This window comes from Streptomyces sp. NPDC033136, assembly GCF_055578235.1.
Genome location: NZ_JBVIPD010000028.1, coordinates 1 through 57,671, shown reverse-complemented (window position 1 = coordinate 57,671; position 57,671 = coordinate 1). Strand labels below are relative to the sequence as shown.

Here is a 57,671-nt window from a genome sequence, read left to right as displayed (position 1 = left end):
AGGCGCTGGAGCAGGATCTGGAGTACCTGCGCGGCCCCGGCTGGCGCACGGAGGTCAGCGCGCTGCCGGCCACACTGGAGTACGCCGAGCGGATCACGGAGTGCGCCCGCGCCTGGCCGGCCGGCTACGTCGCCCACCACTACACGCGCTACCTCGGCGACCTCTCGGGCGGGCAGATCATCCGCGACACGGCCGAGAAGACCTGGGGTTTCCCGAAGAAGGGCGACGGCGTGCGCTTCTACGTCTTCGAGGGGATCGCCAACCCGGCCGCCTTCAAGCGGAGTTACTGGGAGCTGCTGGACGCGGTGCCCGGCGGCGAGCTGGAGCGGCAGCGGATCGTGGCCGAGTGCAAGCGGGCGTACGGGCTGAACAACGCGGTGTTCCTCGCGCTGGGCGAGGAGTTCCCCCTGACGGCGTAAGCGGACCGGAAGAGCGTCAGGCCGGTCCTGCTCAGATGTCGAACGGGCCGTTGTGGCAGACAGCGCCGCCCCGGCGGCGGTCACGGCGACGGTCAGGGCGGCTACGGCCAGAGCGGATCGAATACGCATGAGAATCCTCTCGCGGTGGCGCTTGATCACGTCCAGAGGTCCCCGTTCGCCGCCGCACACACGCGGTTCCACCCGTACGGCCGCGCGCCGCCCGGGTCAGCGTTCGAGGTGCACCCGGCCGCCGACCTCGGTCCAGCCGCCCGGCTGGGGCGCGGTGAGGATCTGCGAGCCCGCGCCCTGGGTGATGTTGAGGGCCCGGCCCAGCCGGTCGGTGAGCAGCAGGGCCGCGGCCCCGGTCGCCTCGTCCTCGTCGATGCCGTCACCCCGGCCGGGGAAGGCCCGGGCCCGGATCCGCCCGGCGGGCTCGTCCTCCCACGCCCAGGCGTAGATCCACTCCCCCGGCGGCGGCACGGGCAGGTCGTCGACCTCGGCGGCACCGCCGTACTGCCGCAGGGTGCGCGGCGGCACCCAGTCCGCCCGTGCCTCGATCCAGCAGAACTCCCCGTCCTGCCGGGCGCCGACCACCCCGGCGGGGGTGACCAGCTCGGGCACGTCCAGCAGCCAGGCCGTCCCGACACAGGGGTGCCCGGCGAAGGGCAGCCGCAGGGTGGGCGTGTAGATGTCGATCACACCGCGCTCGGGGTCGTCGACGAACACGGTCTCGCTGAACCCGACCTTCGCGGCGAACGCCTGCCGGTCCTCCCGCTCGGGCAGCACGGACCCCTCGCGGACGACCCCCAGCTCGTTGCCGTATCCGCCGTTCGGCCCGCAGAAGACGCGGAGCACGTCGTAGTCAGTCACAGGGGCATTCAAGCATCGCCCGGGCACTGCCCCGGCCCGCACGGACGACGAGACCCCGCGGGAACCGGCACGGCGACCGCCTTCCACGGCCCCCGCCAGGCGGGCACCGCCACCCGGCCCAGGACCGCCCGCACTTCGCCCCGCGTTCGACGTGACGACCGAGGACCGGGAGGCCTTCGTCCAGCCGCTGGGCACGGACGGCCTGGGCCGCCTGGAAGCGGGTCTGCTTTTCCTGGCCTGCCAGCGGGGCGTCCGCAAGGGCTTCATCCCGTTCCAGCGCAGCCCGGCGACGGGCGCGCTCAACGAGTACATCCAGCAGGCGGATTCGGCGCTCCCGCTCTCGCCATCCCACCGGGCGGCCGTGACAGGGACGACTGGTGGGGCGGACGCTCTTCTCCGAGTCTTCTTCGGGGAGGCAACTTCCAGCCCGCCCCCGGCCACCCTCCAAGTCCCGGCGCGGGAGCCGCACTTGGTCCCGGCCCTGAGCGTCCTGGCCCTGTTCCCGGCCCCGGCACGGACCTCGACAGCACCGGTGGCGACCGGGTGTGACGGCGTGGCCGCCGAGGCGGCGCGCACTGCCACCCCGCCCCGGCCCGACCGCCGGAGGCACCCGGTAGGGTTCGCCTCCGGAAAGGGGAAGGTGAAGGAACCCGATGAGCAGGGATCGCGACCCTCGAACGCTCCACAGGCCCGCCCGGAGCGCCCTCATAGCAGCCTCGGTGACCGCTTTGTCGCTGACGGCCGGCGGATGCGTCGTCGTGCACGGCGAACGGGAGGTCCTCCCGTCCACCAGCCGCGCCGAAGCCGCCGAGGCCCTCAAGGAGTTCACTACCGCGTACAACGAGGCCGACAAGGCCTACGACGGCTCTCTGGACGCCGACCGCACCACCGGCGCCCTCGCCGACATCGACTCGGCCCGTCTGAAGGCCGGCAAGGCGAACAACCCGGACGGCAATCCGAACCACACTCCGCTGCGGCTGACGGACGCGAAGTTCACGATCCCGAAGAAGGCCGGCTGGCCCCGCTGGTTCCTGGTGGACGCGGCCGGCAACAAGGGCGGCTCCGCCCGCTGGCTGCTGGTGTTCACCCGCAGCAGCCTGGACGACCCCTTCCAGGTGGCCTACCTGACGCTCGTCGCCCCGGGCAAGGTCCCGCAGTTCAAGAAGGACGCGGACGGCTGGGCCGAATCCGTCCCCGCGAAGCCGACGGACCTCGCCACCGACCCGGGCGACCTGAGCCGGACGTACGCGACATATCTGAAGAGCGGCGGCGAGACCTTCGCGGACGGCCCGCACACCAGCCAGTGGCGTGCCCTGCGCCAGAAGAACTCCGAGAAGCCCGGCATGGTCACCCAGTACATCGACGAGCCCCTGACGGACGGCGACTACGCACCGCTGGCCCTGCGCACGACGGACGGCGGCGCGCTGGTGTTCTTCACCACGCGGCACTACGAGAAGCAGACGGCCCACTCGGGCACGTCGGTCCCCACTCCCAACAAGGACGTCCTCGCCCTGACGAAGGGCGAGATCAAGCAGTCCCTGACGATGGAGTTCGTCTCCAACGAGGTCGCACTGGACCCGAAGGGCCAGGGCGAGGTGAGGATCCTGGGCAGGATCCAGGGACTGACATCGGCCGAGGGCTCGTAAGCCCGGGTCCTCGGACCGGGGGGCGGGAAACTCAGTTCCGCAGTGGCCAGTTCGCGTCCGCGTGATCGGCCTCGTCCCCGGCGTACCGCGTACCGATCTCCGTGAGCACCTCCAGCAGGCTCAGCGGATCCGGCAGCGCGTGCTCCGGCCCCCGTACCCAGCGCACGGCATGCCCCTCACCGGGCAGCCGGGCCGGCGGGACGAGGACGTAGGACCCCCGGCAGTGCCAGCGCAGTCCGGGGTGCTCGTCCATCGTCTCGGGGTGGCAGTCCAGCTCGCAGGGCCACCACTCGTCCTCGTCCTCGGGCGTACCGCGCGTGAGGGTGAAGAACAGCATGCGCCCGTCGTCGCTCTCGGCGACCGGCCCGACCTCGATGCCCTCGGAGAGCAGCCGCTCCAACGCGTCGCGACCGGCGTCGAGGGGCACGTCGAGGACGTCGTGCACCATGCCGGTCGCTGTGATGAAGTTGGCCTGCGGCTGATGGCGGGCCCAGCGCTCGATCTGGCCGCGGTCGGTGGTGGACTGCGTCTGCCAGGCGAAGGACACCGGGTGCCGGGCCGGAGTGGGGCAGCCGACGCGGTCGCAGGAGCAGCGGTAACCGGTGGGGTGGGCGGCGGGCGCCAGGGGCAGTCCCGCCCCGGCGGCGGCGAGCAGCAGGGACTCACGTCCGCCGTCCCCGGCGGTCTCCTTCGGCCGGCGCCCGGCGCGCAGCCACTGGGTGAGTTTGCCCTGCAGGCCGGTCCGGCCGCCGAACTCCGCGCTCATCTATCCCCTCGCCTCGCCGTCGTGCGGAACAGCATGCCCTATGGTCCCATCTTCCCCCGCACCGGGGGGCCAGTGCCCACATCCGGGGCAGGAGGGCAGAGACACGCACCGGTGGGGCGAGGCATATGCCCACGGGGCGAAACGCCCTTCACACCGTGATCGGGTGTCATTGCCCGCTATGCCATGACATGGCGTCCTACCGTGGTCGCCATGGTCACAAGGATCGCGCTGACGGGCCTGGCCTCCGCGGCTTCCCTGGTCTCGCTGGCCCTCACGGGACCCGGCGTCCGCGCCCCGGCCCCGCTGGAGTGGGGGGCGGGCCCCCTGACCGTGGCGGCACTCCCCCGGGTCACGTACGTCGCCCACCGCGGCGGTGCCCGGGAGGTACCCGAGAACAGCATGACGGGGCTGATGACCGCCTACGCGCGCGGTACGGCACAGGTACTGGACTTTGACACGCGGGTGCTGCGCGACGGCACACCCGTGGTGTTCCACGACGAGACCCTGAACCGCACCACCTACCTGGGCGGCGAGGTGCGCGGCCTGGACGCCCGGGAGTGGCAGGGCGTACGGCTGCGCCCGAAGGGCGCGCTGCCCGGCAGCTGGCGTTCGGAACGGCCGCCGACCGTGGCCGAGGTGCTGGATCGTCTCGGCGGGCGGATCGTGCTGATGCTGGAGGCGAAGGACCCGCGCGGTCTCGACCGGCTGGCCGCCCTGATCCGGGCCCGCGGCCTGACCCGCTCGGTGTTCGTGAACTCCAACGACCCGGAGGTGGCCCGGCGCGTCCACCGCCTCGGCCTGCTCAGCCAGTTGTGGCGCTCGGCGCGGCAGCTGCGCACGGACCGCCCCGAGCGCTGGCGGTCGTACGTCGACCTCCTGGACGTGGACCACCGGGCGCGCGACGCGGATCTGGTACGGGCGGTGAGGTCGGGGATCCCCCGGGTGTGGGCGCACACCGTGGTGACGGACGCCCAGCGGGACCGGGTGCTGGCGCTGGGCTGCGACGGGGTCATCACGGACGCGCCGGGGCGGCTCGCCCAGGCCGCTCAGCGGGGTGCGAGGCCGTGAAGGGCGTAGTCGACGAGGGTGTCGGTGTACTCGTAGGAGATCGGGCCCGTGTGCTGGAGCCAGCGCTGGGCGAGCGGGGAGATGAAGAGCTCCAGGGCGATGCGCGGGTCGACCTCGGGCCGCACCTGCCCGGCGTCCTGCGCGGCGCGCAGCCGGCCGATGTAGAGGTCGAGTGAGGGCTGCATCAGCTTGGCGACGAACTCGCGCCCGAGTTGCTCGTTGACGACGCCCTCGGCGGCCAGCGCGCGTGAGGGCGCCTCGAACCGCGGGTCGCGCATCTGGTCGACGGTGGCGCGCAGGACGTCCTTGACGTCGGCGGCGAGGTCGCCGGAGTCCGGAAAGGCGTACGGCACCGGGCCCGCCTCCCGCGCGGCCTGCTCGGCCAGGTCGAGGAACGCCTCCATCAGCACGTCCGCCTTCGACGACCACCAGCGGTAGATCGTCTGCTTCCCGACACCGGCGCGGGCGGCGATGCCCTCGATCGTGGTCTTCGGGTAGCCGACCTCCACGACGAGCGCGAGGGCGGCGTCGTAGATGGCACGGCGGGACTTCTCGCTGCGCCGGGTGGCGTCGGGGGCGGGCTTCGCGGGGGGCTCCGCGGGGGCGGGTGGGGCGGACTTCTGGACGGCCATGGGCCGAATTTATCAGGTTGACAAGACGGATCGTCTCGCGGACAGTGGAGCGACACAGGCGAGACGAACCGTCTCGTCGCGATGAGGTATCAAGGAAGGAGCCCGACATGGCCCGAGGTGGAGACATGCTGGGTGTCGGCGGATCGCGCCGGAACCTCGGCCGCAAGGCGCTGCGCGGCGGCGGCCGGGGCGACCGGATCGGCGGCGGCCTCGACCCGCAGGCACAGAAGCGCGAACTCCTGCGCAAGCTCCAGGAGAAGCAACAACAGCAGCGACAGCAACAGCAAGGACAGGAGCAACGACAGGAGGGCGGTACGGCCCAGCCGTCCTCGTGAGCCTCCCCCGCCCGGGGGAGAGCGTCCCCTCGCACGCGGGATCCTCCCGGGGCGTCCGGCGGATGTACTGAGGCGGTCGTGGCACCGCGACCGGCGGACACCGCCGCACGGACCCCCGGGAGGACCGGCTCATGCGCGTATGGACGAGACGACGGCTGCTCACCTCGGCGGTGTCCGCCGCCTCCGCGGCGGGCCTCGCCGCGACGGCGGCCGTACCGGCCGAGGCGGCAGGCGCCACTGCCCGGCCCGGCGCCCGGGAGGACGACGTGGCGGACGTCCTGCGGAGCCTGCCCGGACTGCGTCTGGTCGAGGAGCGGCAGGACGCCGAAGCCGGGTACCGCCACTTCGTCCTGGGCCTGCGCCAGCCGGTCGACCACACGAACCCCGCGGCCGGCACCTTCGAGCAACGCCTCACCCTGCTCCACACCGCCGCCGACCGCCCCACGGTGCTGTTCAGCACGGGCTACCACGCGGTCCTCACCCCGCGCCGGACGGAACCGACGGTCCTGCTCGGCGCCAACCAACTCCAGGTGGAGCACCGCTACTTCGGCACCTCACGCCCGGCGGACCCCGGCTACACCCACCTCACGATCCGCCAGGCCGCCGACGACCACCACCGCGTCGTCCGGCTCTTCCGCAGGATCTACCCCGGCGCGTGGATCTCCACCGGCGGCAGCAAGGGCGGCATGGCGAGCGTCTACCACCGCCGCTTCCACCCCCGGGACGTGCGGGGCACGGTGGCCTACTCGGCTCCGAACAACGTCGACGACCGCGACGACACCGCGTACCTCCGTTTCCTGGAGACGGTCGGCACCCCTGCCGACCGGGAGGCCCTCAGGGCCGTCCAGCGGCGCGTGCTGCTGCGCCGCGCCGACCTGGTCGCCCGCTACGAGGCCTGGGCGGCGGCCACCGGCGACACCTTCCGTATCGTCGGCGGCGCCGGCAAGGCACTCGAAACCGCGGTGCTGCGCCTGCCGTTCATGTTCTGGCAGCGCGGCACGGCGGCCGACGTGGCCGCGATCCCCGGTCCGGACGCGACGGCCGACGCGCTGTACACGTGGCTGGACGGCATCACCGGCCTGCCCCTGTACGCCGACGCACTGGCCCGGAACTACATCCCGTACTGGTACCAGATCGGCACCCAGCTGGGGTACGGCAGCGTCCCCACCGCCCACCTGGCGGACCTGCTGCGCCATCCCGGCGCCATCGAGGCGCGCAACTTCGTCCCCCGGGACGTCCCGCTGCGGTTCGACCCGGCCGCCATGCCCGACATCGACCGCTGGGTCCGCCGTCGCGGCAGCGGACTGCTGTTCGTCTACGGCACCCAGGACCCCGCCGTGGCCGAGCACTTCAGGCCCGGCGGTCCCGACTCACGGGCGCTGTGGGTGCCGGGCGGGAATCACGGTGCCGACATCGCGGACCTGTCCCCCGCCGACCGGACGGCGGCGGAGGACACGCTGTTCCGGTGGGCGGGTGGCCGACGGCCCGTCACACGGGCGTAGGGCCGTAGGGCGGCGGCCAGGCATCGCCCCAGTCGGCGTCCCGTGCGGCTTTGTAGAGGTCGCCGTGGCGCTTGGTGACGGTGGTGCGGCGCAGGGACGGTTCGGTCTCGCACAGGTCGAGGAGGACCTGGCCCTTGCGGATCTGGGGGCGGCGGACGACACGGGAAGCGGCCGGTTCGACAGGGAAGCGGGCGGCGGCGACGTAGCTGAACTTCTCGTCCTCGTAGGCGAGGGAGCCGCCCTTGACCTGGCGGTGCAGCGAGGAACGGCTGACCCGGGCGGAGAAGTGGCACCAGTCCGTGCCCGGCGCGATGGGGCAGGCGGCGCTGTGCGGGCAGGGGGCCGCGATGCGGAAGCCGGCGGTGATCAGCCGGTCGCGTGCCTCGATCACGCGGGCGTAGCCGTCCGGGGTGCCGGGTTCGACGATCACGACGGCCTGGGCGGCGGCCGCGGCGGCGTCGACGAGGGCGGTGCGGTCGGGGGCGGTCAGCTCGTTCAGGACGTAGGAGACGGTGACGAGATCAGTGCTCTCCAGAGTGAGCGCCGCTCCGATCCGAGAGCGCTGCCACCGTACGTCCTTCAGCGCCGGGTTGGCCGCGGCGATCTCCCGCCCGAGGGCGAGCGCGGGCTCGGCCCAGTCGAGCACACTGACGGGCCGCTCCCCGTCCCACGTCGCGCTCACGGCCCAGGCGGCGGCCCCCGTCCCGCCCCCGACGTCGGTGTGCCCACCCGGCACCCACGCGGGCACGGCCTCCGCGAAGGCCTCCAGCGCGGACCGCACGGCCTCGAAGGTCGCGGGCATCCGGTAGGCGGCGTAGGCGGCGACGTCGGCGCGGTCCCGCAGGATCGGCGCGTCGGTCGGGGTGGCCCCGCGGTAGCTGGCGATCAGCCGCTCGACCGCCTGCGCGGCCTGCCGGGGCGGAAGCCCGTCGAGCAGGCCGGCGAGGGCGGAGCGGAGATTTTCGGCCGGGGGTGCGGGGGCGTTCACCCGGCGATTCTACGAGGGGTGGGAGGGGGGAGCGGAGCGGGCTGAGAGCGCCGCTCTCACATCCCCCTGACCGCCCGGGCCAGCCGCGACCCCGCAGCCGCCCTCGGGGCGCTGTCCGGGCGTCGGCGGCGTGGGTGGACCGCGTTCGTGAGGAGGATCAGGAACGTGTCCGTCGCCGGGTCCAGGACGAGGGACGTGCCCGTGAAGCCCGTGTGGCCCGCCGCGCCGCGCCCCGCCAGGTCGCCCATGAACCAGGGCTGGTCCAGGGAGAAGCCGAGGCCCGGTGGGGTGAAGAGGAGTTCGACGAAGTCGGGGCCGAGGATGCGGGCGGGACCGTAGGAGCCGCCGGCCAGGAGGGTGCGGCAGAACACCGCGAGGTCCCGGCCGGTGGAGAACAGCCCGGCGTGGCCCGCCACTCCCCCTAGCGCCCAGGCGTTCTCGTCGTGGACCTCGCCCCGCAACATCCCGCGGTCCGCCTTGGCCCACGGCCGCCGCTGGTCCTCCGTCGCGGCGGCGCCCGGGCACGGTCCGAAGTCCGTCGCGGTCATGCCCAGCGGACGGGCGATGCCGTCGTGGACGAGGACGTCGAGCGTGCGGCCGGTGACGCGTTCCAGGACGTACTGGAGTAGGAGCATGTTCAGGTCGGAGTAGGAGTAGGTGCCCGGCGCCCCGACCGGCGCCTCCGCCTGGAGCGCCGCCAGCCGCCGCCCGTCGTCGGCGCAGTCGTACAGCGGGAGTTCCGGGCGGAGCCCGGAGGTGTGGGTGAGCAACTGCCGTACGGTGATGCCGTGCCGGGCGGCCGCCGTGAAGTCGGGCAGGTACGCCCCCACCTTCGCGTCGATGCCCAGCGTGCCGCGCTCGATCTGCTGCACGGCGGCCACGGATGTGAACAGTTTGGTGAGGGACGCCAGGTCGAAGGGTGTGCCGACGGTCATGGGGACCCGGTCCTCGGGGGGCAGTTCCACACCGGCGTCGGCGTCCGGGTCGTAGGCCGCGTAGCGGACCGCCCAGCCCGCCGCCTCCTCGACCGCGATCACCGGGCCGCGTCCGACGACCAGGACGGCGCCCGGTGCCCAGGGGCGCTGCCCGGTGGTGAGGACGTGGACCTCCCGGACGAGGTGACGCAGTTCCGCGGGGTCGAGTCCGGCCCGTTCCGGCGTGCCGTCGCGCAGTCTCGGTGTGCTCAGTTCTCCTCCCCCGTCCTCTCGGCCGCGTTCGGGAAGGGGGCGTCCCCGTCCTCCGCGCTCGCGTGCCCGCTCTCCTTCTTCCAGGGTCGGCACATTCCCACGAAGCAGGCCAGCGCCACCAGTGCGGCGGCCAGTTGGACGACGGCCATCGGAACGGCCGTGTCCTCTCCGGCGACGCCGACGAGCGGGGAGGCGATCGCGCCGATGAGGAACGAGGACGTGCCGAGCAGGGCGGACGCGGAGCCCGCGGCGTGCTTGGTGCGCATCAGGGCGAGGGCCTGGGTGTTGGGCAGGGTGATGCCCATCGCGGACATCAGGACGAAGAGCGCGACGGCGACGGGCGCGAGGCCGACCTCGCCGAAGACGCCGAGGGACATCAGCAGCAGCGCGGTCGCGGCGGTGATGACGAGGGCAAGTCCGATGCCCAGCACCCGGTCCAGGCTGACCCGGCCGACGAGGATCTTGCCGTTGATCTGGCCGACGACGACCAGCCCGACCGAGTTGACGCCGAACAGCAGGCTGAACATCTGCGGGGAGGCTCCGTAGATCTCCTGGATGACGAACGGGGACGCCGAGATGTAGGCGAACAGCGCGGCGAAGGCGAAGCCGCCGGTGAGGGTGTAGCCGGCGAAGGGGCGGTCGGCGAGCAGGGCGCGCATCGAGCGCAGGGCCTCGCCGACGCCGCCGCTGTGGCGTTCCGCGGGCGGCAGGGTCTCGGGCAGCTTCGTCCAGACCAGGACTCCGATCAGCACGCCGATGACCGTGAGCACGGCGAACACGCCCCGCCAGTCCGTCACGCGCAGGATCTGCCCGCCGATCAGCGGCGCCACGACCGGGGCGACCCCGGAGATCAGCATGAGGGTGGAGAAGAAGCGGGCCATGGCCATGCCGTCGTAGAGGTCGCGGACGACGGCGCGGGCGATGACGATCGCGGCGGCGCCCGCGAGCCCCTGGGCCAGCCGGAAGGCGACCAGGAGTTCGACGGTGGGGGCGAGAGCGCACAGGACGGTGGCGACGACGAAGACGGCGAGCCCGGCGAGCAGCGGGCGGCGGCGCCCCCACCGGTCGCTCATGGGTCCGACGACGAGCTGCCCGAGCGCCATGCCGGCCAGGCACGCGGTGAGGGTGAGCTGGACGGTCGCGGCGGGCGACCGCAGGGAGCGGGTGACCTCCGGCAGGGCCGGGAGGTACATGTCCATCGCCAGCGGAGGGACGGCGGTCAGGCTGCCGAGGAGGAAGGTGACCAGCAGCCCGGTACGGCGGTGCGGTGTGCGGCCGGGCCGCTCCGTCCCGGCCGCGGCCTCCTGTGCGGTGTTCGATATGGACGCCCCACCCTCGGGCATGAGTCCCTCCCTTTTCGAGTCGATCGCCACCTATGCTCTCAGCTCGTACGGACTGCTCGTACGGATGCTCGTACGGACTGCTCGGGTCACGAGGTGGAGGCGGGGCGCATGACGGCGGACACGGTGCGGTGGGGGATCCTGGCGACCGGCGGGATAGCGGGCGCCTTCACGGCGGATCTGATCGACCTGCCGGACGCGGAGGTCGTGGCGGTGGCGTCGCGGTCGGAGGCCTCGGCGAAGACGTTCGCGGAGCGGTTCGGGATTCCCCGGGCCTACGGCGACTGGAACGCGCTCGCGCGGGACGAGGACATCGATGTCGTCTACGTCGCCACGCCGCACACGGCGCACCGGACGGCCGCCGGTCTGTGTCTCGCGGCCGGACGGAACGTGCTGTGCGAGAAGCCGTTCACGCTGAACGTGGGCGAGGCGGAGGAACTCGTCGCGCTGGCGCGGGAACACGGACGCTTCCTGATGGAGGCGATGTGGATGTACTGCAATCCGCTGGTGCGGCGGCTGAAGGCACTCGTCGACGACGGGGCGATCGGCGAGGTGCGCAGCGTCCAGGCCGACTTCGGGCTGGCCGGGCCGTTCCCGCCCTCGCACCGGCTGCGGAACCCGGAGCTGGGCGGCGGCGCGCTGCTCGATCTCGGCGTGTATCCGGTCTCGTTCGCTCACCTGCTGCTCGGGGAGCCGTCGGACATCGCGGCGCGAGCGGTGCTCTCCGACGAGGGCGTCGATCTCCAGACGGCAGCGGTGCTCTCCTGGGAGAGCGGCGCTCTCGGTTCGGTGCACTGCTCCATCGTGGGCGGTACGGCGACCTCCGCCTCGGTCACCGGCTCCCAGGGCCGTATCGACATTCCGCACGGTTTCTTCTTCCCGGACCGTTTCATCCTGCACCGGGACGGCCGTGACGCCGAGGAGTTCACGGCCGACCCGGCGGACGGGCCCCGCAACAGCCTGCGGCACGAGGCGGCGGAGGTGATGCGGGCCGTGCGCGCCGGGGAGACCGAGTCCCCGCTCGTCCCACTCAACGGCACGCTCGCCGTGATGCGGACGCTCGACGCGATCCGCGACCGCGTCGGCGTCCGCTACCCGGGCGAGACCCCGGACGAGGACCTCACGGGGGAGCTCACACCGGCTTGAGCCCCCCGCTCCCGCAGGGCGCGGTGACGGTGGGACGGACGGGTTCCGTACGGCGGCCCCTCCCGTACGCTGCGGGCCCATGAACGCCATGGAAACGGACACAGGGGTGAGGGTCGCGGTGGTGACCGGGGCAGGCTCCGGCATCGGCCGGGCGGTCGCCGCCGAACTGCTGTGCACGGGCTGGTCGGTGGCGCTGGCGGGCCGGCGCGTCGAGACGCTGGAGGAGACGGCGACCCTGGCCCCCGAGGGCACGACCGGGGGCGCCGCTCTCACCATACGGACGGACGTCTCACGCCCCGAGGAGGTGACCGCCCTCTTCGCCGCCACCGTCGAGCGCTTCGGCCGGGTAGACCTGCTGTTCAACAACGCGGGCACGTTCGGGCCCGGCGGTGTGCCGGTCGAGGAACTGCCCTACGACGCCTGGCGGCACGTGGTGGACACCAACCTCAACGGGGCATTCCTGTGCGCGCAGGCGGCGTACCGGCAGATGAAGGAGCAGGACCCGCGGGGCGGGCGGATCATCAACAACGGTTCGATCTCCGCGCACGCGCCCCGTCCGCACTCGGTGGCCTACACCGCGACCAAGCACGCGCTGACCGGCCTGACCAAGTCGCTGTCGCTGGACGGGCGGCCGTACGGGATCGCCGTCGGGCAGATCGACATCGGCAACGCGGCCACCGACATGACGGCCCGTATGCAGACGGGAGCGCTGCAGGCAAACGGGGAGGTCACCCCGGAACCGGTCATGGACGTCGCCGACGTGGCGCGCACGGTGCGGCACATGGCGGAGCTGCCACTGGAGGCGAATGTGCAGTTCGCGACCGTACTGGCCACGGCGATGCCGTACGTCGGGCGCGGCTGAGCGCGCGCCGACGGCAGTCAACGCGTCAACTTGCACAATCGGAATAAGGCCGTCCGGACCATTGCGGCCGGTCGAGCACCTATGCTCAACTCTCCTACACCAAAGCTTCACATATGGAGCAGAGGGCTTCCGTGGACCACATCCAGGGGGGAGGCGGCAGTCGTTCCACGGCACCGGGTGGGGGTGGACCTCGCGAGGGACCGCGGGGTACGCACCGGTGCGCGTGGAACGACTGCCGCTCACATCAAGGGCCGGGCGCCTGCGGCGGGGTGGGGGTTTCAGGCCTGCCCGGTCTCGAAGCGGGTGATCCGGCCGTCGTCGTCCACGGTGAAGCTCCACCGGGTGCGCATCTCGCCCCAGGTGTCGTTGCTGTAGCGGGCGAGGAGGGCGCGGCCGCCGTTGGACTCCCGGTCGACCTGCATGTGGCCGTGGGTGGAGAAGATCTCCCGGTCGACCCAGTCGGCGAGTTCGCGGTCGGACCCGTCGTCCGCCATGGTCGCGCCCGGCGCGAGGAGCTCCATGAAGCTCTCCCGGTCGTGGTTGTTCACGGCGGTCACGAAGGCGCGAACGGCCGGATCGCTGAGGCGCGTGGTCTGAATCGTCATGCGAGTCAGCCTCCTACCGGCCACCCGCCGACGCCACCCGTGCCACCCGAACGGCGTCCCGGACGAGTCCGCCGGGTGTCGCGGGAGGCCAGGGGTGCGACGGTGGAAACGCGACAGGGGTGCCGCGCGACGCGAATGCCGGCGAGGCGTGCCCTTCTGCTTGTTCCTGCTGTCTGCTCCGGGAGACGACGTGAGGCGTGACGACCGACGTGATCTGGGCCTGCTGCTGCTCCGACTTGGGACGGGCGGTGCGCTGGCGGCCCACGGCGCGCAGAAGCTGTTCGGCTGGTTCGGCGGGCACGGCATCGAGGGGACCGGACAGTTCATGGAGTCCGTCGGCTACGTCCCCGGCAAGGCGAGCGCGACCGCGGCAGGCCTCGCGGAGACCGGCGGCGGCACCCTGCTGGCCCTGGGCCTGGCCACCCCGGCCGCGGGCGCGGCGGCGGCCGGCGCGATGGCGGGCGCGGCGGCGGTGCACGCCCCGAACGGCTTCTTCAACCAGGGCGGCGGCTACGAGTACGCGGCGACACTGGGCCTCACCGCCGCAGGCCTGGCCGTCACCGGCCCGGGCCGCCTCTCCCTGGACCATCTGCTCGGCCACGCGGTGAACCGCGGCTGGATGATCCCGGCGGCGTTCGCGGCGACGGCTGCGGGGACGGCGGTGGTGGTGGGGGCCCGGGCGAGGCGGCTGCGCAAGGTGAGGGAAGGCGAGCAGGACCCGCTGTTCGACGAGGAGTACCTGGAGTAGCGGGGGCAGCGGAAGTAGCGGCAGCGGCCGAGGGCGTTGTCAGACCTACGTGGCAGGCTGCGCCCATGAGCGAGCAGACACCACCCGGACCCGATCTGTGGGCCACCATCGACACCCTGTGGGAGTGGCTCGAAGCCACCCGGCCGATCGAGGGCCGCGAGGGTGTCCTCCTGCGCATGATGAAGCTCAACGAAGAGGTCGGGGAGGTCGCCGAGGCGGTCATCGGCGCGACGGGGCAGAACCCGCGCAAGGGCGTCACACACACGTGGGACGACGTGCAGTCGGAGCTGTGCGACGTCGTCATCACCGCGCTGCTGGCGCTGCGGACACTGACGCCGGAGGCGCGGGAGGTGTTCGGGGGGCATCTGGAGCGGGTGCGGGAGCGGTCGCTGGGGGCGACACCGCGGTGATCCTCAGTTGCCGGACAGGAAGCCGCCGAGCAACCGTCCTCGCACTTTGCCCAGCTTCTCGCTTTCCACCCCAGCGATGCGCGCCCTCTCGTGGAGGCGCTCAGCGAGCTTCGCGAAGTGCTGACGGACCTCCTGCGGAGGCCATCTGACCGTGGTCGTACCCAGTACTCGCCGACTGATTTCCCGGCCGGCGGATCCTTGTGCCGCAGCGGCCAGTTCCGCACTGCGCCGGCGGATGTCATGCAGCAACCAGTATGCGTCTGCCGCTGAGGAAGGTCTGAGTACGAGGACGTTGCGGCCCGGGATGACCGGGCCTGCACACATGACAGCCCGGACACCGTCCTCTCGGGAAGCCAGCAGAAGGGAATCCGGACCGCACACGGCCCCCGCCTGCTCGGAGCGGATGCGGTGCTCCGTGCCGTACAGGCGAGCCGAACCGCTCTGCAGGACATCTGCGGGGGCCACGAAGGTGATGCCTTCCGACGCGGGCATGTCCTGGTGATCCGGGCGTGGGCGTGGTGCAGCGCCTGCTTGCATGGTCACCAGGGTGTCCATGGGCCGTTCCGGCCAGTCGACGCCGTAGCGCGTCTCGGCAGCGAACCGCGCCCTGGCCAATGCCGTCGCACGGTCGGAGATCCGATGGTTCGTCAGAATCTTCTCGTCGAGCAGTCGCACCACCCGCAGGAACGCCGACCGAGGTCCGGCGGGAGGCAGAGGCACCGGCAGGTCGCGCAGCACCGCCAGACCCAGCGTCCGATGCAGCGTGGATCCCGTGGCCCGCCTCTCGCACCAGTCACGCACCTCCGGCGACCCGAGCCACACATGGAGCCATGCCGCGTCGTCGGGATCCGCGACACGGATGATCCCGATGGTCCTGGCCGCGTTCCAACCGTGGAACGCGGGCGGTACGACCGCCGCGTCGCCCACGCGCCCGACGAGGACTACGACGATGTCGTCGGCCGCCAGCTGGCTGCGCTTGTTGGCTTCGTGGACGCGGTGGCTGATCCTTCGTGGCGCGGCCGGGTGCAGGATCCCGTCCTGTACGTCGGCGGCCCGGATCATGCCCACTCCGTCATCCGCGTGCTCACCGGGGCGCGTGATGCCGTACCCGACGACATGCACGGTCGGCAGGTCTCCCAGCGGTACTACACGCCAGCCGGCGGGAAGGCGACTCAGCCGCTGCTCCAACAGCTCTGCCATCACCACCCCCGCAACAGTTCGCGCAGTTCGTCGTCGAGGCGACGAGAGGTAGCGAAAAGTTCGAGCAGCTCGTGGGTCAGTCGGGCAGCCTCTCCCTCGGCATCGGCGGACACGAGTTCGGCGGGGGGTGCGCCCACATGGTGTGAAGGCAGTACGTCGTGGTCCTTCGAGGCGACCTCGGTCACCGACACCGACCTGCACCAGCCGGGTTCGTCCTCATACCGCGTGCCGTGCGGTGCCCCGCGCCAGGCCGCGTAGGTCGCAGTGATGCGTTCCGTGGCCTCGTCAGGCAGGGTGCGTCGTCCTCGGCCGATCGTGGCGGCGGTCTCGCGGGCGTCGATCAGCAGGATCTGTCCCGAGCGGTCGGCATTGCCCCAGGTCTGATGAGGCTTCTTGCCCCTGCTGAAAAGCCACACGCTGACAGGGTTACGGACGTGCGGAACAAGGCCGGCGGGCAGTTCGACCACACAGCTGAGGAGGTCGGCCTCCACCATCCGGGCACGGATATCGCGTTCGGCCGGCTTCGCCGTGGTGGCGGCGCCCGTGGGAAGGAGGAGAGCCCCGCGCCCCGCGGGGCTCATCTTGCTCGCCACATGCTGCGCCCAGGCGAAGTTGGCGTTGCCTGCTGGGGGCATGCCGTACGCCCAGCGATGGTCGTAGTGGGCATGGCCGCCTTCGTCCCACCCGGACTGGTTGAAGGGTGGGTTGGCGACGACCACGTCGAACGTCTGGTCCCGGAACCGGTCGTCGGTCAGCGTCGAGGAAGGCCCTTCGAGACGTGCGTAAGCGTCGTTTACGGCAAGGTTCATCGCTGCGGCCTGCTTGGCGGACAAGCTGGCGTCCTGTCCGTACAGACGCAGGTCGCGGGCCTGACCGCCGGCCGCTCCGACGGACTGATGGGCCTGCAGAAGAAACCCTCCAGCGCCGCATACGGGGTCGTAGACCGACTCGCCCTCGTGGGGTTCCAGCAGGCCGATCAGCAGCCGCGCGATGACCTTCGGCGTGTAGTACTCGCCGCCTTTCGCCTTGGTCTGCGTCAGCTCCAGACACGCCTCGAAGAGCTCTGCCGTGTCGCGTGCCGCGGCCACGCAGTCGACCAGCGGAGCCAGCCGACGCCTGCTGACACCCCGAAGACCGGGCGGCCAATCCAGCCGGAAGTACTGGCGCTCCCAGGACCTGAGGCCGCGCTGGATCTCTGACATGACTTCGTAGACGTCCCAGTCCCACGGGGCCTGCCGGAGGCGGTCCCAGGCCTCCGCTGCACCTCTGCGCTCACCCCACTCGTCGGCACGTTCCGCGTCGGCCTCATGGCGGAGGAGGATCAGGAGCATGAGGAGGAACAGAGCGTCCTGAGGTGCCAGCGCCCCACGCAGGGCGTCCAGCGCCCGCTTCGGTGACAGACCGCCTGACACTCTCTCCACGCTCCACTCCCGCCTGTGCATGCCGACCGGAGGCTGAACGGCCTCCGGTCCGCCCATCATGCCTGGCCCGGCTCAGTCGGGATGCACATAGGTCATGACCATGAAGGCCACGGTGAAGGCAGCCACGAACACGCCGCCACCGGTCATCAGGGCCTGGTCCACGTTCTTCGTACGCGCCAGCCGCCAGAACGCGATCACCAGCGCACAGATCAGCCCGACCGCCACGACGAGCGCCGCCACCATCAGGCGCATCCCGCTCACGTCCACTTCCTCCTTCATCGCCCCAAAACAGCCCAAAGTAGCGAGAGTTCGACGACTCTCACCCTCGCACTAGCTACCGTACCTCATGCAGCAGTCCGCTTGTATGACTTGCAGCAGTCTGTTTGGTAGTGCTCGAGCGCAGCATTAGTAGCGCCGAATGTGATTCACCACTTCCAAAGTGAGCCCGCCGAACACACCCGTGGGCGCCAAGCCCTTTCTGACCCCTGCACCCCCGTCCTCCCGCACCGCTACGATCTCTCCGGGGGCTTTTGCTCGCTGAGCAGCAGCAATCGGTACAGAGCGACACGAAGCGGGGATGTCACATGCGGGACGGCCGGTGGACCGCGGTCACCGACTCCGAGTTCCAGCATGAACACCGGGGCCTGGAGGCCATCCGCGAGAAGCTCCCGGACAGCGACCCGTGGCGGGCCTGGTCGAACTTCACCTTCACCGCCCACACCGGCCACGTCCGGGAAGTGGACCTGCTCGTGATCGCCCCGGGCGGGGTTCACCTCATCGAGTTGAAGGACTGGCACGGCTCCGTCGAGTCCCGCAACGGCACCTGGCTGCAGACCCAGCCCAGCGGCCGGCAGATCCCCCACGGCAACCCGCTGCACCTGGCCAACAAGAAGGCCAAGGAACTGGCCGCGCTGCTCAAGCAGCACGGCGAGAAGGTCTGGGTCTCGGAGGCCGTCTGCTTCACCGACTCCTCCCTGCGCAACCGGCTGCCCGCTCACGACCGCAACGGCGTCTTCACCGTCCACCAACTGGCCGAGATGCTGAAGGAGCCGCCGAAGGACGAGTACCGCCGGATCGACGCCGCGCGCTCGCGCCGGATCAAGGCGGCCCTGGAGCGCATCGGCATCGCGCGCAGCGACGCCGAGTACAAGGTCGGCCCGTATCTGCTCAGCCGGAAGGCGTTCGACTCGGGCCCGACCTGGGCCGACTACCTGGCCCAGCACAGTGAGCTGCCGGAGGCCGCCCGCGTCCGTGTCTATCTGCGCGAGCGCGGCTCCGACGCCGAACTGCGCGCCTCCGTCGAGCGCGCCGCGCGCCGTGAGGCCGCCGTGCTGCGCCACTTCCGGCACCCCGGTGTCGTCCAGCTCAAGCAGTACGACCCCTCCGGCCACTCCGCGGGCCCTGCCCTGATCTTCGACTTCGATCCGCGGACCCTGCGCCTGGACGAGTACCTGATCCAGTACGGCGAGAAGCTGGACATTCTCAGCCGGATGGCACTGGTGCGGCAGCTCGCCGAGACGGTGCGCTCGGCGCACGGCCGACGGATCTTCCACCGCACCCTGGCGGCCCGCGCGGTCCACGTCATCCCGCGCGGCCGTACCCCCCGGGGCGACGCCGAGAGCGAGACCGGCGCCTGGTCCAGCCCGCACCTGCAGATCTCCGACTGGCAGGTCGCCGTCCAGCGCAGCTCCGAACACGGCGTGGCCGGCAACGGCGAGCGGTTCGCCCCCACGACCTTCTCGCGTGCGGGTGCGCATCTCGCCGAGGGCGCGGACCCGTACCTGGCCCCGGAGCTGACCGCGCTCAGGCCCGACCCGGTCGCCCTGGACGTGTACGGACTCGGCGTACTCACGTATCTGCTGGCCACCGGCAGGCCCCCGGCCGCCAGTCAGGCCGAGCTGGTCGCCCGCTACGAGGCGGGCGAGGGCCTGCGCCCCAGCTCCGTCGTGGACGGCCTCTCCCCGTACATCGACGAGCTGGTGCAGGCGGCCACCGCCTACGACGTCTCCGCCCGGCTCTCATCGGTCGACGACTTCCTGGAGATGCTGGAGGTCGTCGAGGCGGACCTGACCGAGCCTCCGACGGACGAGGCCCCGCGTCCGGCCGAACCCGAGAAGGACCCGCTGGACGCGGTCGCGGGCGATGTGCTGGCAGGCCGCTGGGAGGTCAGGCGCCGCCTCGGTACGGGCTCCACCAGCCGGGCGTTCCTGGTGCGGGACCTGACCGCCGGCCCGGATGTGCGCTTCTCGAAGTCGCTGGCGGTACTGAAGGTCGCGACGTCGGACAGCCGCGGCGAGGTGCTGCGCCGTGAGGCCGAGATCCTGGGGCGGCTGCGCCCGGACTCCCGTGTGATCCGGCTGGTCGAGCCGGAGCCGCTGCGCATCGGGCCCCGCACGGTCCTGGTCATGGAGTACGTGGGCGACGAACGCGAGGAGGGCGCCGAGCCGTCCACACCGGGCGCGAAGCGTCGGCGCCGGGAGGAGACGGTCGCCCGGCAGCTGCGCGAGTTCGGCCGCCTGTCCGTGGACCAGCTCGAGGCGTACGGCGACTACCTGTTCGGCGCGGTGGACTTCCTCGAGGGCGAGGGCGTGTGGCACCGCGACATCAAGCCGGACAACATCGCGATCCGTATCCGCCCGAACCGCACCCGCGAACTCGTGTTGATCGACTTCTCACTCGCGGGTTACCCGGTGAACGAGACCGCGGCGGGCACGGACGGCTACCTGGACCCGTTCATCGGCACGCTCACCGACCGCTCGGTCTACGACGCCCACGCCGAGCGGTACGCCCTGGCCGTCACCCTGCACGAGATGGCGTCCCGAGAGCTCCCGGTCTGGGGCGACGGCAAGGTTTCGCCGCGCCAGACCGACCCGGAGAAGGAGCCGCACCCGAGAATCGCCGCCGACGCCTTCGACCCGGCTGTACGGGACGGCCTGGTCGCGTTCTTCCACAAGGCTCTGCACCGGGACGCCTCCCAGCGCTTCCCCGACCTCAAGCCGATGCGGGACGCCTGGAAGAAGATCTTCCTCGCCATGGACGAGGCGAAGCCCTCGTCCCGCCGCCCGTCACGGCACGCGGCGCCCCCCGCGCAGGGCGAGGCGGCGCAGTCCACTCCGGATGCGGCCATCCCGGAGGCCGAGGAGGAGAGCGCCGAGCAGCAGCGCGAGCGGCTGGCGGAGCGCGTCGACCGGGACACCCTGATCTCGTCCTCCGGCCTGAGCCCGGCCGCGGAGTCGTTCGTGTACGGCCTCGGCGTCAACACCGTCGGCGAGTTGCTCGACTACAGCCAGCGCCAGCTCGTCAACGCCCCCGGTCTCGGTGCCAAGACCCGCAAGGAGGTCCTGAGCCGCATCAAGCAGTGGCGGCTCAAGCTCGCGGAGAGGCCCGCCGCGCCGCTCACCCCCGAGGGCCGCAAGGCCGCGAAGGAGGAGCTGTCGGCCGCCGAGGCCGCGGCGGCCAGTGCGGTGGCGGCGAACGGCGGTGCCGGTGCGGACTCGCTGCCGGAGCGCGCTTTGCGCAGCGTCAGTCTCGACACGCTCGCCACGGTGTTCGTACCGCCGCTGCGCAAGGACGGCTCGAACCACAACGAGTGCGAGATGGTACGGCTGCTGCTGCGCCTGCCCAACGAGCAGGGCGTGCTGCCGTCGGAGGTCGGGGTCTGGCCGACGCAGACGGAGGTCGCGCACGCACTCGGGCTGTCGCGGGGCCGCATCCCCCAGATGCTGAAGAACCAGCGGACCCGCTGGAAGAAGCACCCGGCGGTACGGGCGCTGCGCGCCGAGGTCCTGGACCTCCTGCACGACCTGGGAAGGGTCGCTTCGGCGGCGGAGATCGCGGACGCGCTGACCGTGCGGCGCGGCACCCAGCTCCAGGAGCGCGAGCAGCGCCGGGCGCTGGCCCTGGCCGCCGTACGGGCCGTGGTGGAGGTCGAGCAACTCGTCCCGGACGAGGCCGAGTTCCAGCACGCCCCGAACCGCGACGCGGCCGACGAGAGCATGGGCGCCGGGTTGCTGGCGCTGGAGGTGGGCGCGGACGACGCTCCGGACACGCCGTCCGCGCCGGGCCTGCTCCACTACGCCCAGCGGCTCGGCCGTATCGCCGACGACATGGCGGAACTCGACACCCTGCCGACGGCGGCGACCGTGGTGGCCGAGCTGGGTGCCGTCCCGCCGCCGAGTGCGGCGGTGCAGTGGGACGACCGGCGCATGGTGGAGATCGCGGTGGCCGCCTCCCGCCAGGCCGCCGCGACGCCCCGGCTGGAGATCTATCCGCGCAAGCTGCCGCTGGTGCGGGCGCTGCGCCTCACCCAGGCTGGCCTGGTACCGCTTATCCCTGGGATGCCGGAGCCCGAGCAGCCGGGTCTGACGGGGGAGGATGTCCACGAACGGGTACGGGCGCGCTTCCCTGAGCTGCTGAACGAGCGCGGCGGCCATGCCCTGCCCACGGGCGGTCCGTTGACGAAGGCCCTCAAGGACGCCGGTTTTGAGCTGGTGCTGTCGACGCGGAAGAGCACGGGGACGCTGCGGTATCTGCCGAGCAGTCCGGATGGCGCGTCGATCTATCTGTCGTCGGATGCCCGACGACAGCCGACGGGCACCGTCTCCGCGCACCGCTACTCCGACGACCCGGAACTCGCGGCGGCGGGCACGGCCGAGGACCGGCTGAAGGCCTCGGCCCGGCGGGACGGCTTCCGTGTACTGACGGTGCCGACCGAGTGGGCACGGGATGCGATCGACGAGCTCGGGCGGGACGACTTCGCCGGCGGGGCGGTCGTGGTGTCGGTGGCCGAGCTGTTCGTGCGGGCGCTGCACGAGTTGGTCGACCCTCGGCCCAAGCCCACGTGGGAGACGATCCTGCGTGCGGATGTGGCGAAGGCCGGGACGCCGGGGGCGATGAAGTTCGCCGAGTACTCGGGGACGGCGTGGGGACTGGTGGAGCCTCAGATCGGGGAGCTGCTGGTGCCGGGGGGCACGGGCTCTGGGAACAGTGACGGCGGGGGCGGGCCGGCTGCTCCGTTGCTGCTGACGGACGCCGGGTTCTTCGCCCGGTACGACGCGATGGGCGTACTGGAGCGGCTGGCGGAGCGGGCGCGGGGTGGTGGGCGTGCGCTGTGGCTGCTGTGTCCGCAGAGTGACCCGGCGCGGCCGCCGCGGTTGGGCACGGTGGCTGTGCCGTATCAGTCGGGGCTCGGTGAGTGGATCGTGCTGAATGAGTTCTGGGTGCAGAACGCGCACCGTGCGAAGCCGGAGAGTGCCGGGGCTGGGGGCCTACGGGGATGACGCGCTGAGCGCGTGTGCCGCATGCGGAGCCGCTCGCGTGTGGGTGGGGATGACGACAGGAGACGTGACCAGGTGATCGACCGCAAGTCCAAGGCACTGCTGACGGACCTGATCAAGCAGGTGAAGGCGGTCGAGGTCGACCTCGGCCAGCAGGTACGGGACGGCGAGACCGTCCTGAAGCCGCTGCGCACGGAGTACGGCAAGCTGCAGAAGGCCGACCCCAAGGACAGCCCGAAGTGGGAGGCCTGGCTGGAGGAACGGCTGGCCGAGCTGCCGGAGGAGCGCGCCGAGCGGGTGCGGGCGGCGGAGGCGGTCGCTGGGCGGCTGAAGGCCGAGTACGACCAGGCGTTCAAGCTCGGTCGTACGGGGGCGACTTGGAGCGCATGGCTGGACGAGCGGGTCACGCAGGTCGCGGTGGCGTGGGTGCTGGGCACGGTGTTCGTACGGTTCTGCGAGGACAACCGACTGATCCCGGAGCCGTACCTCACGGGCCCGGATGCCGAGCGGCGGGATCTGGCGGAGGCGCGGTACCGGCAGTACGTCGAGGACGAGCAGGACCCGACGTACCGGGGGTGGCTGGAGCGGGCGTTCGCGGAGCTGGGCTCCGGACAGGCCGGCAAGTTGCTGTTCGACAAGCGGCGCAACCCGCTGTATCAGATCCCGATCTCGCACGACGGGGCGCGGGCGCTGGTGGAGTTCTGGCGGGAGCGGCGGGAAGACGGGGAGCTTGTTCACGACTTCACCGACCCGCTGAACGAGGACGGGACGAAGGGGTGGGACACGCGGTTCCTGGGTGACCTGTACCAGGATCTGTCGGAGGCGGCTCGGAAGACGTATGCGCTGCTTCAGACTCCGGAGTTCGTGGAGGAGTTCATCCTCGACCGGACTATGAATCCGGTGGTGCGGGAGCTGGGCGGGCGTTTCGGCGAGCTGAAGATGATCGACCCTACGTGCGGGTCGGGGCACTTCGTGCTGGGCGCGTTCCGGAGGATGATCCGGCTTTGGGCGGAGCGGGAGCCTGGGCGGGATGTGCATGAGCGGGTGCGGGATGCGTTGAACTCCGTGCACGGGGTGGACGTCAATCCGTTTGCGGTGGCTATTGCTCGGTTCCGGTTGTTGGTGGCGGCGACGGCGGCGTCGAGGGTGCGGACGCTGGCGGAGGCTGGGCAGTACGACTGGCCGATTCATCTGGCGGTGGGCGACTCACTGATCAAGGCGCGACAGCTTGAACTAACCCTGGGCAATGAGGAGTCGGGCGACCCCCTGGCAGAGTTCTCGTACGCCACGGAGGATTTGGACGAGCATCCGGGAATTCTGGAGCAGGGGCGGTATGACGTGGTAGTGGGGAATCCGCCCTACATCACGGTCAAGGATAAGAAGCTCAACGCTCTGTATCGGAAATTGTACGCATCCTGCGCAGGGACGTATGCCCTGTCCGTTCCGTTCGCTGAGCGGTTCTTCCAGCTGGCTAAGGCGGGGGAATCTGACGGCCGCGGGTACGGGATGGTCGGCCAGATCACCGCAAACTCCTTCATGAGGCGGGAGTTCGGAGCCAAGCTGATCGAAGAGTACTTCGCACATAAGGTTGAGCTGACGGAAGTCATCGACACATCGGGCGCTTATATTCCGGGGCATGGAACGCCAACAGTGATACTTGTCGGCAAACGCCGTACAGGCAGCACCCGTTCGGATACCATTCGGACGGTGCGTAGCGTCCAAGGCGAACCTGATGTACCTAAGAACGCAGAGGAGGGATTTGTTTGGCAAGCTATTGTCAGTCAGGTTGATAATCCCGGGTCAATTGGGCCGTGGGTGTCCGTGGACGACCTTGACCGCAAGCACTACTTTGACAAGCGTCCGTGGATCCTCGCCGATGGCGGTCTGGAGCTCAATGAGAAGATTGAATCGAGCAGGCGTAGCACACTGAAGAGCATCCTGTCCCGGGACATCGGCTTCGCGAGCTTTCCAGGCCAAGACGACGCATTCGTTAGCACACCTGAAGCACTTCATCGACAGCGAATCGCTGGAACACTCGCCAAGCAACTCATTGTTGGCGAAGTCGTGAGGGACTGGGGAAGTCAGTGCGTTGAGAGCGCGATCACACCCTATGGCGACGACCTCAAACCGTTGCCCTACGACGAGCATGCCCCGTGGGCCCGGCTCCTGTGGACCGCGCGAAGCCACCTCCGCTCTACCACTGACTTTGATGGCCAAACCCAGCAAGACCTCGGTAAGGCTTGGTGGACCTGGTACCGATGGGTTGCCGAGCGATACCGTACGCCGCTGTCAATTACGTTCGCGTTTGTTGCAACACACAACCATTTCGTTCTGGATCGAGGTGGGAAGGTTTTTAAGCAATCGGCGCCAGTGCTCAAACTGCGGGACGAGGCAGGCAAGGAGGAGCACCTGCAACTGCTTGGGCTACTCAACAGCTCCACCGCCTGCTTCTGGCTAAAGCAAGTGAGTCAGGGTAAGGGAGGAAGCGGACTTGGGCGTGGCATTCAGAGTGAAGCCTGGGAAGAACGTTACGAGTTCACTGGCACCAATATCGAGAGATTCCCGCTATCTTCCGAATACCCCACCGCCCTGGCCACCGAGATCGGCGATCTCGCCCAACGAATCGCTACCACAAGCCCTTCCGTCCTCGCCTCTCTCGAATCCCCCACCCCCTCCGCGGCATCCCTTCGCGAAGCCCGCATCGAGTGGGAGTCCACTCGCGCCCGCATGATCGCCCTCCAAGAGGAACTTGACTGGCAGGTCTACTCCCTCTACAACCTGCACTCCGAAGACCTCCGAGCTCCTGAGTCCGAGGTGCCCGAACTCGCGCTCGGTGAAAGGGCCTTCGAGATCGTAGTGGCTCGGCGGGTCGAGAAGGGTGAGGCATCCGACGAGTGGTTCAAGCGGCACGGGTCCACCCCCATCACCACGCTCCCCGACCATTGGTCGGACGCGTACAAGGCAACCGTCCAGAAACGCATCGACGCCATCGAGTCGTCCCGCGCCATCGGCATGGTCGAGCGCCCCGAGTACAAGCGCCGCTGGGCGACGGAAGGTTGGGAGGCGCTCCAGGAGAAGGCCCTGCGCTCGTGGCTGCTCGACCGCATGGAGAACCGCGAACTCTGGTTCCAGGACGGCCAGCCGACCATCCTCACCCGTGCCCAGCTCACCTCCGTTCTCTCCCTCGACGAGGACTTCGTCTCCGTCGCCGAGTTGTACGAACCCCGGAAGGAGCTGGCGACCGTCGTCGCGGATCTCCTCGCCAACGAGCACGTCCCCTTCCTCGCCGCTCTGCGCTACAAGCCCACCGGCCTGAGGAAGCGCGCCGACTGGGAGCACGTCTGGGATCTCCAGCGCCAGGAAGACGCAGCCCCGGACGAGCCCTCCAAGCGGAAGATTCGGGACTCCATCCCCGTGCCGCCGAAGTACACGTCGGCCGACTTCCTCAAGCCGTCCTACTGGCGAGCCCGCGGGAAGCTGGACGTGCCGAAGGAGCGGTTCATCTCCTACGCCACCAGCGCGATCTCCGGCACCCCTGACCTGTTCGGCTGGGCGGGCTGGGACCACCGTGAACAGGCACAGGCCCTCAGCACCTACTTCACGAACCACGACGAGCTGTCCGACGAGCAGATGACCCCGCTGCTCGCCGGCCTCCTCGAAGTCCAGCCCTGGCTCAGCCAGTGGCACGACGAGTTCGACGCCCTGTACGGCGGCTCCCCCGCAGCCTTCTTCGCGGGCTACCGGGCAACCAAGCAGGGTGAACACGGTCTGACCGACGACGACCTGCGTGCCTGGCGTCCCGGAAAGAAGACCAAGGGCTGATCACCCTGGTGTGCCCTCCCCGCCTTCCCGCACGGAGGGCACACCACCGTCCAGAACGCTCAAAGGCTCGGCCGCGCGTACCCGCAGCGCCGGGCCCTTGTCCAGTCCGAGTACAACGGCGAGTCCACCAGCCGCGTACGGCTCAGTGCGGACCGTACGGACGGCATGCCACTCGCCCCACACTCGTACTCGCTGCCCAGGCCGCACCATGACAGCCGCAACCTCCCGCCCGACGGGCTCGGGCACAATGTCCAGTGCCTTCAGCTCGGCCCACACGGTCTTCCCGATCCCGCCCGCGCGCTCGTCCACTCCCCAGCGGTGAGCCAACGCCTCCACGAGCAACAGCCCGCGCCCGCCGGTCTCGTCGTCCTGAGGCGCTTGCACCTCAGGCCTGCCTGCGCCCGCGTCGCTGACTTCCAGCCGCAGCAGCCCGTCCGTCAGAGACCGCGCGATCCGTACACCCACTTGTCGGTCACTCGACACACGTACACGCAGCGCATTGGTCACCAGCTCCGAGAGCATCAACTCTGCGCTGTCCGAAACGTCCTGGGCAACGCCCCAGTTTCTGAGTACGGCGTGCAGCATGGCGCGAGCCCGGGGAACGCTGGCGCGACTGCGCGAGAGCCGACAGGTGATCTCGTTGATGGATGCGCTGGCCTGCTTGGTCATGGCGACTCCCGAGGGTTCGACGACGGTGGCGAAGTCCCCGCACTGCAGCTTCGGTTTGCGCTGCATGCTCCTTCATCAGACTGAACGTCCAGAGACTCAACTCGCAACGTTGACAGGTGAACTTGAGGCCTTTCTCACCCCTTCGAGTGAGCTCCAGACGCAAGAGGACGCGACTCTGCTACAAGAGAGCTCATGAGCATGCGCGGTACGACCGACCGACCTTCCACCGTTCTCGGGCGACAGCTGGGCGACGAGTTGCGCAGGTACCGAGAGGCTGTGGGCCTGTCCACGACCGAGGCCGCGGAGGCACTCGACTGCACCAAGGGCAAGATCAGCCGCATGGAGAACGGCCGAGTCCTGGTCCGCACCCCAGATGTAGTCGCCTTGCTGCACGCGTATGGGATTACTGACCCCGAAACTCACGAGCGCCTCACCGTCCTCACGCGAGCGGCAAACCGCCGGCGTCGCCAAGGCTGGTGGCACCAGTACGGGTCCGTACTCGGTGAGACGTACCGCGACCAGATCGAGATGGAGGCCATCTGCGACAGCATCCGCACGTACCAAGTCCAGTTGGTACCAGGGCTCTTGCAGACCGCAGAGTACGGACGCGCGGTAACGGTCGCTTCGCGTGCCTGGCAGACGGCCGAAGAGATCGACCAGTTCGTTCAGGTGCGGCTCGCCCGACAGGAACGGCTCACCGGCGATGACCCCTTGGAGTTCTGGGCCGTACTCGCCGAAGGGGTTTTGCACCAGCAGGTCGGAGGGCCAAGCGTCATGCGCGATCAGCTCGACCACCTGGCGCGTATCGCCGAGCAGCCCAACGTCACCGTTCAGGTGCTGCCGTTCTCGCACGGGGCCCACTCCGGTATGTTCGGGCCGTACCTGCTGTTGAGCTTCCCGCAGATGGCATCGCTCGACCTCGTTCTGACAGAGACGCCGACCGGCAACATGTGGATGGAGCAGGAGCCTGAAGTCGCGCACTACCGCGCGCTCTTCGACGACGCGCGGACGAGGGCACTGCCGCCTGCGGAGTCGCTCTCGCTGATCCAACGTGCAGCCAAGGAGTATCAGTCATGAGCCACAAGCCTGGTATATCGCCGAGCGTAGAAGCGATGTGGCGGACGAGTAGCTACAGCGGCGGACAGGGGGACTGCATCGAAGTCGCCGACAACATCCCCGCCCTCATCCCCGTCCGCGACAGCAAGCGCCCCGCCGGCCCAGTGATCGCCTTCGCCCCCCACGCCTGGCGCACATTCATCTCCCACCTGCGCTGAACCCACCTCAAGGCCGGCCCACCCTTCACTGCCTTCCGTCACCCTTCACTCATCACTGAAAGTCATGCATTCGCTACTCGGATTCTCCATACTATGGTTCACTTGAGTATGTTCAACACGAGCAAGCTCGAAAGGTGACCCATGCCAGGCTTCGTAGGCCGCACATCCGAGCTGGCCACCCTGAACCGCCACCTCGCCTGGGTCCGCGACGGCCGAGGCGACCAGCGCGGCCGTGCCCTGCTGCTCCGCGGTCGGCGTCGCGTCGGGAAGTCTCGGCTCGTGGACCTCTTCTGTGAGCGCGCCCAGGTGCCCTACGTCGTCCACCAGGCCACCCGAGGAGAGGACGCCCAACGGGAACGGGCCCGCTTCCTCGCCGAGGTCCGGCACTCCTCGCTGCCCGACACCGCCCTCCTCGCCGGCGTCACCACCGTCGCCGAATGGGACACCGCCCTACGTCAGCTCGCCGCCGTACTCCCGGACGACTCCCCCAGCATCGTCGTACTCGACGAGCTGCCCTGGATGCTCGAAGGCGATCCGGTCCTGGAGGGCACCCTGCAGACCGTGTGGGACCGGGTGCTGAGCCGGAAGCCCGTGCTGCTCATCCTCATCGGCAGCGACCTGGCCATGATGGAGCAGCTCTCCGCCTACGGTCGCCCCTTCCATCAGCGAGGGGTCGAGATGGTCCTCGCTCCCCTCTCCCCCTCCGAGGTCATGGCCATGACCGGGCTCCCGGCCGCCGACGCCTTCGACGCCCACCTGATCACCGGCGGCCTGCCGCTCATCTGCCAGGAGTGGCAGGAAGGCGAGAGCCGCACCGGCTTCCTCTCCCGCGCCCTCGACGACCCCACCTCCCCCCTCCTCGTCTCCGCCGAGCGGGCGCTCGCCGCCGAGTTCCCCACTGCTCTCCAGGCCAGGCACGTCCTCTCCGTGATCGGCAGCGGTGAGCGGACCTTCGGGACCATCGCCGCGAAGGCCGGGGCGGCCGATCGACCGCTCCCACCCGGCTCGCTCACCCCCGCCCTGCGCACCCTCGCGGACAAGCGGCTCATCGCCGTCGACACTCCGCTCTCCACCCACTCCGGAGACCGCGACCGCCGCTACCGCGTCGCCGACCCCTACCTCCGCTTCTGGCTCGCCTTCCTGGAACAGGGCATCCCGGAGATCGAGCGCGGGCGCAGCCGGATCGTGGTCGAGGCGGTCGAACGCGGTTGGACCTCGTGGCGCGGGCGGGCGATCGAACCCGTCGTACGGGAGTCCCTCGCACGACTGCTGCCTGACGACACGTGGCCGCAGGTGAGAGAAGTGGGCGGCTGGTGGCCCCGTACCAACAACCCCGAGGTCGACCTCGTGGGGGCGGACCGGGCACCGGCACGCGAGATCGGGTTCGTCGGCTCGGTCAAGTGGCACGAGCGCGGCTCCTTCGACCGTCGTGCGCTGGCAGCGCTGGCCCGGGATGCCCTGGCCGTCCCCGGTGCGGACGAGGACACCCCACTGGTCGCGGTGTCCCGCTCCGGGTTCTCGGTCGACGGGCTGGCGGCGACGTACGGGCCCGAGCAGCTGATGGAGGCCTGGGGGCCCGCTGCGTGAGCTCCCTCCCCCATGTCAGACACGCCCGATACGATCGAAGGCCGTCCCCACTCGTGTGAACAGTGGCGGACGGTGCCTCCGGGGCAGCGTGCGGTGCTGGGAATCGCTCGCCGTCCCGGTCGACGGGGGACGCGCCGCGCTGCCCGGTGGACGTAGACGTAGTACACGGCAAAACAGGAGACGCGAGACACAGATGGCCCCGACCGCCGCCACAGCCCCCCTCCTCCGCGATGTCATCGACATCAAGACGTCCATCTCCACGTCCGACTTCGTCCTGAAGCTGGCCGAGGCCGTCACCAAGGAGGGTGCCGAGCGGGCGCTGCGGGACTACGTCGTCACCGAGCGTCTTCTCGAGAACTTCGACGAGGCGCTGAGTCTGATCAAGACCGCGCTGGACGGGCAGACGTCGAAGGCCGCGTATCTGCACGGCTCGTTCGGTTCCGGTAAGTCGCACTTCATGGCCGTGCTGCACGCCCTGCTCCGGGGTGACGAGGCCGCGCGCGCCCGGACAGACTTCGATCCGGTCCTGGCCAAGCACGAATGGCTGAGCACCGACGGGAAGAAGTTCCTGCTCGTGCCGTACCACATGCTCGGGGCCAAGTCCCTGGAGCAGCGGGTGCTCGGCGGGTACGTCAGTCACGTCAAAGCATTGCATTCCGACGCGCCCACTCCGCAGGTCTACCGGACCGACTCCCTCTTCGCGGACATCCGCGCGCTGCGGGACCGTATGGGCGACGACCAGTTCATCGAAGGGCTCGCCGGAGCCGCCGCGGACGACGGAGAGACCGTCGATGCCGACGACGAGTGGGGCGACTCCTTCGCCTGGACCCCGGCGCTCCTCGACACCGCCCTCGCCGCCGAGGAGCTGGACGGCGCCGAGGTCAACCTCAACCTGGTCAACCCGACCACCCCGGCCGAGCTGCGGGCCAAACTGGTGCACGACGCGAGCACCAGTTGGTTCCCCGGCTTCGCGAAGAACGCCGCCGAGGACGAGCACGGCTTCATCTCGCTCGACGCCGGCCTCGCCGTCATCGCCGAGCATGCGAAGTCCCTGAGGTACGACGGGCTGATCCTGTTCATGGACGAGCTGATCCTCTGGCTCGCCAACCGCATCCACGACCAGAAGTTCGTCTCCCGCGAAGCGGACAAGATCACCAACTTCGTGGAGGGTGCCGACTCGCGCCGCGCCATTCCGATCGTGTCGTTCATCGCACGGCAGCGCGACCTGCGGGAGCTGGTCGGCCAGGAGGTGTCCGGGGCGGCCGAGACCGCCATCCAGGACAGTCTCAACCTTGCCTCTGGTCGCTTCGACAAGATCACGCTGGAGGACCGGAACCTCCCGCAGATCGCCCACGCCCGTCTCCTGAAGCCCAAGGACGCGGAGGCCGCGGCCAAGCTCGACGCGGCGTTCGCGAAGATCAAGCGGGTCGGGCCGCAGGTGTGGGACGTGCTGCTGGGCTCCGACGAGGGGACCACCGGGGCCGACGAGGCGTCGTTCCGGCTGACGTACCCCTTCTCGCCCTCGTTCATGGACACCCTCGTCCACATCTCCTCGGCACTGCAGCGCTCGCGCACCGGTCTGAAGCTGATGGGCCAGCTGCTGGCCGACCATCGCGACGACGCGACGCTGGAGCAGCTCATCCCGCTGGGCGACCTCTACCCGGTCATCGCGGACGGGGGCGACCGGCCGTTCGTCGACAGTCTGAAGGTGGAGTTCCAGGCGGCGGACAAGCTGTACCGCACCAAGCTGCGGCCCTACCTCCTGGCGATGTACGACGTCACCGAGGAGGACATCGAGCGCTACCGGCACCGTCGCGAGGCCATCACCGAGCAGGGGCACTTGCAGCGGTGCAAGGCGTTCGTGGGCGACGACCGGCTGATGTGCACGCTCCTGCTCTCCGCGCTGGCGCCCAGTGTTCCCGCGCTGCGGGACCTGACCATCCGGCGGCTCGCGTCCCTCAATCACGGCTCGGTCATCTCCCCCATCCCGGGGGCGGAGGTCGGCGCCATTCAGTCGAAGGTCGACGAGTGGGCGTCGCGCTTCGCGGAGATCAAGCCCACCGGCACCAAGGCCAACCCGGGCGTGCGGCTCGAGCTGGCCGGCGTGGACGTGGACTCCGTCATCGCCAATGCCAACGTCAACAACAACCGAGCCAACCGCCGCTCTCTCGCCAAGCGGCTCCTCGCCGAAGAGCTGGGCATCGAGCTCCAGGAGCGGCTCACCGCGGACGAGCTGAAGTTCGTCTGGCGCGGCTCGAACCGCACGGTGGAGGTCGTCTTCGGCAACATCGCCGACCACGACGACCTGCAGGACCACGAGTTCGCCCCCAGCCAGGACGGGCTGTGGCGGATGATCATCGATCTGCCGTACGACGAGGGCGAGTACGGGCCGCGCGAGGACGCCAACCGCATGGCCGAGCTCCGTCGGCTCCCCGGCAACCGGCCACGGACGGTGGGGTGGATTCCCACGCACCTGTCCACCGGCCGTTTCCAGGACTTCCAGCGGCTGGTCGTCATCCACTACGCCCTCGCCGACCAGCGGCGCTTCGACACCAGCTACGCGCAGCACCTGAACGCCGACAACCGGGCTCGTGCCAAGGCGCTGTTGGAAGACCAGCGCGAGACGCTCACCAAGACGGTGAAGGCTGCCTTCAAACAGGCCTACGGCCTTGCGGCCAAGAAGCCCGGCGATGTGAACCCGGACTTCAACGAGCACCTGGAGCCGCTGCCCGACGTGCCGGATCTGCGTGTCTCCATCGGGCAGTCCCTGAATGACGCGGTCCGGCACGTGGCGGGCAAACTGCTGGCCCACCAGTTCCCCGCGCACCCGGACTTCGACCCCGACGGCACGGGCACCGTCGTCAAACTCGCCGACGCGCGGACCGTGTTCGGGCACATCCGCGACGCCTCCGAAGCCGGTGACCGGCAGGCCGAGATCCCGGGCAAGGAACGCGACCTCATGCGGCGCGTCGCCACTCCGCTCGGGCTCGGCCAGCAGAAGGAGGCCTACTTCCGGCTCTCCACTCGCTGGCCGGAGCACTTCGCCCTCCAGGCGCGCGGCGAGGCCGGTCCCGGTGATCTGAGTGTCAGCCGGCTCACCGAGTGGATCGACCGTCCCGCGCCGATGGGCCTGGAGCCGTTCCTCGCCCACCTGGTCATCGCGTCGTACGCGGAGATGGACGACCGGGTCTGGGTACGGGCAGGTGCGCTGCTCGACCCCTCGCCCGAACTGTCGGCGATCAAGCCGCAGGACGCACTGCGTTCTCAGCCGCTGCCGGAGGAACACGTCTGGGAGGAGGCTGGACGCCGCTACTGGGAGATCTTCGGTGAGGAGCCGCCCAGGCTCCGCCGGGGCCGGATGGTCGGGCAGTTCGCCCGGCGGATCACGGAGCGGGCCCGGACGCATCAGCCGCACGCGGCCGATCTGGTGGCGCAGTTGGAGAAGCACGCGACGCTGCTCGGCCTGGACGGCACCGACGAGTCGGGCCGACTGGCGATCGCCCGCCGGGCCCGGGACCTGCTGGACGAACTGCGCGGGCTGGATCAGGGCGCGGCCGGCGGTTCCGCGGCGGCCAAGCAGGTCATCTCCGCGTTCGCCGGCTTCGATCTCGGCGACGTGCCGACGAGCCGCTACGGTGCGTCGATCAAGCAGGCCGAGGCCGTCGCGGCTGCCTTGGCCACCGCGGCCTGGGACATGCTCAAACTCGCGCCCAACTACGGGCCGCAGGGCGAGGCGGTGCTGGAGGAGTTGCGCGGCGCGGCGCGTGTCGATCAGCGCACCAAGGACCTCAAGGAGGCGCTGCGGGAGGCACGGCGGTCCATCGTCGCCGTCATCGAGCGCAGCCAGGCACACGCCATCGATCCGCGCAGGGCGTACGCCGCGCCCACGCCGGCCGAACCTCTCACCAAGCCCGACGCGATCAGCCTGAACACCGACACCGGCCAGCCGCCCGTGCCCTCCGCCCACCCTGGCGCCGACAGCGGACGACGTGCGGGGCGCCGCTCGGGCGGGGGCCGGACCACGGCTTCCCGTGCGCTGGCCGAGTTGCGGGCCGAACTGGCCGAACTGGCCGCTGCCGAGCCGGACGCGGAGATCGAGATCAGCTGGCGGGTCGTGGAATGAGCGGTAGGCGGCGAGCGAAGAAGGTGTGGGAACAGTGAGTACGGCAGCCGTGACCACCACCAGCGCGGTGCGGCTCAACGCCGCGACCATCACCCAGTACCTGGCATCGCAGCCCGGTCTCGGGCCGGGCAAGCGCCGGGTCGTACTGCTGCGCGCCGCGCCCTCCTGGGACGGCCCTGACGAGTTGCCCTGGGGTGAGCAGCGGCGGGCCAAGGTCGCGGCGGCGCCCTCCCCTCTGGGCGTCTACGAGTTGCTCCTCGCGCACCAGAAACCGTCGGCCACCGGGCCCGATGTGCTGGTGGTACTCACCGATCGCGAGGAGGCGGAGCTCGGGCCCGATCTGCTGGCCAAGGTGCACCGGCAGCGGGTCAACGCCGTCGACACCTGGGACGTCGTACGGGAGGCGTTCGGTGCGAGCCGCTCGGACCACCGGCTGTTCGAGGAGAACTGGGCTGCCGAGGCGCTGCTGGACGCCGCTCCGCCGCACGGCGGATGGCCGAAGCTGGCGGGCGGTGTCCTGTCGCGGCGCGAGGCGCTGACCTCGCTCGCGCTGCGCAGGCTGGGAATCGGCCGCTACGACCCCGACGCCGAAATCTCCCGCGCCACAGCGGGCGGTGGTGACGAGCTGGACATCCACACCTTGCTGCGATGGTCCCTCGTGCCTGGCGGTCCCGAACGGCTCCTGGCGCTGCGCGCGCCCGAGCGTGCCGGGCTCGTGCAGTTCCTCGGCGAAGAGGAACAGGCCGGGCGCGCGGGGCAGGCTCTGCTCACCCTCGTGACGGCGGAGCACGGGCCGGACGCCGTCGCGTTCGGTCTGGTCTGCGCGGCGCTGTGGGGGCATGCCGACGCCGCGGCGGACGCGGAGGACTACCGGGCCCGGGGGCGGGCCGAGCGCTGGTTCGGAGAGGAACCGCCCGCCGGGGGTGAGCATCTGGACGCGCTCGCGGCGGCCTTCGGACGCTCCTGCGAGGAGTTCGTCTCCGCACTCCTGCTGACGGGACGATCGGACAGCGACGAACCGGCGGCCGAGGCCCGGAGGCTGACCGGCTCCGTGCTCGACCGTGCGGCCGCCCTTGCGCGCCAGTTCGGAGCGGAGCGAGCCGCGGGGACAAGTCCCGTACTGGCGGCAGGCCTTGAAGCACGCTTCACCGCTGCCGGCGAGGCGCTGTCGAGCGGCGACCCCGAGCGCATCACGCCCGCGGTGAAGGCCCTCAGCGAGCACAAGCTCGCCCGGGACCCCGACAACAACGTCCGTATCGAGCGGGTGCGCATGGCGCGGCGGCTGGCACGTTGGCTCGCGACCGACCCGCCGGTGGAGACCGACACTGTGGCGGATGCCATCGCCCGTCACGTCACCGAGACGGGCTGGGTGGACCTGGCGCTGGAACACATCGAGTCGGGAGGCGATCCCGATCCGGCCCTCCGGTCCGCGTACGACGCTCTGTGCTCCTCGGCGCGCGACCGTCGGCGCGAGATCGACCGGCAGTTCGCCCAGGTACTCGCCGTCCGGACGGCGACCGACCGTGGTCCCGGCTCGATGCTGACCGTGGAGACGTTCCTCCCCGAGGTCGTCGCCCCGGTGGTGAAGGCCGGAGAGCGGAGAGTCCTGCTCCTCGTGCTCGACGGGATGAGCGCCGCCATCGCCGCCGAACTCGGCGACCGACTGCGCGACCACTGGGCCGAGTACGACCCGCTACCCGGGGCGAAGGACGCCCCACGGCGCCGTGCGATGGCAGCCGCGCTCCCCACCGTCACGGCCGTGTCACGGACCTCTCTCTTCGCCGCGCGACTGATGAAGGGCACGCAGGCCGACGAGAAGAAGCTGTTCCCCGCTCACCGCTTCTGGGGCGGGGAGGACGTGGCGGTCTTCCACAAGGACGATCTGCGCGCCGAGAGCAGCGGCCAGCCGTTCGGACCCGAACTTCACGACGCGCTCGTCGGCGACCGTACACATGTGGCGGTGGTCCTCAACACCGTGGACGACCGGCTGGCCTCCGAGCAGAAGCTCGGCGACGGTGCCTGGCGGCTGTCCGACATAGGAGGGCTGCGAGCACTGCTCCGGTCTGCCGCGGACCAGGGCCGTGCGGTGATCGTCACCAGCGACCATGGCCACGTCATCGACCGGCGGGCGGCGCGAATCGACGCCCAGGACGTAAGGTCCGCTCGGCACCGCGCCCCCGGCGGACCACTCGCGGAGCAGGAGATCGTGCTGACGGGTCCTCGGGTCCTCGACCCGGAACCGGAGAGCGAGATCGTCGCCCTCTGGGACGCCGACTCCCGATACACGTCTCGCAAGGCCGGCTATCACGGCGGCGTATCGCTGGCCGAGTTCGCCATCCCGGTGCTGGCCTTCCTGCCCTTCGGAGCGAAGCCGCCGAGCGGCTGGCGGGAGCTGGGGAACCAGCAGCCGACCTGGTGGTCACTGACCCAGCAGGGGGAGGAGCAGCCGGCACGAGCCCACGCCGCCGCGGTCTCGGCACCGGTAGGGAAGAAGCCGCCCAAGAGGAACAAGAACGAGGCGGAACTCGCCAAGAGCCACGAGGCGCTGTTCGATGTCGCGTTGGTTCCCTCGACGTCCGAGGACGGTGCCCTGCTCTCCGCAGCCCCTGTGTCTCCGGTTGACGCCTTGGTCGACGCGCTCCTGGAGTCCGAGGTCTTCACGGCTCAGGTGCAGTTGCTGGCCCGCAAACCGGACCTCGCCCGGGTGGAGAAGGCCGTACACGCTCTGCTGGACTCGGGCGGCACCCTGCCGATGACGGCTCTCGCCCAGCGCGTCGGACTCCCCGCGAGCCGGCCGGCCGACGGCTTCGCCGCCGTGCTACGGCAGTTGCTCAATCACGACGGTGTCCAGGTACTGGAGACACTGCCGGACGGGCGGACCCTTCGCTTGCACGTCGGACTGCTGCGGGACCAGTTCGAGTTGAGTTGAGGAGGGGTGAAAGCCTGCCCCGGAAACCCGGGGACAGGCTTCACCACCCGTCAGGTGAGCTGGCGCAGCAGACCCACGAACTGCCGCAGTTCCTCGCTCCGCTGAGCCGACAGCGGCTCCGGGCGGAAGTGCGCGATCTGGTTACGGATCTCGCGCACCCGATCGAGCTGGTGCACGAACTGGACGCGGTTCACCCCGGCCCAGCCCAGGGTCTGCCAGTTCTGGTCGGCCGCGGCGCACAGCGCCTCTCTGCGGTTTCCCTGCCTGGTGCGCTGATCGCCGTCGAGCAGCATCACGTACTGGCCGAACATGAGATCAGCGATCTTCCCCGTCTTCCTGTCGTTGTTCTGCACCCCACGGACGGCGTCCTCGCCGATCTTCGCACCGAGACACTTACGCAGCCGGAACTCGATCTCGCCGATGACGAAGAACGGCCATGCGGTCGCGTCGAAGCGCTGGGTGATGTCCGCTGCGGTGACGATGCCGCTGATGCGGCCGTTATGGGCTCTCACCAGCACGTATCCGTGCTCGCAGACGCTGGAGAGCATGGCGAAGAAGTCGTCGTGCGCGTGCGCGACCGGCGGGTCCTCCACGATCGCGTTGGCCAGCGCCGCTTCCGCACCTGTGGCGTACATCTTGGCCACCGAGCGCCAGGTGACGACGCCGGACACCGTGTACCGGTCCTCCAGGACAGGGACCTGGGAGTAGTTCTTCGTGTGCATGATGTACGTCGCCTCGGTGAGGTCCGAGGCGGGTGTGACCGAGTCGACCCCGGCGTGGGCACACGGCAGGTCGCCGATCCGGAACGGCTGCGTGGGCAGCGCTCCCGGGAGCAGCCCCGCCTCGTCCTCCTGCTCCTCGTCCGTCGTGTCCCCCTGCTCCGCTGCTGCGGATTCCTGGGCGACGATGTGGATCTCGGACTGGCTGCCGCAGGTGGCGAAGTACGGAAGGGTCGCGAGACCGAGATCCTTCAGTCTCTGCTCGATGACCAGGATCGCCTGGTCGTTGCGGAACCGGGTGTTGAAGCAGGTCAGGAGTTCGACGAGGGGTATGCGGCGGCCTTTGAGCGCAAGCAGTTCGTCATCAGAGGGGTTCCGGAGCACGACCGCGTCACCCGGCCTTCGTGTCGCGGAAGACGGTGCGCTTGCCCATGGCTGACATGACCAGCTCCAGCAACTGCTTGGACCTGCTCACATAGAACTGCTCGAAATCGCCCGAGTGCAGCGTGGCCGGGTCGATGAGGTGAGTGCCGATGACGTCGTCGAACCATTCGGGGCGCATGCCCGACTCGAGGGCGAGCGTCTTGAGGTATCCGGCAGGAGATCCGGTCATGCTCTTGCTGGCCCGGAGCGACAGAGGCGTCTTGTTGATGATCGAGTTGGCCCGGTTGCTGTAGGCCCGGTGGTTCTTGTCGATCCACGCCTTGGGGAAGATCTGACGAACCTCCACGCTGTACTCGGCCAGGCGCGCCGCGTTCAGGGGGGCCTCGGTGAAGTACCAGTCCACCGCGCCCTGCTTGACGAGAAGGGCGTAAACCCCCTTGTAGGCGGCGCTGTTGCGGGTGCTCAGGGTGTCCAGCCGGTCGTCCAGGAAGGCTGCCTCGGCGATGGTGTCGGGGACCACTTCAGCGTTGCCCCGCAGACGTTCGACGAGTTGTTCCACATCGCGGGTGAAGCGGCTCTCCGTCGATCCGCCGTACATCTCGCCGAGCACACCGCACCAGTACCACTGGGTGAGCAGTTCGTCGGCCGCCTCGGTGTCGGTCTCGTCGCCCAGGATGGTCCGGACGGCGGCCAGCGGTACGAGCTGGGTGCGATACGGCAGGTCGGGGGCCCGCACGATGCACTGCCGCTCAAGGAAAGCCCCCACCCACTCGAAGGCCTCCGCCACGCGCGGAGCGAGCAGGCTGAAGTCGGCGAGCGGCAGTTCCAGCAGGTCACGGCGCTTGCAGGAGATCGCGGCGCGCGGCTCCTGCCGTTTACGCTCCCAGGTTCTGACGAGTGCCACGGCCTGGAGGAAGTCACTGCTGCTGAGCCCGTCCTCGACGCCGGCCTCCATGCGCCCGAACACGGGGTACGACGCCGTCAGGCCCTTCTTGATGTCCAGCCATACGTCGGGGAGCTTGAAGTAGTCGCCGTGCTGGGCCACGTACTCCTGGTTGCCCGCGTAGGTGGCCGTCAGCAGTTCGAAGACGTTGAGCGGCACACCGCCGGTGTTCACCCGCTCGAACACGGCGCAGACCGCGTCCATGGTCGTTGAGGCCGCGAGCTTGATCATCGGCACCTGGAACGACTGCATCTGGCTGAGCACGTACTGCTGGAACTGTCCCCACAGCCCCCAGTTCGTGACGTCGACCTTCACGAACTCCTGGTGCCAGGCGTTCACACGCTGCGTGTCGAACACGAAATGGAGCGGGAAGTACCCGGCGGCGCACTCCCCCTCGACGGTGGTCAGGTCGATGGTGTCCCTGCGGTTGAAGCCGGTCTTCAGAATCCGGTCCTCGGGCACGGACACGATGGCGTCGTCACGGTCGGCCGGCGACCCGATGGATTTGGCGATGTCGATGTAGTACCAGCGCCTCAGTTCCTTGCCCCGGGCGTCCACTGTCTCGACAGGCCGATCCCGATGCAGTGCCTGGAAGAGGGAGGTCAGCCGCTGCTGCCCGTCGAGCAGCAGGAGATCGGGCACTCTGCCCTGCGCGTCCTCGGCGCCCTTGAGTGTCCGGGTGCGGAACGGTGACGTGCCGTTGGTCTGCAGCGCCATCACCACGCCCAGCGGATAGTCCAGTGTCACCGTCGCGATAAGGGCCCTAATGCGCTCGTCGTCCCACTTCCACTCACGCTGGAAGTCCGGGAGTTGTAAGGCGCCGGAAGCGACGTCCGCGAGGGCGTCGCTGAGTCTCAGACTGTCGAGTGCCACGCTGTGTCTTCCCTGTTGAACCTGAGCGGTGAGTCGCCACCGGTGACCGGCGGTGAACATGCAATTCCATCAACGGAGTTGCGGGCAGTCAAGGGCGGTCGACGGACAGTTCCAGAGGCCGGAAGGTCAGGGCTCGCCCTGAGGATCGGATCCGTCCGCGCCCTTCACTGAGCGGCATCCAGGCATCCGGGTCAAATGGGAGACTGTCCGGGTGAGGACAGACAGCTCTGGTGGAAGCGGACCCGTGAGTGCCGCCCGGCGTCGCGGCGTGATCGACGCCCTGCGCCGGGGGGCCGTACCGGAAAGCGGACTGGATCTGCTGGCGACCGGCCTGGACCGCTTCGGAACCGCACTCGATGCGGAGCTCGATGCCGTCAGGTCGGGAGCCTCGGTGTTCAAGGCGGTGCGAGGCGAGTACGGGTCGGGCAAGACATTCTTCGCACGGTGGCTCGGTGAGCGTGCCAAGCGGCGCAACTTCGCTGTCGCCGAAATCCAGATTTCGGAAACGGAGACCCCGCTGCACAAACTCGAGACCGTCTACCGCCGCCTCACCGAGCGGCTGGCCACGCCCGGATTCCCACCGAGCGCCCTTCGGCCGGTCGTCGATGCGTGGTTCTACGCCCTTGAGGAGGACGCGCTTGCCGCCGGAGCCCCCGAGGAGGACCTGCCCGGCAGGGTCGAACAGCTGATGACGGCCCGGCTCACGGAGGTGTCCCGGCACGCCCCGTCGTTCGCCACGGCCCTGCGAGGCTACCGAGCCGCGGTCGAGGCGGGCGACGAGGCCACCGCCTCGGCCGTCATGGCCTGGCTGGGTGGGCAGCCCCACGTGGCCGCCGCTGCCCGCAGGGCCGCTGGGGTGCGCGGTGACCTCGATCACTTCGGTGCTCTTGGCTTCCTGCAGGGACTGCTCACCGTGCTGCGCGACTCGGGTCACTCGGGGCTGCTCGTCGTCCTGGACGAGGTCGAGACCCTGCAGCGGGTCCGCTCCGACGCTCGCGACAAGGCGCTGAACGCGCTGCGTCAGCTCATCGACGAGGTGCACTCCGGGCGTTTCCCCGGTCTCTATCTGCTGATCACCGGCACGCCGGCGTTCTACGACGGCCGACAGGGCGTACAGCGGTTGGCTCCGCTGGCCCAGCGGCTGGCCACCGACTTCACCACCGACCCGCGCTTCGACAACCCGCGTGCCGTGCAGATCAGGCTGCCCGGCTTCACCCAGGAATCACTCATCGGTCTCGGGCTGACCATCCGGGACCTGTACGCGGCCGGATCGGCCGCCGCCGAGCGCGTCAGGGAAGTAGCGGACGATGCATACATCGCCGACCTGGCCACGGCCGTCGGCGGGGCGCTGGGGGGCAAGGTGGGTGTCGCGCCCCGTCTGTTCCTCAAGAAGCTCGTGGGTGACGTCCTCGATCGCGTCGACCAGTTCGAGGACTTCGATCCGCGCAAGCACTACGCACTCACGGTGAATGCCTCGGAGCTGACCGAAGTCGAGCGCAACGCCGCGGCGGCCACCAGCGCCGAGGATGTCGAACTGGATCTTCCATGAGCGACGTGACGCCCGACCCGATGGATCTGCTTCACCCGGGGCTGGTCCACCACGTCGTGAACACCCTGGGCTGGCCCCGCCTGCGGCCTCTCCAGGAAGAGGCGATCACGCCCCTGACGGACGGCACGGACGCCGTGCTGATCGCACCCACCGCCGGCGGAAAGACCGAGGCTGCCTGCTTCCCCCTGCTGTCGCGCATGGCACAGGAGAAATGGGACGGCACCTCGGTCCTCTATGTGTGTCCGCTGAAGGCGCTGCTCAACAACCTGCTGCCCCGTCTGGAGACGTATACCTCCTGGCTCGGGCGCACGGCGGCGCTGTGGCACGGCGATGTCACACACTCCCGCCGCAAGCGGATCCTGCGCGAACGACCGGATGTGCTGCTGACGACTCCAGAGTCCCTGGAGGCCATGCTGGTCAGCACGAATGTCGACCATCGGGCGTTCTTCTCCGGGCTGCGGGCGATCGTCGTCGACGAGGTGCACGCGTTCGCGGGCGACGACCGGGGGTGGCATCTGCTGGCCGTACTGGAACGGTTGGAGCGAGTGGCCGGGCGTCCGGTGCAACGCGTCGGTCTGTCCGCGACCGTGGGTAACCCGCAGGAGCTGCTCACGTGGTTGCAGGGAGCGAAGGCCGAGCAGCGCGCGGCGCGGGTCGTCGCCCCGCACCTGAGGGAGAAGGAACCGAAGCTGCCCCCTCCCGGGGACGTCCAGCTCGACTACGTAGGGTCCCTGGCCAATGCCGCGACGGTGATCGCGGCGTTGCACAGGGGCGAGAAGCGGCTCGTCTTCTGTGAATCACGCAAGGAGGTCGAGGAACTTGGCTCGGCGCTGCGCGCGAAGGGCGTGACCACCTTTCTGTCCCACGCGTCACTGTCCGCGGACGAGCGGCGGCGGGCGGAGGAAGCCTTCGCAGAGGCCCGCGACTGCGTGATCGTCTCCACCAGCACCCTGGAACTGGGCATCGACGTCGGCGACCTCGACCGGGTCGTCCAGATCGATGCCCCAAGCACCGTGGCCTCGTTCCTGCAGCGTCTCGGCCGCACCGGCCGACGGCCCGGTGCCAGCCGCAACTGCCTGTTCCTGGCCACTGACGACGCCGGACTCCTCACCGCGGCAGCACTGCTGCTGCTCTGGTCAGGCGGCTGGGTGGAGCCGGTCATCGCTCCGCCGGAGCCCCGGCACATCGCCGCGCAGCAGATGCTGGCGCTCTGCCTCCAGGAACACCGGGTCGGGGACCGGCTGTGGCAGGACTGGTGGGGAGGTCTCGGTCCTTTCGGTCCTTCCGCCGAGCCGATCATGCGCCACCTGGTCGAGGAGGGCTTCCTGGACCGGGACGGCGAGCTGCTGTTCATCGGACCCGAAGCCGAAAAGCGCTTCGGCTACCGGCACTTCATGGACCTCACCGCAGTCTTCACCGCCGCCCCGGAGTTCACGGTCCTGTCGGGCCGCACCGAAATCGGTACTACAGATCCCGCGCTACTGACCGACGAGGTCATCGGCCCTCGCCGACTGCTGCTCGCCGGGCGCAGCTGGCAGGTGACGTACATCGACTGGTCGCGCCGCCGCTGCTTCGTCGAACCGGTGGAAGGTGGCGGGCGGGCTCGATGGGGTGGCATCGGCCTGACCCGCACCGCGTCGTACGAGCTGACACGGTCGGTCCGCGAAGTACTGCTCGGCGCCACCCCGCCGGTCAGGGTCACCCGCCGTGCCGAGAGCGCCCTCGCTCGCGTGCGCGATGAGAGCGCCGAACTGGTGCACCGCGACGGCAGCATCATCATGCGGGGAGGGCACGACACCAATGTGCGGTGGTGGACGTGGGCGGGGCACCGCACCAACGCCACCCTGGCCGCCACCCTCTCCAGCATTGCCGATCCCCTACAGCGTCCTACGAGCACATTCATCCGGCTGCGTGAGGACATCACCCCGCAGGAATGGAGAAGGGCCACCGCACACGCCGCCGACCACTTGTGCCTCCCGACGGTGGACCCTCGCGCGCTGGCCGGGCTGAAGTTCAATGTGGCGCTTCCGCCGCGTCTGGCCGAGGCGACGCTCGCAGCCCGGTTGGCTGATCTGAAGGGTGCCGTCGCGTCGCTCCGTGAAGCCGTCACCTTCACGACCAACTGACGGAAGGGGCGCACTCTCGTGGCCGGGGGAAGACCTCGCCGCGTGACAGCCGTGCGTACTGAGGCGCTGGGCCTTCCCGGTGCCGGCGAGCTTTCATCTGCGCACCCCGCAGAGCCGCCATGACGACGTCGTCGCCTTCGGCCGCGCCGTACGGGAAGCGGGTAGGCCGGGTGACGGCCTGCTCTACCTGACGGGCCGCCATCGCGTCTGGCCCCAGGCCCACCCGCAGGACACCCGGGGCCTGACCGACCTCGCGCTCGCGCAGGATCCCGTGTCTTCGAACACGCTGGCCGGAATCGAACTGCCCGCTGCTGAGATACGCCACCGCATGGCGGCGTTCCATCGGATCGTCGTGGTCCGAGACCCTGTGGGCGCGCACTCGGACACCAACCCCCAGGAACAGGCGAAGAGCTGGGTGCTGGGGCGCCACTTCCACGAGTGCGCCACCAGAGAGGTCACCGGTGCCCGCGTCACGGTCTACGCGCGCGACGACGTCCCGTGTGCTCACCGATGACTCGGTGCGCGTCGCCTGCCGACATGAAGTTCCCCCGCTGATCTGGACAGCTTGATACTGGGACGGTTGAGTCCCGGAGGAAGCAGTCCAGGTTGAGTGGCAAGAGCGGCAAGAGCAACATGAGCAAGCGGTACACGGCCGAGTTCAAGCGCGACGCGATCGCGCTCGTCCGTTCGTCGCCGCATCGGAACGTCACCGAGATCGCCCGGGAACTGGGGGTCAGCCCCGAATGAAGTTCCCCCGCTGATCTTGGACAGCGGGGGAACTTCAGTCCGTCCCACCACCCAGGCACCGTCGAGCAGTCGGCCGGGGGCAGGACGCAAACGCGGCACCACAGCCGGTGGCGGCCGCGCGCGAAGACGCGGAGGTGCGGGCGAAACCGGTCTGGCTGTGGTGCTCAGCCGGCGCCGCGACGCCGGTGGACGTGGACCGCTGGTGGCAGTCGTTCCTCCGCCGCACCCAGCTGTCCCGGTAGAGCTCGACCGTGGGGAAGCCGCTGATGACGCCCTGTGGCATCAACAGTCCGTCGGCGGTGCTCAGCAGTCCCCCGGTGTTGTCGATGTTTTCCGTCGGTGCGTGTTTGGACCGGAGTCGGATGCCTGGTGCCTCGGCGTGGGTGGCGCGGGCGAGTTCGGCGCCGAAGACTGCCACCGCGTAGTCGGAGGAGATCAGCTTGAACTCATGTTCCTCGCGGGTGGGGGTCGAAATCGGCCTGGCTGGTGAAGACACGCTCCAGTAGGCCGCAGGCAGGCGGTGGCGGTGCGGTCGAGGAGGGCCAGGCGCCGAGGGCGGTCAGTTCGTAGCGTCCGCCGGCCCCGGGAGAGCAGGTCGTCGCCGAAGTGGCGGGCGCAGCCGTGCCAGGGCGGCGCTCATGGCGGGCCGACTGAGCCCGATGCGCGGCCGGCATTGGTGACGTTGCGCTCCTCCAGGAGATCGCGCAGGGCGACGACGAGGTTGAGGTCGAGGCTTGCCAGATTCACGAAGCGTCCCAGTGCCGGGGCGGAAGCGTGCGGGTATTTCTCACTTGGATTCAGATATCCAGGGAATCGATTTCCCAGATCATAAGTTACGGGCCAAATTAGTGGCACCGCATTCGGGAGGACATATAGAACGCCCAACTGCTTCCCGGCGACCTGATCCTCACCGGCAGCCCGGCCGGCAACGGCATCCACTCGGGCCGACTGCTGCGCGACGGCGACGTGATGGACGGCTCGGTCAACGGGCTCAGCGGAATCCGGCATGCCTGGAACCAGACCGGCGGTGCGACCGCCGCGACTTCGCTTTCCGTCACCGTATACATGGAAGGACAGTGAGATGACCCGGATCGTGGTCGACTTCGACCGCTGCGAGGGCCACGGGCTGTGCGAACAGACCGCGCCCGACGTGTTCCGGCTCGACGACGAGGGCGAGTTGCACCTGACACGTGAGGAGGTGGACGCGGAGCACGAGACTGTCGTCGCGGCCGCCGTTCGGGTATGCCCCGTCGCGGCGTTGAAGGTGCAGCCGTGAAACGGATCGTCGTGGTCGGTGGGTCCATCGCCGCGGTCACGGCGGCGCAGAGCCTGCGTACCGAGGGCTACGACGGCCAGGTGACCGTGCTCTCCGAGGAGCCGCATCCGCCCTACTCGCGCGTTCCACTCTCGAAAGGCGTGCTGGCAGGCCGGGAGTCGGCGGAGTCGGCCCAACTGCCGCCGCCGAGCGAGGACATCGAGTTCCACACCGGAGCACGGGCCGCGCGGCTCGACATGCACGGCCGTCTGGTGACAACGGCCGACGGCACCGGCATACCGTACGACGGGCTGGTGATCGCCACCGGCGCCCGGGCACGCCGCCTAAACAGCGACAGCGACCTGGTGCTGCGCACGCTGGATGACGCCTCGACCCTCACCGCCAGGCTGACCACGGCCCGCAGCACGATCGTGCTGGGCGGCGGCTTCCTCGGCATGGAGGTCGCCAGCACCTGCCGCGCCCTCGGCCTGGAGGTCACCGTCGTCGACCTCGTACCGCCGCTGCTCAGGCTGCTCGGGCCGTGGCTGGCCGATCTCGCTGTCGCGGCCGCCCGTGACCTCGGCATCCGGGTCCGGGTCGCGCCGGACGGCGTCGACGTACTGGACGAACACCGCGTGCGCTGCGGGGAGTCGGTCCTGGAGGCCGACGTGATCGTCTGCGCGGTGGGCGACGTACCCAATACCGAATGGCTCAGGGACTCCGGCCTGGCCCTGGACGCGGGCGGCGGCCTCGTCGCCGACGCCTGCTGCCGCGTCGCTCCGGGCATCGTCGCCGCCGGAGACGTCGTATCACGCCAGGGGCGCCGGACTCCCCACTGGACCAGCGCGGTCGAGCAGGGAAGGGCGGCCGCGGCGAGCCTGCTGCACGGGGAGTCTGCGCGGCCCTACCGGCCCGACCCCTATTTCTGGACCGAGCAGTGCGGACTCGATATCAAGATCAGCGGCGAACTCCCCCTCACCGGAGCCCCCGAAGTCCTCGCCGGATCGGTGGACGACCGCAGTGCGCTGCTGAGATGGCGCCACGACGGGGGTACGGCAACCGCCGTGGCGGTCAATCATCGACTTCCCGTCATCAAACTCAAGCGTCTCGGAGCTGCAGCGCCGACCCCAGCTCCTGCCCCTGCCCCTGCCCCTGCCCGTACGACAACCCCTACATGAGGACGTGACCATGGCTCTCCCGCACCTCGCCCCCTACGATCCGCTCGATCCCGCCCACAACGCCGATCCCGCGGCCCGGCTCGCCGAGGCCCGCGACCGCTGCCCGGTGTCCCAGCCGCGCCCCGGCGTGCACTTTCTCGCCCGCCACGACGACGTACGGGACGTCCTCACCGCCCATGAGGCGTACTCGTCCGTCGACAACTTCGCCCTGGAAAGCGGTGGCACGACAGCCGACCTGCCAGCGGCAATAATCACCATGTTGGACCCGCCCGACCACACGGCACTGCGCGCTCGTCTCAGGCGCTGGTTCGCTCCCGCCGTGCTCCGCAAGCAGGAACCACGTGTCCGCGACATCGTGACCGACATCCTCGACGCGTGGCAGCCCGGCCAGAAGGCCGAGATCTACCACGACCTGGCCCGTCGGGTACCGACCCGGGTGGTGTATGCCTTCCTCGGTCTGCCGGAGGAAGACTGGGACCGCCTGCACCGGTGGGCCGACGCGATCGACGACATCCTCCCGCAGGTGCCGATCGACATGCCGGAGTTCGTGGCACTCACCCGCTATCTCGGAGAGCAGTTCGCCGCCCGGGCTGCCGCCCCGGCCACCGGGAAGGGCGTCCTGGACGGTCTCGCGCACCCCGCTGACGGCGAGCCACCGCTCACTCCGGCCGAGGCCGTCATGCACACCCTCCAGCTGATCCTGGCCGCCACGGACACCACTGCCAGCCTGATCACCAACCTCCTCCACGAACTACTGGCAGACCGCAGCCACTGGGAACGGCTGCTCGCCGACCGGTCCCTCATCCCCACGGCGATCGAGGAGTCCCTGCGCCACGATGCGCCCCTGCAGTACGTTCTGCGCACCGTGACGCAGGAGCGGGAGATCTCCGGCTGCCCCGTCAAACCCGGCGACCGCCTGGCCGTCAGCCTCCAGTCGGCCAACTGGGACGACCGGGCCTGGGGCGCCGACGCCGCGGACTACTCTCTCGACCGCCCGGCGGGACAGGCCACTCCGATGACCTTCGGCTACGGCATCCACACCTGCCTCGGCGCACCACTGGCCCGGTTGGAGTCCCGCGTCGTCCTCGAACAGCTGCTGGAGCGCTTCCCCGACCTGCGGCTCGCTCCCGGCTATCGCCGTGAGCCCGCTCCGGGCCTGGTCATGGTCCGCCGCCCGGCTCGGCTCGACGTCGCGCTCTGATCAGAGCGCGATCCACCGCTGACGTCATGGAAGACATCAACCCGAGGGAGCGGATCTACTCGCCGCGCTCGCGGACTCGGCAGCCGTCGAACCCGCCCCTGGTGGGACCGGCACCAGCCATGCCCGCCCCTCAACCGCCACGGTGGCGTAAATACGCAAGTCAGCGCCGTTGGCATGACCAGCCATGTTTTGTGGCTCCCGCCCAGGACTCGAACCGCGGCCAACACCCGCCATGAGCCGGTGCCCGGTTTCCCGGCCGCCAGCCACCCGCCACAACGGAGCCGTAACACTCGCCGGGATGACATTCCAAGGAAACGGCACCACCTTGCCCGCCATGGGTTCCAGTTGCCCCGTAGCGGCCACCGCGCCAGCGCCCGTCCGAGTCCGCCCAGCATCGACTCTGAGCTGCTATGACGTGGGTCCCTGGGGGGACAGGGCGGTCACCAAGGCGATAGCAGCCCGAGCCCCGAACCACGATCGGCAGCAACCGTAGCCCGCCCTGCGTAGACCGCGACGCCCCATCCAGTGCGTGGATGGGCGGATACGGGATTCGGATGGCGCGGAGGGTGGGCGGCGGGCCATGAAGGCCGCATAGTCGTGCCACCCGCACGCCGCTGTCCGGATTCGCCGTCGGCGTGAGGTCCTCCTCAGCATGCCGAGCGCCGTCGGCGCCTGTGCGGCATGCCCGCTCCCCCGAGTCCACGGAGTCGCCATGCCTGCTTCCTCACCCCTGCCCTCCACCACGATCGATGAGTCCGCCCCGCCGCCCGTGAGCGTGTCGGGCCCGGCGCACCGGCTGCGGGTGACCGCGCTGATGGCGGGCAGCTGTCTGCCCGTCCTGGGGGCGGTGCTGATCGCTCCGGTGCTCCCCAGGATGCAGGAACACTTCGCCTCGACCCCCGGTGCCAAGGCACTTGTCCCGCTGGCGCTGACCGTTCCGGCGCTGGCACTGGCGCTGCTGGCTCCGGTCGCCGGAGTAATCCTGGACCGCCTGGGCCGCAAACGTCTGCTGCTGGTGGCGACCGTCTTGTACGCGCTGTTTGGCACGGCGCCGCTCTGGCTGGACTCACTGGGCGCGATCATCGCGAGCCGCGCCCTGGTCGGCATCACCGAGGCGGCGATCATGACCTGCTGCACCACCCTGATCGGGGACTACTACACCGGCCAACGGCGGATGAAGTACCTCGCCCTGCAGACCATGTGCACCTCCGCGTCAGCCACGGCGTTCTTCGTGCTCGGCGGTGCCGCCGGCGCGGCGGGCTGGCGGGTGCCGTTCTGGGTCTACGCGGTGAGCCTGCTGCTCGTCCCGGTGATGGCCTTCGCCCTGCCCAGGCCGGTGGTGCGCCCACGCACGGAGGTTGTCCCGACTGCACGTCGCCCGTTCCTCTGGCGGCAGATGGCGGGAATCTGCGCCCTGACCCTCTTCGCGGCGATTGTCTTCTACACCGTCCCCGTGGAGATGGCGTACCTGCTCGACGACCTCGGAGTGGCCAACACGGGCATGATCGGTCTGGCCACCGCGGTCGCGAGCGCCGGCACCGTGGCCGGAGCGATCGCCTTCGCCCGCCTGAAGCGCTCCCCGGGGCCGATGCTGCCCGCCGTCTTCACGGTCTGCGCGGCCGGTTTCGGGGTGATGTTCCTCGCCGGCAGCGTCCCGCTGATGATCGTCGGTGCGGTGATCAACTGCCTGGGCACCGGCATGCTGTTGCCGTCGTTGCTCACCAGTGCCATGTCCCGGTTGCAGTACGAGGATCGCGGCCGGGGCATGGGGCTGTGGACATCTGCCTTCTTCGGCGGCTCGTTCGTGTGCCCGCTGGTGCTCCTTGCCCTGGAATCGGCGGTCGGCACGCTGGCCGGAGCCGTGGGGGTTCTGGGGCTGGCTTCCGCGATCGTCGCTGCCGGGCTGCTGGTGGCCGGGCGACAGGCCAGTGCCGCAGAGCCCGGGCCGCTGCCCGACCAGGTGGCCTGAGGGCCTGGGCCGCAGCCCTTTGAAGATGTCTTCAGGCGGGAATCCCCGCCCGGCGGGAAATGCTCAGGCAACCGTGACCTTGATCGTGTGCCGCCCGGTCGCCCCGTCGGGCAACGGCTTGTGCACCTGTCCTGTCTGCACCTGGCCGGTGTTGTCGATGGTGCGTACTTGCAGCCGACGCTCGCCGGGCGTCCCCTGCCACGGCCAGCTCCACTGCCGCCATGTGTCCACCGACGGCACCGCCACGAGCTGTGCCTGCTGCCATGGTCCGTCATCCACACGGACCTCCACCGCGGACACCCCACGATGCTGCGCGCCACCCCGGCCACCATCACCAGACCTTGCTTCAGATGCTTGCCCGCGGCCCCGGTGTGTCGATCCGCGACTGTGTCTGCACCGGAGCCAGCGCCGCGTAATCCCGCCGTACCCAATAGGCGCTGAAGTCCGAGAAACGACTCAAGCTCCAGCTCCGTCAACCACTTCGTCGCCGATACGTATCCGTACAGCCCGGGCACCACCATCCGGACCGGAAATCCGTGTTCGATACCGGCAGTGGCTCCCCGTTCATCCCGACCGCCAGCAACGCGTCCCGCCCGTCACGCAACGCTGCCGTCGGCGTACCTGCCGTGTAGCCGTCCACGGAACGGCTCACCACCTGATCCGCCCTGTCATCCGGCTCGACTTCATCCAGCAGACCCTTGATCGGTGCCCCCAACCACCGCGCGTTACCGACCAACTCGCCACCGACCTCATTGGACACACACGCCAGCGTGATGTAGCGCTCCACCATCGGCCGTGCCAGCAGTTGCTCGTACGACGTCGACCGCGGCGTCTTCGTCGCTCCGCCGGTCTGACCTCTTGACCTCGGGGGCTCGGCGCACTCCCCCGCCCTGCCACGCCGCCGCGCCCCCGCCCTGTGTCAACCCACCCAGCTCCCTAGGACTGCCATGCGTTTCGCCACGTACGAACAGCACGGCCGCAGCCGCGTCGCCACCGTTAAGGACGACGGACAGGCCGGGTCATGACCGACACTCCGGACACGAACTCCGCTCCTCCTCCCACAGCGGACGCGGCGGAACTCCAGGAGTTGCTTCCCGGGATCCACGCCTGGGTGCAGCCGGACGGGACCTGGTGGGTCAACAACGCCGGCGCGGTGGTCGGCGACGACGGGGTCCTGGTGATCGACACCTGTGCCACCGCGGCTCGCACCCGCCGGTTTCTCGACGCCGTGGACACGGCCACCGGCGGGGCGCCCGTCCGGCTGGCGGTGAACACCCATCAGCACGGTGACCACACCTACGGCAACAGCCTCCTCCCCTCCACGACAGTGATCGTCGGGCACAGCCGGATGCGGGAAGGGCTTCAGGCCGACCCGGTCATCGACGGCTGCCCACCGCTGTGGAACCCGGTCCCGGACTGGGGACCGGTGACCCGCAGGCTTCCCGACATCTCGGCCGGCTCCGCACTCACCCTGCACGTCGCAGGTCGGCGAATCGAGCTGCTGCACCCCGGCCGCCCGGCGCACACCACCGGAGATCTGATCGCCTGGCTGCCCGAAGAACGCGTGCTGTTCTCCGGCGATCTGGTGTTCGCCGGACTCACCCCGCTGGTCTTCATGGGCTCGGTGGACGGGGCCCTCGCCGCGGTCGACTGGCTGGAGTCCCTGCAGCCCGACGTCATCGTCCCCGGCCACGGCCCGGTCCTCACCGGTACCGGCATCACCCGGGTCCTGGACGAGCACCGCCGCTATTACCGGCTCATCCTCGACACCGCCCAGGACGGGCTCTCCCGGGGTCTGACGCCCCTGCAGGCCGCCCGCCAGGTCGACCTGGGCGAGTTCACGGACTGGGGCGACGCCGAACGGATCGTGCTCAACCTGCACCGCGCCTACGCCGACCATGCCGGCCGGGACCTCGACGTGATCGCCGCCTTCGGGGACGCGGTCGCCTGGCTCGGCCGCCCGATGCACACCTCCGTCTGAAGGGAAGCGCGACTGTGCGGTTCGTGACCTACGCCGACGACGACGGTGATCGGGTCGGCGTCCTCCACCACGACCAGGTCCACCCCCTGGGTCGCGGCGTCACGATGCTCGGCCGTAGCCGTGAAGCCCGAACCAGTACATGTCCAGCATTGCGAGGAGAGTCCGATGAACGAGTTCGTCATCGTCGGTGCGAAGGTGTTCGACGGCGAGAAGAACCTGGGCCAGGTCGAGGTGCACGTCGCCGACGGCGTCATCGTCTCGGTGGGCGGGCCGCGTGTCACCGGGGTGGAAGTCGTCGACGCCACCGGCGCAACCCTGCTGCCGGGCCTGATCGACGCACACACCCACACAGACGCCGCGATGCTGCGCCAGGCACTGACCTTCGGCGTCACCACCGAACTCGACATGGGCTCGGTCCCCGCCACCATGATTCCGCTGCGCGCCGAGGTCGAGGCCGACCGGACTTTCGCGGACGTGCGGAGCGCCTCTTTTTCGCTCACCCACCTCGACGGCCACCCTCATCAGTTCCGGAAGGGCCTCAACGATCCGGTCTGGCCGACCGCGACCACCGTGGCGGAGGCGGCCGGGTTCGTCGAGGATCGGATCAGCGAGGGCGCCGACTACATCAAGCTGATAGCCGAGAGTGGCGGGGCGTTCGGCTTCCAGTTGCCGCACGTACCACTGGAGATTCACGCCGCCGTGATCACCGAGGCGCACGCTCGCGGGAGGATGGTGATGGCCCACGCCATGACGCTGCACGAGACCGAACAGATGGTCGACGCCGGCGCCGACGGCCTCGCCCATCTGTTCGCCGACACGGCCCACACCCCGGAGATCGTCGACCGCATCGCAAGCGCGAACGTGTTCGTGGTGCCGACACTGACTCCCCTTGCCTCCATCGTCGGGCTGTCGCACAGCACGGACCTGGCGCAAGATCCCCGCGTTGCGGGAAAGCTTGCGCCGGAATTGCGGACGCACCTCTCCGACACGTTCGGCGGCTTGCCCACCTCGCACTTCGACATGGCACTGGCCACGATCGCAGCCCTGCGCCAGGCTGGGGTCGACGTGATCGCAGGCACCGACGCCGCGGCTCTGGCCGTGCGCGGCGTGACCCACGGAGCAAGTCTGCACGGCGAGCTGCAACTGCTCGTACAGGCCGGTTTCAGCCCCACCGAAGCCCTGCGCTCGGCGACTTCACTGACAGCACGACGGTTCGGCCTCCACGATCGGGGCCGCGTCGAGCAAGGCCTGCGGGCAGATCTCGTCCTGGTCGACGGTGATCCCACCACGACCATCAACGACAGCCTGTCGATTCGCGCTGTCTGGCGACAGGGCACCCGCCTCGCGGCCGCATCCACGCACGGCTCCCGGTGAACCCGCCAGGAGCGACGAGGGCGCAGGGCCCTGGTGTTTGCCCGGGTCGTCCGGTTTGGTCAGGTGATTGCCGTGGAGGGTGAGGACGCGTGGGCGTTCGGTGTGGGCTCGGCGTCCGGCGGCGGTGTTGACGTATCCGGCGAGCTTGGGCGCGCTGCGGATCAAGTCGCGGACGGCGGCGGGCACGGCAGGCGTGTTACGGGTCCTGGCCTGGGGTTTGTCTTCTCCGGAGACGACATCTCGCACCCGGTGGGGGTGTTTCCCACAGTCCGGTGTCCGCGAGCTCAGGAGGCGATCTCGGCTGCTCTTGCCTGCTCGGCGGGCAGGTCGGTGATGGCGTGGACGGTCTCGCTGGACCACTTCTTCGCTCCATAGAGACGGCGGCGTTGGATGCGCAGGACTTGGGCGGCGTGCGGGAAGAGCAGGCCGTCGGCGGTGACGACCTGCACGAGTCGTTGTTCGTGGCGGCCGTGGCCCCGGTCGTCGTCGCGGTGAATCACGGGGATCTTCTTCCAGGGCAGAGCGTGGAGTTGGCGGGCCTGGCCGCGCTGGTTGTTCTTGATGGTCAGCAGGTAGTGGGTGCCACGTTCGTGCAGGTAGGTGGCGTGGTCGCGTGGGGCGGGCGGGGCATCGGCGGTGACAACCGTCCCGGCGAGGTCGACGTCGTCGATCTGATCGAGCACGGGCGCGAACTCGGGAATTTTGTTGGTCTTCGCGCTGATCTCGCGTGAGGCGAGGGTGATGCCGACGGCCGTGGCGGACGGCGGACAGCACGAAAACCCGGCTGCCGTCCGGTCGGCGTGCGCCGCGCAGGCACTTGCCGTCCACCGCGACCGCCCGGCGCCGGCCATCGACACCTACGTATACGTACCGGCTCCCGGCGGGCTGCCCGGAAAGCGACGATCCACCTCGCCATCAAGCTGGAGTTCGCAGGTCAGGGGCTGCCCCGGTGCTACGGTCGGGAAATACCGAGATGGAGCACGAATGACAAGGACAGCGATCGTCACCGGCGGAGCAGGGGGCATGGGGCTCGCGACCGCCAAGATTCTCGGCAGCGATCACCGCGTGGTCATCACCGACGTCAACCGGCAACGCCTCGACGCTGCGGCGGCGGAACTGCACGACCACGGCGTCGATGCGGCGGCGGTCGCCTGCGACATCACCAGCCGAGCATCGGTCGAGGCCTTGTTCCAGCAGGCCGACCGCGAAGGCTCCGTGCGGGCGGTCGTGCACACCGCGGGCATCAGCCCGCAGATGGGCACCGCGGACAAGATCATCCGGATCAACGCGCTCGGCACCGTCAACATCACCGAAGCCGCCCTCGCGGTCGCCACCGAGGGATTCGCGCTGGTCAACCTCGCCTCCATCGCCGGGCACATGACGCCGCGGCTGGTCATCCCCAAGCGGATCTTCCGTCTTGCTCTGACCGATCGCGACCGCTTCACGGCGAAGCTCGCCGCTGGCGCGAGCCGGGCACCGAAAGGTATGCGACCCGGTCTGGCGTACTCGCTCAGCAAGAACTTCGTCATCTGGTACTCGCAGCAGATCGCCGCCCCGTTCGGCGCGAAAGGCGCCCGCGTGCTCTCCGTCTCGCCCGGCAGCTTCGACACCGCGATGGGGCGGCTCGAGGAGAAGAGCGGCTCGGGCAAGCTCACCGGCTACGCCGCGCTCAAGCGCTACGGTCGCCCCGAAGAGATTGCCGAGCTCCTGGCGTTCTGCGCGGGCGACAAGCCCGGCTACCTCACCGGCGTGGACATCCTCTGTGACGGCGGCACCAAAGCCGGACTCGACCTCAGAGGAATGATCGCCATGGCACGCGGCGACTGACCGGTCCGGACCAGATGTGAACCTGGCGGGAACCGGTTGAGACAGCAAGGAACCTCCCGGTGCAGGCTGGCGTTGCTGCAGCTTCAGGCTCGACACAGAAGGTTCGTGTCTCGGCACTCGCCGGGTACCCGGCACCTGACGCCCCGGGCGCATGCGTTGTCCACGTTCCGACGCCTCATCGAAGGCACCCGCATGAGACAGCTCGCTTTCGACAACCGCCTGCCGAAACCGGCCGCCTACGAGCTTTTCGTGCCCGTAGCGTGCCCTTCAGAGCGGACAACCCGATCAACAGCGGTTTCATCAGACCGCCATGTCTGCAGCAGTACAGCGAATCGGCGCAGGTCAGAGCATACGAGGCCGCCCAAGCGCCGTCGCTTCCCAAGCTGAGAGCGCGAGTTCGGTTCTCGTCACCCGCTCCATGGCTAAGGCCCAAGGCCGTGAAGTTACGGCTTCGAGGGTGTCGGCAAGTACGTCCTGATCTGCGGTCACCCGGACGTAGGAAGCGGAGCCCCGGTAGAACTGGCAGTCGACCAAGACAGCCGTTCACAGCACCGGAGGCTCCGCTGTCTGATCAGTGTGTCATCACGCGTGAAATCGCGGTAGCCAAGGGCCTGTTCGCTCCCGGGCACCTGGGGGAACTCACCCAGATCGTCCCGTTCGAGATGGTCGATGCGGTCCTGGCCGAGACCGGTGCCGTCCAGCAACGACTGCGGAAGATCCCCGCCCGCGTGGTGGTCTACCTGCTGCTGGCCGCCGCCCTGTTCGAAGAGTGCGGCTACCTGGCGGTGTGGCGCAAGCTCACCGCCGCACTGGAAGCGATACCGATCGCGAAGATCACCGGCACGGCGCTCTGGGACGCCCGCACCCGCCTCGGTGTCCGCCACCATGCGGGCCCTGTTCGACCTGCTGCGCGGGCCGGCCACGGCGATCCGCACCTCCGGAGCCCGCTTCAAGGGCCTGCTGACCGTCGCGATCGACGGCACCTACCTCGATGCCCCCGACAGCCCGCTGCACCGGGCCCGCCTGGGCAAGAGCACCAACCAGTACGCAGCATCCGGCTACCCGCAGATCTGCCTGACCACGCTGGTGGCCTGCGGCACCCGCGCGGTCCTGGACGCCGCCTTCGGCCCCCGCAGCAACGGCGAGAACGTCTACGGCAAGCGCCTGATGCGCTCGCTGCACGCCGGCATGATCGTGTTACTGGACCGGGGTTTCTCCTCGAACACGTTCCTGGCCACGGTCGCCGCCACCGAGGCCGCCTTCCTCGCCCGCACCTCCGCCGCCCGCAAACCCCCGGTCCTGGCCCGCTACAACGACGGCTCCTACCTCTCCCCCTTCGGCGACATCGAGGTCCGCATCATCGAGTGCGAGATCACCATCACCACCAGCCAGGGCCGCCGGACCGGCCTCTACCGACTGGCCACCAACCTCCTCGACCACCACCGCTACCCGGCACCCGGCCTGGTCAGCCTGTATCACGAGCGGTGGGAAGTGGAGTCGGCCTACTTCGCGATCACGAAATCGATGCTGGGCCGCCGGGTCCTGCGCTCCAAGACCTGGGCCGGCATCGCCCAGGAGGTCTACGCCCTGCTGAGCGCCTACCAGGCCCTGCGGATCGCGATCGCCGACGCCACCGGCACCACACCCGCAGCGGACCCGGACAGAGCCAGCTTCAGCGTCGCGCTCCAATGCGCCCGCGACCAGATCATCCAGGCCGCGGGCATCATCGCCGACACCACGATCGACCTCGTCGGAACGATCGGCCGAGCCGTCCTGGACCAGCTCATGCCCGCCCGCCGCCTCCGCATCAGCCCCCGCGCAGTGAAACGACCCCTGTCCCGATACGCCATCAACCAGTCGCCCGATATGCCCTGTCCGCCCACCCGCCAGCTAGACAGGGCGGACAATACGCGGACCTGAATTCAACCCAGATTCGACCCGGATTCGACCCGGACAGTTTGTTCAGCGAGAAAACATGACCTCTGACCTGCGGAAATAAAAAGCGGCAGACGAGTCAGGCTGTACGCCGGGTTCTGTTCCCGGGGTTCCTCGCGGAGCCCCGGGCGACGGCCATCCATCTAGGACCGGCGTTGCCGCCGGCCTCGTGCGGTCTACCCGCGGACTCGGGCGGGCAGCCCTCGATCGTCCGCGCAGAAACACCGGGGTGTTTCCTCTTGACCTTGCTCCGGGTGGGGTTTACCTAGCTGCCCAGGTCACCCTGGGCACTGGTGGTCTCTTACACCACCGTTTCACCCTTACCGAGGACCGAGGTCCCCGGCGGTTTGCTTTCTGTGGCACTGTCCCGCGGGTCACCCCGGGTGGCCGTTAGCCACCACCCTGCCCTGTGGAGCCCGGACGTTCCTCGGGGAGCTCCCCGTCAGGGGGACTCCACGCGGCCGTCCGCCCGGCTCGTCTGCCGTGTCGACCATGATACCGGGCGGGAGCGGGGCCGCGGACCTGCGGCGGTCGCGAGGACCGCGCCCGCGAGGATCAGACAGGGGTTGTGAGCTGTTGTTGGTTGAGTGCGTATGAGCATGTTCTGGCGTGTGTAGGTGGTCCCTCCGGGCTGCGGCGTGCGCCGTTCCGGGGAGAGAACGGGGATTCGCGGATCGGATGCGTGTCCTCTCCCAGGGGTGGTCGTTGGGTGGGTGACAGGCGCGCCTGGGGTGTGGGGAAGGGGCGAGGGGGGTGAGTGTGCCGCGTGAGCTTTCGGCGCCGTT

41 protein-coding genes, 1 other RNA gene and 5 pseudogenes (1 of these 47 running past the window's edge) are annotated in these 57,671 nt (G+C 69.7%); 30 read left to right on the top strand and 17 right to left on the bottom strand.

Annotated features, from left to right (window positions below; all coding sequences use genetic code 11):
* Nucleotides 1-419, top strand: partial view of a biliverdin-producing heme oxygenase gene (locus ACZ5TL_RS34740; RefSeq protein ID WP_468594769.1) — the 3' portion only. The gene continues 229 nt to the left of window position 1, outside the view; 419 of the gene's 648 nt are visible here — the last part of the coding sequence; the start codon falls outside the window, past its left edge; its stop codon occupies nucleotides 417-419.
* A 225-nt stretch (nucleotides 420-644) separates the two neighbouring features.
* Here ACZ5TL_RS34740 and ACZ5TL_RS34735 read toward each other — a convergent pair whose 3' ends face one another.
* On the bottom strand, nucleotides 645-1,289 hold the full coding sequence (locus ACZ5TL_RS34735) for a PhzF family phenazine biosynthesis protein (RefSeq protein ID WP_468594768.1): 645 nt from the start codon (nucleotides 1,287-1,289) through the stop codon (nucleotides 645-647).
* Nucleotides 1,290-1,942: 653 nt separating this feature from the next.
* Between ACZ5TL_RS34735 and ACZ5TL_RS34730 the strand changes: the two genes are divergently transcribed.
* Nucleotides 1,943-2,935 carry an SCO2278 family lipoprotein gene (locus ACZ5TL_RS34730; protein ID WP_468594767.1) on the top strand — a complete coding sequence of 331 codons (993 nt, stop codon included), beginning with the start codon at nucleotides 1,943-1,945 and terminating at the stop codon, nucleotides 2,933-2,935.
* A 31-nt stretch (nucleotides 2,936-2,966) separates the two neighbouring features.
* On the opposite strand, the gene ACZ5TL_RS34725 is transcribed toward ACZ5TL_RS34730, so the two are convergent.
* Nucleotides 2,967-3,701: a bifunctional DNA primase/polymerase gene (locus tag ACZ5TL_RS34725; protein ID WP_468594766.1), complete on the bottom strand. Its 735-nt coding sequence runs from the start codon at nucleotides 3,699-3,701 to the stop codon at nucleotides 2,967-2,969.
* 210 nt (nucleotides 3,702-3,911) lie between these two features.
* Here ACZ5TL_RS34725 and ACZ5TL_RS34720 point away from each other — a divergent pair, with 210 nt between their 5' ends.
* Nucleotides 3,912-4,769 (top strand): glycerophosphodiester phosphodiesterase, encoded by an 858-nt coding sequence (locus ACZ5TL_RS34720; RefSeq protein WP_468594765.1) that lies wholly within the window; start codon nucleotides 3,912-3,914, stop codon nucleotides 4,767-4,769.
* On the opposite strand, the gene ACZ5TL_RS34715 is transcribed toward ACZ5TL_RS34720, so the two are convergent.
* Nucleotides 4,748-5,401, bottom strand: coding sequence for a TetR/AcrR family transcriptional regulator (locus tag ACZ5TL_RS34715; RefSeq protein ID WP_468594764.1), 654 nt, complete (start codon nucleotides 5,399-5,401; stop codon nucleotides 4,748-4,750). The genes ACZ5TL_RS34720 and ACZ5TL_RS34715 overlap by 22 nt on opposite strands.
* 107 nt (nucleotides 5,402-5,508) lie before the next feature.
* Between ACZ5TL_RS34715 and ACZ5TL_RS34710 the strand changes: the two genes are divergently transcribed.
* Nucleotides 5,509-5,736 carry a DUF6243 family protein gene (locus tag ACZ5TL_RS34710; RefSeq protein WP_468594763.1) on the top strand — a complete coding sequence of 76 codons (228 nt, stop codon included), beginning with the start codon at nucleotides 5,509-5,511 and terminating at the stop codon, nucleotides 5,734-5,736.
* Between the two features lie 131 nt (nucleotides 5,737-5,867).
* Entirely contained in the window at nucleotides 5,868-7,238 is a 1,371-nt protein-coding gene (locus ACZ5TL_RS34705) for a S28 family serine protease (protein ID WP_468594762.1), read from the top strand.
* On the opposite strand, the gene ACZ5TL_RS34700 is transcribed toward ACZ5TL_RS34705, so the two are convergent.
* From ACZ5TL_RS34700 to ACZ5TL_RS34690, 3 genes are read right to left on the bottom strand one after another with little or no spacing between them, the layout of a single operon-like run.
* Nucleotides 7,225-8,226 (bottom strand): small ribosomal subunit Rsm22 family protein, encoded by a 1,002-nt coding sequence (locus ACZ5TL_RS34700; protein ID WP_468594761.1) that lies wholly within the window; start codon nucleotides 8,224-8,226, stop codon nucleotides 7,225-7,227. The genes ACZ5TL_RS34705 and ACZ5TL_RS34700 overlap by 14 nt on opposite strands.
* Nucleotides 8,227-8,282: 56 nt before the next feature.
* On the bottom strand, nucleotides 8,283-9,413 hold the full coding sequence (locus ACZ5TL_RS34695) for a serine hydrolase domain-containing protein (protein WP_468594814.1): 1,131 nt from the start codon (nucleotides 9,411-9,413) through the stop codon (nucleotides 8,283-8,285).
* The gene (locus tag ACZ5TL_RS34690; RefSeq protein WP_468594760.1) at nucleotides 9,410-10,756 is read right to left on the bottom strand and encodes a multidrug effflux MFS transporter; all 1,347 of its coding nucleotides are present in this window, start codon (nucleotides 10,754-10,756) and stop codon (nucleotides 9,410-9,412) included. Before ACZ5TL_RS34690 ends, ACZ5TL_RS34695 begins: the two co-directional genes overlap by 4 nt.
* Nucleotides 10,757-10,864: 108 nt before the next feature.
* On the opposite strand from ACZ5TL_RS34690, the gene ACZ5TL_RS34685 reads away from it, so the two are divergent.
* Nucleotides 10,865-11,899, top strand: coding sequence for a Gfo/Idh/MocA family protein (locus ACZ5TL_RS34685; RefSeq protein WP_468594759.1), 1,035 nt, complete (start codon nucleotides 10,865-10,867; stop codon nucleotides 11,897-11,899).
* A 79-nt stretch (nucleotides 11,900-11,978) separates the two neighbouring features.
* Nucleotides 11,979-12,761, top strand: a complete 783-nt coding sequence (locus ACZ5TL_RS34680; RefSeq protein ID WP_468594758.1) for an SDR family oxidoreductase — start codon at nucleotides 11,979-11,981, stop codon at nucleotides 12,759-12,761.
* 278 nt (nucleotides 12,762-13,039) lie between these two features.
* Here the strand turns inward: ACZ5TL_RS34680 and ACZ5TL_RS34675 are convergent, their stop codons facing one another.
* Nucleotides 13,040-13,366 carry a nuclear transport factor 2 family protein gene (locus ACZ5TL_RS34675; protein ID WP_468594757.1) on the bottom strand — a complete coding sequence of 109 codons (327 nt, stop codon included), beginning with the start codon at nucleotides 13,364-13,366 and terminating at the stop codon, nucleotides 13,040-13,042.
* Between the two features lie 190 nt (nucleotides 13,367-13,556).
* On the opposite strand from ACZ5TL_RS34675, the gene ACZ5TL_RS34670 reads away from it, so the two are divergent.
* Nucleotides 13,557-14,114, top strand: a complete 558-nt coding sequence (locus ACZ5TL_RS34670) for a DoxX family protein (RefSeq protein ID WP_468594756.1) — start codon at nucleotides 13,557-13,559, stop codon at nucleotides 14,112-14,114.
* Between the two features lie 65 nt (nucleotides 14,115-14,179).
* The gene (locus ACZ5TL_RS34665) at nucleotides 14,180-14,524 is read left to right on the top strand and encodes a MazG-like family protein (RefSeq protein ID WP_468594755.1); all 345 of its coding nucleotides are present in this window, start codon (nucleotides 14,180-14,182) and stop codon (nucleotides 14,522-14,524) included.
* A 3-nt stretch (nucleotides 14,525-14,527) separates the two neighbouring features.
* On the opposite strand, the gene ACZ5TL_RS34660 is transcribed toward ACZ5TL_RS34665, so the two are convergent.
* From ACZ5TL_RS34660 to ACZ5TL_RS34650, 3 genes are all read right to left on the bottom strand, one after another.
* Nucleotides 14,528-15,724, bottom strand: a complete 1,197-nt coding sequence (locus ACZ5TL_RS34660; RefSeq protein WP_468594754.1) for a restriction endonuclease subunit S domain-containing protein — start codon at nucleotides 15,722-15,724, stop codon at nucleotides 14,528-14,530.
* The gene (locus ACZ5TL_RS34655) at nucleotides 15,724-17,055 is read right to left on the bottom strand and encodes an N-6 DNA methylase (RefSeq protein WP_468594753.1); all 1,332 of its coding nucleotides are present in this window, start codon (nucleotides 17,053-17,055) and stop codon (nucleotides 15,724-15,726) included. Before ACZ5TL_RS34655 ends, ACZ5TL_RS34660 begins: the two co-directional genes overlap by 1 nt.
* A 162-nt stretch (nucleotides 17,056-17,217) precedes the next feature.
* Nucleotides 17,218-17,406, bottom strand: a complete 189-nt coding sequence (locus ACZ5TL_RS34650; protein ID WP_257546116.1) for a hypothetical protein — start codon at nucleotides 17,404-17,406, stop codon at nucleotides 17,218-17,220.
* 323 nt (nucleotides 17,407-17,729) lie between these two features.
* Between ACZ5TL_RS34650 and pglW the strand changes: the two genes are divergently transcribed.
* Nucleotides 17,730-22,424: a BREX system serine/threonine kinase PglW gene (gene pglW, locus ACZ5TL_RS34645; RefSeq protein WP_468594752.1), complete on the top strand. Its 4,695-nt coding sequence runs from the start codon at nucleotides 17,730-17,732 to the stop codon at nucleotides 22,422-22,424.
* A gap of 72 nt (nucleotides 22,425-22,496) precedes the next feature.
* The gene (pglX, locus tag ACZ5TL_RS34640; protein WP_468594751.1) at nucleotides 22,497-26,243 is read left to right on the top strand and encodes a BREX-2 system adenine-specific DNA-methyltransferase PglX; all 3,747 of its coding nucleotides are present in this window, start codon (nucleotides 22,497-22,499) and stop codon (nucleotides 26,241-26,243) included.
* Here the strand turns inward: pglX and ACZ5TL_RS34635 are convergent, their stop codons facing one another.
* Nucleotides 26,244-26,978 carry an ATP-binding protein gene (locus ACZ5TL_RS34635; RefSeq protein ID WP_468594750.1) on the bottom strand — a complete coding sequence of 245 codons (735 nt, stop codon included), beginning with the start codon at nucleotides 26,976-26,978 and terminating at the stop codon, nucleotides 26,244-26,246.
* 126 nt (nucleotides 26,979-27,104) lie between these two features.
* On the opposite strand from ACZ5TL_RS34635, the gene ACZ5TL_RS34630 reads away from it, so the two are divergent.
* The 5 genes from ACZ5TL_RS34630 to pglZ all read left to right on the top strand — a co-directional run bounded on the left by ACZ5TL_RS34630 (nucleotide 27,105) and on the right by pglZ (nucleotide 36,825).
* Nucleotides 27,105-27,989, top strand: coding sequence for a helix-turn-helix domain-containing protein (locus ACZ5TL_RS34630; RefSeq protein WP_468594749.1), 885 nt, complete (start codon nucleotides 27,105-27,107; stop codon nucleotides 27,987-27,989).
* Nucleotides 27,986-28,186 carry a DUF397 domain-containing protein gene (locus ACZ5TL_RS34625; RefSeq protein WP_468594748.1) on the top strand — a complete coding sequence of 67 codons (201 nt, stop codon included), beginning with the start codon at nucleotides 27,986-27,988 and terminating at the stop codon, nucleotides 28,184-28,186. Before ACZ5TL_RS34630 ends, ACZ5TL_RS34625 begins: the two co-directional genes overlap by 4 nt.
* 141 nt (nucleotides 28,187-28,327) lie before the next feature.
* A complete protein-coding gene (locus tag ACZ5TL_RS34620; RefSeq protein WP_468594747.1) occupies nucleotides 28,328-29,773 on the top strand; it encodes an ATP-binding protein in 1,446 nt (481 codons plus the stop codon).
* 193 nt (nucleotides 29,774-29,966) lie between these two features.
* Nucleotides 29,967-33,896 carry a BREX-2 system ATPase PglY gene (gene pglY, locus ACZ5TL_RS34615; protein ID WP_468594746.1) on the top strand — a complete coding sequence of 1,310 codons (3,930 nt, stop codon included), beginning with the start codon at nucleotides 29,967-29,969 and terminating at the stop codon, nucleotides 33,894-33,896.
* Nucleotides 33,897-33,930: 34 nt separating this feature from the next.
* Nucleotides 33,931-36,825 (top strand): BREX-2 system phosphatase PglZ, encoded by a 2,895-nt coding sequence (pglZ, locus tag ACZ5TL_RS34610; RefSeq protein ID WP_468594745.1) that lies wholly within the window; start codon nucleotides 33,931-33,933, stop codon nucleotides 36,823-36,825.
* Nucleotides 36,826-36,875: 50 nt separating this feature from the next.
* Here pglZ and ACZ5TL_RS34605 read toward each other — a convergent pair whose 3' ends face one another.
* Together ACZ5TL_RS34605 and ACZ5TL_RS34600 are read right to left on the bottom strand one after the other, a co-directional pair.
* A complete protein-coding gene (locus tag ACZ5TL_RS34605; RefSeq protein ID WP_468594744.1) occupies nucleotides 36,876-37,928 on the bottom strand; it encodes a CBS domain-containing protein in 1,053 nt (350 codons plus the stop codon).
* Between the two features lie 7 nt (nucleotides 37,929-37,935).
* Complete coding sequence (locus ACZ5TL_RS34600; RefSeq protein WP_062926536.1) at nucleotides 37,936-39,744, bottom strand: DUF262 domain-containing protein; 1,809 nt, start codon at nucleotides 39,742-39,744, stop codon at nucleotides 37,936-37,938.
* Nucleotides 39,745-39,988: 244 nt separating this feature from the next.
* On the opposite strand from ACZ5TL_RS34600, the gene brxD reads away from it, so the two are divergent.
* The 4 genes from brxD (at nucleotide 39,989) to ACZ5TL_RS34580 (ending at nucleotide 44,166) form a co-directional block, all read left to right on the top strand.
* The gene (brxD, locus tag ACZ5TL_RS34595) at nucleotides 39,989-41,293 is read left to right on the top strand and encodes a BREX system ATP-binding protein BrxD (protein WP_468594743.1); all 1,305 of its coding nucleotides are present in this window, start codon (nucleotides 39,989-39,991) and stop codon (nucleotides 41,291-41,293) included.
* Complete coding sequence (locus ACZ5TL_RS34590; protein ID WP_468594742.1) at nucleotides 41,290-43,419, top strand: DEAD/DEAH box helicase; 2,130 nt, start codon at nucleotides 41,290-41,292, stop codon at nucleotides 43,417-43,419. The genes brxD and ACZ5TL_RS34590 overlap by 4 nt, the downstream gene beginning before the upstream one ends.
* Nucleotides 43,420-43,498: 79 nt before the next feature.
* The gene (locus ACZ5TL_RS34585) at nucleotides 43,499-43,933 is read left to right on the top strand and encodes a hypothetical protein (RefSeq protein ID WP_468594741.1); all 435 of its coding nucleotides are present in this window, start codon (nucleotides 43,499-43,501) and stop codon (nucleotides 43,931-43,933) included.
* A 92-nt stretch (nucleotides 43,934-44,025) separates the two neighbouring features.
* The gene (locus ACZ5TL_RS34580) at nucleotides 44,026-44,166 is read left to right on the top strand and encodes a transposase (RefSeq protein ID WP_468594740.1); all 141 of its coding nucleotides are present in this window, start codon (nucleotides 44,026-44,028) and stop codon (nucleotides 44,164-44,166) included.
* A 223-nt stretch (nucleotides 44,167-44,389) separates the two neighbouring features.
* Here ACZ5TL_RS34580 and ACZ5TL_RS34575 read toward each other — a convergent pair.
* Nucleotides 44,390-44,913 (bottom strand): annotated as a pseudogene (locus tag ACZ5TL_RS34575) (LysR family transcriptional regulator); the annotation flags it as partial.
* Nucleotides 44,914-45,045: 132 nt separating this feature from the next.
* Between ACZ5TL_RS34575 and ACZ5TL_RS34570 the strand changes: the two are divergent.
* The 5 genes and pseudogenes from ACZ5TL_RS34570 to ACZ5TL_RS34550 form a co-directional block, all read left to right on the top strand.
* Nucleotides 45,046-45,246, top strand: a pseudogene (locus tag ACZ5TL_RS34570) (fumarylacetoacetate hydrolase family protein); the annotation flags it as partial.
* A gap of 1 nt (nucleotide 45,247) precedes the next feature.
* Nucleotides 45,248-45,442, top strand: a complete 195-nt coding sequence (locus tag ACZ5TL_RS34565; protein ID WP_399170569.1) for a ferredoxin — start codon at nucleotides 45,248-45,250, stop codon at nucleotides 45,440-45,442.
* Nucleotides 45,439-46,599, top strand: coding sequence for an NAD(P)/FAD-dependent oxidoreductase (locus tag ACZ5TL_RS34560; protein ID WP_468594739.1), 1,161 nt, complete (start codon nucleotides 45,439-45,441; stop codon nucleotides 46,597-46,599). Before ACZ5TL_RS34565 ends, ACZ5TL_RS34560 begins: the two co-directional genes overlap by 4 nt.
* A 10-nt stretch (nucleotides 46,600-46,609) precedes the next feature.
* The gene (locus ACZ5TL_RS34555) at nucleotides 46,610-47,800 is read left to right on the top strand and encodes a cytochrome P450 (protein WP_468594738.1); all 1,191 of its coding nucleotides are present in this window, start codon (nucleotides 46,610-46,612) and stop codon (nucleotides 47,798-47,800) included.
* Nucleotides 47,801-48,512: 712 nt separating this feature from the next.
* Nucleotides 48,513-49,769 carry an MFS transporter gene (locus tag ACZ5TL_RS34550; RefSeq protein ID WP_468594737.1) on the top strand — a complete coding sequence of 419 codons (1,257 nt, stop codon included), beginning with the start codon at nucleotides 48,513-48,515 and terminating at the stop codon, nucleotides 49,767-49,769.
* A 63-nt stretch (nucleotides 49,770-49,832) separates the two neighbouring features.
* On the opposite strand, the pseudogene ACZ5TL_RS34545 reads toward ACZ5TL_RS34550, so the two are convergent.
* Nucleotides 49,833-50,616, bottom strand: a pseudogene (locus tag ACZ5TL_RS34545) (molybdopterin-dependent oxidoreductase); the annotation flags it as partial.
* Between the two features lie 174 nt (nucleotides 50,617-50,790).
* Here ACZ5TL_RS34545 and ACZ5TL_RS34540 point away from each other — a divergent pair.
* Entirely contained in the window at nucleotides 50,791-51,750 is a 960-nt protein-coding gene (locus ACZ5TL_RS34540; RefSeq protein WP_468594736.1) for an MBL fold metallo-hydrolase, read from the top strand.
* 165 nt (nucleotides 51,751-51,915) lie between these two features.
* Nucleotides 51,916-53,124, top strand: a complete 1,209-nt coding sequence (locus ACZ5TL_RS34535; protein WP_468594735.1) for an amidohydrolase family protein — start codon at nucleotides 51,916-51,918, stop codon at nucleotides 53,122-53,124.
* Between the two features lie 69 nt (nucleotides 53,125-53,193).
* On the opposite strand, the pseudogene ACZ5TL_RS34530 reads toward ACZ5TL_RS34535, so the two are convergent.
* Nucleotides 53,194-53,979, bottom strand: a pseudogene (locus ACZ5TL_RS34530) (ISAs1 family transposase); the annotation flags it as partial.
* Between the two features lie 129 nt (nucleotides 53,980-54,108).
* Between ACZ5TL_RS34530 and ACZ5TL_RS34525 the strand changes: the two are divergent.
* The 3 genes and pseudogenes from ACZ5TL_RS34525 to ACZ5TL_RS34515 all read left to right on the top strand — a co-directional run bounded on the left by ACZ5TL_RS34525 (nucleotide 54,109) and on the right by ACZ5TL_RS34515 (nucleotide 56,871).
* Entirely contained in the window at nucleotides 54,109-54,951 is an 843-nt protein-coding gene (locus ACZ5TL_RS34525) for an SDR family NAD(P)-dependent oxidoreductase (protein WP_468594813.1), read from the top strand.
* 662 nt (nucleotides 54,952-55,613) lie between these two features.
* A pseudogene (locus ACZ5TL_RS34520) lies at nucleotides 55,614-55,769 on the top strand (transposase domain-containing protein); the annotation flags it as partial.
* Between the two features lie 55 nt (nucleotides 55,770-55,824).
* Nucleotides 55,825-56,871, top strand: a complete 1,047-nt coding sequence (locus ACZ5TL_RS34515) for a transposase (protein ID WP_468594734.1) — start codon at nucleotides 55,825-55,827, stop codon at nucleotides 56,869-56,871.
* An 86-nt stretch (nucleotides 56,872-56,957) separates the two neighbouring features.
* Here the strand turns inward: ACZ5TL_RS34515 and rnpB are convergent.
* Nucleotides 56,958-57,363, bottom strand: an RNA gene (gene rnpB, locus ACZ5TL_RS34510) — RNase P RNA component class A.
* Between the last annotated feature and the right edge of the window lie 308 nt (nucleotides 57,364-57,671).

Excerpts from the sequence above, each read along its gene's own strand:
- ACZ5TL_RS34655 (WP_468594753.1), bottom strand. The coding sequence starts at position 17,055 with ATGCTCCTGATCCTCCTCCGCCATGAGGCCGACGCGGAACGTGCCGAC.
- ACZ5TL_RS34660 (WP_468594754.1), bottom strand. The coding sequence starts at position 15,724 with ATGGCAGAGCTGTTGGAGCAGCGGCTGAGTCGCCTTCCCGCCGGCTGG.
- ACZ5TL_RS34630 (WP_468594749.1), top strand. The coding sequence starts at position 27,105 with ATGAGCATGCGCGGTACGACCGACCGACCTTCCACCGTTCTCGGGCGA.
- ACZ5TL_RS34635 (WP_468594750.1), bottom strand. The coding sequence starts at position 26,978 with ATGCAGCGCAAACCGAAGCTGCAGTGCGGGGACTTCGCCACCGTCGTC.
- ACZ5TL_RS34685 (WP_468594759.1), top strand. The coding sequence starts at position 10,865 with ATGACGGCGGACACGGTGCGGTGGGGGATCCTGGCGACCGGCGGGATA.
- ACZ5TL_RS34620 (WP_468594747.1), top strand. The coding sequence starts at position 28,328 with ATGCCAGGCTTCGTAGGCCGCACATCCGAGCTGGCCACCCTGAACCGC.
- ACZ5TL_RS34665 (WP_468594755.1), top strand. The coding sequence starts at position 14,180 with ATGAGCGAGCAGACACCACCCGGACCCGATCTGTGGGCCACCATCGAC.
- ACZ5TL_RS34540 (WP_468594736.1), top strand. The coding sequence starts at position 50,791 with ATGACCGACACTCCGGACACGAACTCCGCTCCTCCTCCCACAGCGGAC.
- ACZ5TL_RS34690 (WP_468594760.1), bottom strand. The coding sequence starts at position 10,756 with ATGCCCGAGGGTGGGGCGTCCATATCGAACACCGCACAGGAGGCCGCG.
- ACZ5TL_RS34725 (WP_468594766.1), bottom strand. The coding sequence starts at position 3,701 with ATGAGCGCGGAGTTCGGCGGCCGGACCGGCCTGCAGGGCAAACTCACC.
- ACZ5TL_RS34625 (WP_468594748.1), top strand. The coding sequence starts at position 27,986 with ATGAGCCACAAGCCTGGTATATCGCCGAGCGTAGAAGCGATGTGGCGG.
- ACZ5TL_RS34565 (WP_399170569.1), top strand. The coding sequence starts at position 45,248 with ATGACCCGGATCGTGGTCGACTTCGACCGCTGCGAGGGCCACGGGCTG.
- ACZ5TL_RS34675 (WP_468594757.1), bottom strand. The coding sequence starts at position 13,366 with ATGACGATTCAGACCACGCGCCTCAGCGATCCGGCCGTTCGCGCCTTC.
- pglW (WP_468594752.1), top strand. The coding sequence starts at position 17,730 with ATGCGGGACGGCCGGTGGACCGCGGTCACCGACTCCGAGTTCCAGCAT.
- ACZ5TL_RS34550 (WP_468594737.1), top strand. The coding sequence starts at position 48,513 with ATGCCTGCTTCCTCACCCCTGCCCTCCACCACGATCGATGAGTCCGCC.
- ACZ5TL_RS34525 (WP_468594813.1), top strand. The coding sequence starts at position 54,109 with ATGACAAGGACAGCGATCGTCACCGGCGGAGCAGGGGGCATGGGGCTC.
- ACZ5TL_RS34720 (WP_468594765.1), top strand. The coding sequence starts at position 3,912 with ATGGTCACAAGGATCGCGCTGACGGGCCTGGCCTCCGCGGCTTCCCTG.
- ACZ5TL_RS34715 (WP_468594764.1), bottom strand. The coding sequence starts at position 5,401 with ATGGCCGTCCAGAAGTCCGCCCCACCCGCCCCCGCGGAGCCCCCCGCG.
- ACZ5TL_RS34710 (WP_468594763.1), top strand. The coding sequence starts at position 5,509 with ATGGCCCGAGGTGGAGACATGCTGGGTGTCGGCGGATCGCGCCGGAAC.
- ACZ5TL_RS34730 (WP_468594767.1), top strand. The coding sequence starts at position 1,943 with ATGAGCAGGGATCGCGACCCTCGAACGCTCCACAGGCCCGCCCGGAGC.
- ACZ5TL_RS34555 (WP_468594738.1), top strand. The coding sequence starts at position 46,610 with ATGGCTCTCCCGCACCTCGCCCCCTACGATCCGCTCGATCCCGCCCAC.
- ACZ5TL_RS34590 (WP_468594742.1), top strand. The coding sequence starts at position 41,290 with ATGAGCGACGTGACGCCCGACCCGATGGATCTGCTTCACCCGGGGCTG.
- ACZ5TL_RS34705 (WP_468594762.1), top strand. The coding sequence starts at position 5,868 with ATGCGCGTATGGACGAGACGACGGCTGCTCACCTCGGCGGTGTCCGCC.
- ACZ5TL_RS34680 (WP_468594758.1), top strand. The coding sequence starts at position 11,979 with ATGAACGCCATGGAAACGGACACAGGGGTGAGGGTCGCGGTGGTGACC.
- ACZ5TL_RS34535 (WP_468594735.1), top strand. The coding sequence starts at position 51,916 with ATGAACGAGTTCGTCATCGTCGGTGCGAAGGTGTTCGACGGCGAGAAG.
- pglY (WP_468594746.1), top strand. The coding sequence starts at position 29,967 with ATGGCCCCGACCGCCGCCACAGCCCCCCTCCTCCGCGATGTCATCGAC.